Origin of the sequence: Neptunomonas japonica JAMM 1380, from assembly GCF_016592555.1 — a bacterium.
Classification (GTDB): domain Bacteria; phylum Pseudomonadota; class Gammaproteobacteria; order Pseudomonadales; family Balneatricaceae; genus Neptunomonas; species Neptunomonas japonica_A.
Map to the genome: position 1 here is coordinate 1,323,207 of NZ_AP014546.1, position 57,671 is coordinate 1,380,877.

Consider the following 57,671-nt stretch of genomic DNA (forward strand, 5'->3'; position numbering starts at 1 on the left):
CATTTGTGATTAACTCAGCGAGCTGATGTTATGAAAGTAGTCTTTTTAATTATTTCGAAGTTGTTCTCTTGAAAGTGTATCTGCAGCTGATTATTTGATGTAGACGTGGGTTGAGCACACACTCTGTAAGGTAGCCATTGGGAAAAATTAGCTTTTTTATGCTTTGCATGCCTTCAAGGTGCGCGCCTGTGATTCCAGAAACTGATAGGTTTAATGCTTGAAGTTCAGGGTTGAAGCTTTCTACTTTAAATAAATAACGGTTGCAGACTGTTTCTTCATCAAGCTGATGAAACAGTGCTCCTCGATCTCGTCGGATCTCTATTAGCAGCTCTGTTTTATCGGTAAATCCATAAACTACAGCAGCGATGGTTGTCAGTGATACCAATAGGTAAGCGATCAGGCGAGGTCGCCAAAGTGGGCTGCTCATTTTGGCTAATTGGTCTTCGGAGCAAAATAGAATTAAGCCTTTTGGGCGTTGTATTTTTGTCATCACGGCATCGCAGGCATCAATGCAAGCACCGCAATCGATACAGGCGGCTTGTAGGCCATCTCTAATATCAATTCCTGTTGGACACACTTGCACACAAAGGCCGCAATCTACACAGTCGCCGCTGCTACCATCAGAAGATCGTTTATTACTACGAGGCTCTCCTCGACTTTTATCATAGCTAACGGTACGCGTCTGGTCATCAAACATGACGCCTTGAAAGCGAGAGTATGGACATGCGTGTAAACATATCTTTTCTCTTACGAGCCCTGCATTAAGATAAGTCAGGGCTGCCATGCAGACCAACCAGCCAAGGGTGCCTGCGCCTGCTTGCCATGTGAATAAGTCTGCTACGAGCTCGCGAATGGGAATAAAGTAGCCGGTAAAGGTCACGGCTGTAAAAATAGCAAAACTAATCCATAAAAAATGCTTACTGATACGGCGAAAAAGCAAAGTACCGCGCAAGGGTTGGCGTTCTTGGCGTGCTCGGATATTAGCGCGCCCTTCGGTCCATTGTTCAATACGGATAAATACCCATGTCCAGATACTTTGTGGGCAAGCGAAACCGCACCAAACACGCCCCCAACCTACCGCCATAAAAAACAATAAGCTGGTGCCTGCAATCATGATGCCGGCCAGTAGTGGTAAGTCATGCCATGACAGAGAGGTGCCAAAAAGTAATATGCGTCGCTGCCCAAAATCAAATAACAACCAAGGTTGTCCATCAACTTGCAGCCATACCAAAGCAAAGTAGACAAACAGCAGCGGCCAACTGATCAAACGGCGGGCTTGCTGAAACCATCCTTCGGTTAAGCGGACGTGGATTTTGCTATCAACGGCAAGCGTAGAAGCATCGATAATTTGGACTGGAATCTTTTGCATCATTCACAACTTAGCTAATGAGAATTAGGAGGTTGAAAGCATATAGAAGAGCAGATAATAGGATCAGGCATAAAAAAATAAAACTTTTGCGGTACAGATTGTTTTGTTAATGTTTGGTTACGCGACGGATACCAGTAAGGTTTAAAAGTAATGAGTAGAGAATACCGATATCAGCGACTGGAAACATGGTTACTTGACGGTATTGCTGGTAAACGTTGGGCTGTCGGTGAGCGTTTGCCCTCAGTGCGTGAAATGTGTGCTGAGCAACAGCTTTCTAAAGCGACAGTGCTTCATGCATACCAAAGGCTGGAGGCGCGCGGGCTGGTTGAGGCTCGCCCTAAATCTGGCTATTTTGTTTTACCGAACACTGCAACTAGAGCTGTCCCGCTAACGGGCAGTGATACTGTTGTAGCGCCTGCGCCGGTAACCGTGAGTGATGTGGTTATGGATGTTATGTCCAGAGGCGCTGCATTTGATATATTGGCTGGATTACAAGCGCAACGTAGACCCGCGCAAAGCTTTAGTGAACAAGCCTCACTCGATGAAAATATAGCTGAAGCAAGTAACGCAGGAATAATGGCATTAAACCGAAGTGTAGGGCGTGCTCTGCGTAGTCAAACAGCTAATGCGCACCATTACTATGATGAACCCGCTGGTGATAATGTTTTGCGTGAGCAATTAGCGCAACGTTATCGCCGCTATGGGTGTGAGCGTAGTGCTGAGGATTTTTGTATTACAGCGGGTTGCCAGCAATCACTGTTTTTGGCATTGATGGTATCTTGCCAGCGTGGTGACATTGTTGCTGTTGAATCGCCGGGTTTTTATGGGGTTTTACAGTTGCTTGAGCAACTGGGCTTACAGGTTGTTGAGATACCTGCTTCGCCAGTTACAGGTTTGGATGCTGATTCACTTGCGCGTGCCTTACAACAATGGGATATACGAGCGTGTGTCGTAACACCGGCATATGCAACACCGACAGGCGCCAATTTACCGTTAGCAACACGCAAAAAGCTTCTCTTATTAGCCGAACAGTATGATATGGCCTTGATCGAGGATGATATATACGGTGAGTTAGGTTTTTTAGGGCGTCCAGACCCTTTGAAAGCAGAAGATAAAACGGGGCGTGTTATTCTTTGTAGCTCTTTTTCTAAGAGTCTTTCCCGTGATTTAAGAGTGGGGTGGATAGATGCAGGCCGTTGGCATAACCAAGTAAAGCGTTTGAAGTTAGTGACTTTGCTAGCGAGTAGTCGTTTTGTCCAGCAAGGTCTTGCTAGTTTTTTAAAGGACGGTGGCTATGATACGCACCTTCGACGCCAGCGAGAGCAGCTGCGTTTACAACGTGATCAACTCGTTAACTTTCTGGATGAACATTGGGCTGCAGATATTCGCTTTAGCGTGCCGGAAGGAGGGGTGGCGATGTGGTTACAGCTTCCCGAGGCAGTCGATACACTAGCAGCCTATGGCGCAGCACTCAGCAAGGGAGTGGTGATAACACCAGGCTCGCTATTTTCTTCGAGTGATCATTACCGTAATTGTTTACGTTTGAGTTTTTTGCACCCTTTAACAAGGGCACGCCAAGACGCGTTGAAAACATTAATGGGAGTGCTCTCCCATTAATGTACTTTCATCTTGTAAATTGCATTACATCAACGTTTAGGTCATCTCGTTTATTTATCTAAAGATGTGCCGTCAAGTAAGCGTGCTAGGTGGCCAACTTTTACTAAAATTAAACAACCCTCGTTGCTAAAAGGTTGATGTTTGCTGTTGTCAGGAGAGCGTACCCACGTGCCTGCTGGGTACTGTCCAAACTCGTCTTCGAATGTGCCTTCAATAACGAGTATTTCTTCGCCGCCCATGTGTCTGTGAGTACTAAAGCGTGTGCCTGTTTGCCAGCGCACTAGAGCGGTGTGTTCAGCACTGTTCTTTGATGCGAATTCATGTAATGGCATGACACTTAAACCATCGACTAAACCGGGTAGCCAATCAGTATTGGTTGTATCCAGAACGATCTGTTGTTGATCGTTCATATCAAACATATTGAGTTTGACGAGCAACTCACAACCCACTGTACTACCAGGAGAATGACTAGAACCCGGTGGGTTGCGTAAATATGTGCCGGCGGGGTAGCTGCCATTCTCATCTTCAAAAACACCACTTAGGACAAAAATTTCTTCACCTTGAGGGTGCGAATGTTCTGGAAAGAATGTTCCTGCTTCATAGCGCACAATACTGGTTACTTGGCCTTGCTCCGCACTTTCGCGTTCTAACAGTTTTCGCCAAACACCTTGAGCGGGGGAGGGGAGCCATTCGTTGCTGGCTGTTTCAATAACACAGCGTTGCAGACGGTCCATATTTATTGGTGCGAAGTTACTTGTTGTGGCTGTCATTTTATGGCTCCCGGGTAGGCTTCTTTAATGAGTTTGCGGGTGTTAATTGCGTCCAGCCATCACACCACTATTAATATTCCAAATTGCATCTGTCACCAATCTGCTTTATCCGAGAGCAAGAATGTAATGGTGTTAGCAATATCCGCTACTTTACCAATCCGGCCTATGGGATGGAAAGCATTGAATCCTACAAGAGCTTGATCTAGCTCACTAGGATCAATAAAGGTTTCATAGATAGACGTTTTAACAACATCAGGGGAAACTTCGGCAGAAAGTTCTTGAAAATAGAGAGTGAGGTACTCGCCTCGGAGCGCGCTAGCTAGCGAAAACTAGCCGGCATACACATCAAAAAAGAAGTAAAGCGTTGTCGCTATGCTCGCAACAATCACAAAGTTTCTTACTTGTTGCTGAGGCAGTTTGCGTGAAACATGTGCAGCAACATAGCCGCCGGCTAGTGTGCCGCACAATACGATAGTGCCTTCATACCAAGCAATCACATCGTTATAAATAAAGAGAACAATGGCTATGAGCGAAACCGATGATGACACTAAAAGTTTTAGGCCGTTCATGGCGTTGATATTGGTATAACCTGCCAATGCTAAGTAACTCAGGCTAATAATGCCTAAGCCAGCGTTAAAGAAGCCGCCGTATGTGGCAACTCCCAACAGTAATAGTGATAGCAATATGCCGCCAACCGAGGATGCATGGCGATGGCGAGAGGCCAGTTTTTTGAGCCCCGCGTTAATCTGCCCGCCAAAAATAAAGAGAACAGTGGCAAAAAGCAGTAACCAAGGAATCGCTTCTTCAAAAACGGTTTCGGGTGTTTGCAGTAATAACCATGCCCCTAAAATACCGCCAATCAAGCTGATAGTAACAATACTCACTAGCTGGTCTTTATGTTGGGCAATCTCTTTTCTAAATGCATATGTGCCACTCATATAGCCGGCACATGAAGCAAAAGTGTTTGTGGCGTTGGCTGTAATAGGAGGAATTCCTACAAAAATGAGCGCAGGAAATGTAATGAAGCTTCCCCCTCCAGCAATAGAGTTGAGTACTCCACCAAAGAAGCCCGCAAGAAACAAAATGACTAATTCAAATGACATAGTTAACAACAGACCTGTGACCACCAAAAAGAGCTAGACGATAGCACAGTCACTGTTGGCGCAAATAGATACAGATGGCATATAAATTAACCCGTTCAGATATTTAACTTTATAGATGTTTTTTTCTGGCAAACTGGTCGAATATTGAAAAAGCACCTGTGAGAATTGACTGTTATGACCCATGCTAAATTTGCCAATGATGCTGAAATAATCGAATTTGTACTGACCAATACTGAGTTGTTCACCGATACATCTGCTTTACGAGTTGAAGAGATTGGCGACGGTAATATTAACTTTGTTTACCGAATTACTAACGACCAGAAAAGCGTCATTGTTAAACAAGCGCTACCGTATGTACGTATTATTGGTGAGGGGTGGCCGTTATCGTTAGATCGTATCCGTATTGAAGCGCAGTGCCTAAAAGAAGAGGGAACTTGGGCTGCTGAGTATGTACCTGTGGTTTATTATTTTGATCAAGCACGTTCTGCGTTCATTATGGAAGATATCGGTGATCATGAAAACTTACGTCACGCCCTTATTGCACGCCGACCGCTGCCTGAACTAGGGCGCCATTTAGGTGAGTTTTTAGCTGAATCCTTATTTCATACCTCTGATTTTTATCTAGACACTTATCAGAAGAAAGCCGCCGTAGCCGACTATATTAACCCTGACCTGTGCAAAATCACCGAAGAACTCTTTTTCTGGGATCCGTTCTGTGATCATGAGCGCAATAGTGTTAACCCGCCATTACAAGAAGCGGCACAAGCACTGTGGCAGGATGACCTGCTAAAAGTCGAGGCGGCTAAACTTAAATACCATTTTATGAATGACGCACAAGCTTTGCTGCATGCAGATCTTCATGCAGGCTCTGTGTTTGTCAAAGCAGATGGTACTAAGGTGATTGATCCTGAGTTTGCCTTCTATGGACCGATGAGTTTCGATATTGGCTCTATCATCGGCAACCTGCTTATCAATTTTTCAGGCCAATTAGGATTGGAAGGTGATCTCGACGAGAAGCAGGCCTATCGTGAATTTTTGTTAACCCAGATTGATAACTTATGGAGCACATTTGTTATGCGCTTTAAAGCATTGGTCAGCAAAAAATGCAAAGATCCTGTTTTTTCTGCTGCTGCTTTTGTTGATGCTTTTATCGCACAGACATGGCATGAGAGCATGGGGTATGCGGGTACAGAAATAATTCGCCGTACTATTGGTTTAGCTCATGTGGCTGATTTAGATTCAATTGAAGATATTAATACGCGTGCCGTATCTGAAAAATTTGCATTGGATCTTGGCAGTGCATTGATAAAACAGCGTCAAGATATTAAATCACCACAGGTTCTAAAAGCACTGGTTCAAGCAATATAATTAAGTATGTCCTGGGATGATAAAGGAAGGTAAATGTGACAGATAACCGCAGGCAAATTTTATCCTGGGCAGAGCAGGGGCTTATTCAAGGAGACGTAGAAGACGCGTTAGCGGCTACTCACTCACGCCCCGCTAAAGAAGACTGGTTTAGTTTTATAAGCCAGTTTTTGATGTGGGCAGGTGCCGTTGCTATTGCGGTTGGCATGATCTTCTTCTTTGCTTTTAACTGGGATGCCATGGGGCGATTTGCTAAATTTGCTCTGCTTGAAGCCATTATGCTGGTTGCTGCATTCATTTATGCTCGTCTAGATTGCCATCGTACATCCTCAACGGTGGCTTTATTAGGCATGGCTCTGTTAACAGGGGCATTGCTGGCCCTAACCGGGCAGACTTATCAAACCGGAGCGGATCCATGGCAGTTGTTTGCCGTGTGGGCCGCACTTATAACACCATGGGCGGCGATAGGTCGATCCAGCACGTTATGGATTCTCTGGATCGGTTTAGTCAATCTATCAATAATGCTGTATCTGAACACTTTCCGTGGAATGTTTGGTTTTCTATTTCGTGAAGAAGAGTGGTTGTGGATATTCCTTGCGGTCAATACCGCCTTTTTAGCCTTCTTTGAAGTGCTGGCATGCTTAGGAAGCCAGCAAAACGTTTCAGATAAAAATGCTAACACCATCGCTTTATCCGTAGCGTTAGATAACCGACAAGCAGCACAAGTCTCGGCATTAATTGCAGGCGTTACGGTAACGTGGCTAGCGATCATTGCCATTTTTGATAGCCATGATACCGCTTGGGGTTTTCCTGTTTATGTGACGTGGATGGCCGCTGTTTTCTACTTGTACCGCTATAAAGTTCTGGATCTTGTGTTGTTATCGGGCTGTGTATTAAGTGGCATTTTAGTGGTGACATTCTCTCTGGGCTGGATGTTTGAAGATGTCTTGGATGACGGGGCATTTTTGTTAATCAGTATGGCTATTATTGGCCTGTCTGCTGCAGGTGGTATTTGGTTGAAGAAGCTGGCTCGTCAACAAACAGCTCACGTAGAAAAAGACCAGAAAAGTGAGGAGGCGTAATATGGACTCTTCAATGAACGCTTTGTGGGAAACACTTAAACGCCAGCAGTTAGTTTCGGGGGATATGCCCGCTAATACAGATGACTCGCTGCATGACAGTACGCCTTGGTACATTGCTTTAATGCAGGGGTTTGCTGGATGGGTCGCTGCATTTTTTATGCTGGGTTTTGTTGGATCGGCGTTTGGATTTTTGTTCCAATTTGATAACGAAATAGCGCTTATTGCGTCAGGTTTTATCTGTTGTACGGCCGCTTACATCTTGTTTCGGACTCAACCAAAAGGCATTTTTGTTGGCCAGTTAGGCTTGGTGTTTAGCTTAACTGGGCAGATGCTGGTGGCGTGGGGGCTGTTTGATTGGATATCTTATCAATCATCTATGGCATTTTTTCTGTTGGCTGCTTTTCAGCTAGTACTAACCCTGCTTATGCCGCATTTTATACACCGTGTTTTAAGCTGTTGGTTTGCCATGATTGCGCTTTTCTGGGGCCTCAATCAATTGGGTATTTATGGCTTAGGGGCGGCGAGTTGTTGTGTTTTATTTACGCTGGTATGGATAAATGAAAATCATTGGAAGCGCTTTTACCCTCTATGGGAGCCTGTAGGTTTTGGGCTAGCGTTGGCATTGGTGCAATTTAATGGGCACATTCTCTTTAGTGATGACTTGTTATCTTTCTATGATAAACAAGGTGCTAATGTTTGGTGGGCAATCGCTCCCTGGATAACATCGGCGTTAGTGGCTGTGTCATTTGCGTTAGTGATTCAAAAAATCTTTGTGCAATATCAACTCTCGTTATCATCTGTAACAGGGCGTTTGGTTGTTCTTGGTGGTGTTTTACTTGTTGCCTCTGGGCTTATTGCTTTAGGCACCAGTAGCGCTCTGCTTATTTTGCTGGTGGGTTTTGCTTACCAGAGAACCAGTCTTAAAGTACTGGGGTTACTCGCGTTGATATCGTTTGTCTCTTGGTATTACTACAGCCTCAATACCACGTTACTGCTTAAGTCATTCATCTTGGTAGGTACTGGTATAGCATTATTACTGGGGCAACTAGTGATGCGCGCGTTTTTAAATAGCGGATCAAGTCAAACTGATAGTGAAAAAGAAAGTATTTTCTTATTATCGCGTCTATTAAAGCGCTCAGGTATGAACAGCACTAAATGGATTGGCGTGATGATGGTCTGTTTAGTTTTAGGCGCTGTAAATTTTACCATTTTTAAGAAAGAGCAAGTATTAGCATCGGGTAAGCTAGTCTTGTTGCAGCTTGCGCCAGTTGATCCTCGCTCGCTCATGCAAGGGGATTACATGCGATTACGCTTTGCTCTGCAAAGAGAAGCGTTTGCAGATAAATCGGTGGAGAGTGAAGAAGGTTTTATTATCGTTAACCTAGATGAAAATAGCGTGGGTCAGTTTACTGGTTTTTATCAGGGTGAAACACTGGCAGATAACCAAGTAAAAATGCAGTACCGCGTGCGAGATGGAAAGGTTAAATTTGCTACCAATGCTTTCTTTTTTCAAGAAGGGACTGCTCAAACATACGAACAAGCGCGTTATGGCGAGTTCAGGGTGGCCAGTAACGGGGAGCTACTGTTGAATAATATGCGCGATAAAGACTACAAAATCTTAGGATATAATCAACCGTAATCTGGCGACCTAAAGCCTACAAAATAAGGGATAAGTAATGGCAAAGGTAACTGGCTTAGCACGGTTCTATTATGCAACGAAATACTCAATCAAAGGGATAAGCGCTGCGTTTAAGCATGAACCCGCTTTTCAGTATGAAGTGTATGGTTTTTTGGTATTGTTCCCAGCATCGTTCTGGGTCGCCCAAACAGCAACGCAATGGGCGCTGTTGGTCAGTGTTTGTTTGCTTGTCTTAATTTTGGAACTGATAAACTCCGCTATAGAAGCGGTAGTTGATAGAGCTGGTACTGAGTTTAATGAACTGGCAGGGCGTGCTAAAGACTTAGGCTCTGCGGCTGTTATGTTTGGGTTGCTCATTACTGCTGCCGTGTGGGGAGGCGTTATCTGGGATAATGGCGGTTTGTTTTAGACCGCTTCGTGCCAAAAGGAGTCATAGCGGTCTAAATGCCCAATGGAACGAAAAGACAACAAATTCAGACCATTTGTCGTCGCTTCACATATATTCCAGAACACCTTGCCATTAGAGCCGCTTACACCCCATACGCTTGAACTAAACTACCTCTATTCTTTTATGGCTTGTTCTAAATCTTCAATCAGGTCCTGAATATTCTCAATGCCAATTGAAAAGCGGAGAAGGTCATCCGGTACTGGGCTGTCCTCTCCTTCTACCAGTGCCCGATGCTCAACGAGGCTTTCTACGCCACCCAGTGACGTCGCCCGTACAAAGCATTTCATCTGCCCCATAACGTGAGCGGTTCGCTCTCGCCCTCCCTCGAGTCGTATAGAAAGCATTCCGCCAAACCCCCCCTTCATTTGTTTAACAGCTGTTTCATGATGGGGGTGGGAGGGTAGGCCCGGATAGATCACCTGTATGACGCCGGGAAAATCTTCGAAATGGCGGGCAAACGTTAGCGCATTTTCACAAGAGCGCTCGACACGAATATGCATGGTCCGCATGCCGCGAAGCAAGAGCCAGCTCTCAAAAGGGCCGAGAATTCCACCTTGTTGCGCACGTATCTTGCAAAGCCTTTCCCAACGGGTATCCTCACTGGCGGTGATTATGGCACCAGCCACGACGTCGCTATGACCATTGATATATTTGGTGGCTGAGTGGAATACAAAGTCAGCTCCCAGCACTATCGGCTGGGTCAACAGGGGTGTAGAAACTGTTGAATCTACTACCACTTGCGCACCGGCGCTTTGGGCTAGAGCTACAGCCTTTGAGATATCGACGACTTCCCAGGTTGGGTTGGCGGGTGTTTCAATCCAGAGCAGGTGTGTGGGTGCAGCTGTTAGCACAGCCATCAGGTTTTCTTCATCCCCGGGATGGTAAAACGCAAGCTCGATGCCCCATTCTGCGCAGAAGGTCTCCAGCCAGCTCCGGAAAGACCAGTACATTATTCTTGGTGCGACAATGCGCTCCCCGGGACGAAGCGTCTGAACTAGCGCGGTTGCAGCAGCCATGCCCGAGGCAAAAATTTTGCAGGCTGTACCCGCTTCAAGTTGACAGAGGAGCGCTTCAGCCATCTCGGTATTGATACTCTGATCTCGGGCGTAAATACGATCGCTATCGTAGAGTAATCCCTGCTCGTTCCGAGCAAAAGTAGTCGAGGGGTGGATGGGTGGAACCACAGCTCCCGTAACCGTATCAAGGTAGTGCCCAGCCTGCGCTAATAGCGTTTCGGCGTTATTTTTTTTATCATTTTTAAAAACCTGTTCTTCAATACGAAAGATGTGTGCCTCTAATTTCAGGCATGTATATACAAACTAGCCTGCAATCAGTTTTTAAAGTTGTTCTATAAACTGGTCGACTTCTTCTTCCAATGTTGCCCAGAATTTAACAAGCCGCAATACGGAAGAGCTGTCATCAACTTTGTCCATATGTAAAAGTTGAGCGACCTAATTGTACTTGCTCGACTACGTGCCAAATCAATTCTAGGTTATTCCTTCGGAAAAGTGCCAAAAGCAGATTATCTTCCTGCTGATAGGTAAGCTCTGCTTTATGTGCGTTTATGTACAGTATGGTAATCTTGGCCCTTTTTGCATATGTTATGAGGCCAATGGCAACACTAATGGATTTATGTTTCATGACAAGGAAGCTAAAAATGTTTTCAAATCATAACGTTATTTCTCTTTTTTTAAATAGTTCATTTTTTCGTGCCGGCCCTCTAATAACTGTTATGAGGCCAACGGCCTCTTAAACGATCTGTTAACCCACATGGAGAGATCGAGTAGTGAATCGAGCTGTAGCATTCATTGATGTTTTAGGATTTAAGCAGAAGATAGTTAGCGAATCTGCTACCGATCTTGGTGAGAAGTACAAAAGGGTTATTCGGAATGCGCTCGAAAAGCATTCGATTAATGCAGATTTTTCCAAAGAGCCAGCAATCTTTCCAGAAATGTCCGGTGATGATGAGTTCTGTATTAGCAATGTGTTTTCAGACTCCATAATTCTCTCGTCATTTGATGATTCGGAAACAAACTGCCTTAAGTTACTAGTGTTTACTTATAGATTAGCTAGATCCATGATTGTGCAGGGTTTTCTAGTCCGTGGAGGAATATCCTATGGAGATATGTTCGTCGATCTAGAGGATGACATATTCGTAGGCACCGCGCTTACTGAAGCATACGAACTCGAAATGAACCAAGAATGGGCAGGGATAACCATACATGACAATCTAGTAAACGCATTCCCTCACATATTTGATGGCACACGTGAGTACGCAGGGTATCTGAATTGTTTATTCGTAAAATATCCAGTCCCAATGAAGCGGGGAGAAGTTAAAGAACTTTATACAATCAATTGGCGCTGGAATTTGATTATTCAGAAAGGAACTAAATCCTTGCTAGGTGAGCCAACTGACTGGGCTGCTAAGGTAAAGATCGATAACACCTTAAAGTATGCCAAATTCATTAGAAGTAACCCGCTAGCCTATCCAGCTGACAGTTTCGATTGCCCAATTGAAATCAGAACCATGTACGCTGCTGAAGGCCCGCCAGGTGATAAAATGCCTAGCCATGGCGATGAGTATTAGGGTTAACAAGGCAATCAACTGCCGCCAGCAAGCTGGCTCGGAACTCCAAACTGCTGCGCAGTTTTCCGTCCCGTTATTGCGGCGTTAGTGATCAAGGAGGTTACATCTAATGCGAAACGATTATGAACTTTATAAAGCAATTGAGGATATTCGGCAGACTATAAGCAAGGATGTCGATAGCAAAGTTAACGAAGAAATTGAAAAGCGTAGTTTTAAAGTTAAAACAATCTTTTGGGCTTGCACAACAGTCTTAACCATTTTTGGTATTGGGACTTGGTTTGCGCTCCCCCAAATTGCTGCAGATACAGCTAAAAAAATTGTAAAAGAAGAGACAAGTTTGCAAGTGCTTGGTGAACTAAAGCAAAAAGAAATAGAGATTCATGCGGCTCACACCAATGCAATGGATTACCTAAGCAAGCTAAGTAATGAGTATGAAGAGTTTTCGGCGAACTTAGTAATTAAATTAATAGATGACAATAAATTTTCAAATAAGTTGATAAACGAGTTTAAAAATAATTCCGATTTCATAGCCATAACTAAAGGAGAAGTTGGAGAACCAGGAATAGATGGTTTGCCTGGCAAGAATGGTATGAACGGAAAGAATGGCGAGCCTGGACCGCCGTTATTCGATGGTCGCTTTGTATATGGCTCTGTTAGCTCCGATGGGCAAAAGGTCACTGGAGAAGATTACACTGTTTCTAGGATGGGTGGTGGTATATATAAGGTTACGATAAACAAACCATTTGGTAGCATTCCAACAATATTTGTATCGGCGGAAAGCGCTAAGAACCTACGTGACGGTGCGATTATTTCAATTAGATATAATTCAAGAACTCGCAGAACATTTGAAGTAGCAATTTCTTATGGAGAAAATAATAAACTTATTGATTCAAACTGGCAGTTTCTAGTCATCGGAAAATGATCACTAACAATTCGTTTAAAAGGACAAAAAACAGTTGGCTTTTACTCCTTCGTCGCAAATTATAGCCAACAATTTTTTGCCTCTTAACGAGGCGTTAATGTCCAGTTAGGATCGATTTTCGACTTAAATGGCCCTGAGTAGAACCAGACAAACGGTGAGGCAAGTGAGTTCCAGCATCTGGCTGACTTGAGCCTCCCGTTGGTTTACTCAACATGCATCCTTTATTGGTCGGTATTGACTGCTGCATAGGCGACCATTTCAACTAGCATTTCATCACGTGCTAATCCTGCAATGACCAACGCTGCCCGATTAGGGAATGGTGCACTAATATATTCGGCATAGACACGGTTTACAGTGGCCAAGTAACTTTTGTCCGTCACGTAAATCAGCACTTGTGTAAGGGCGGATAAATCGGCTCCGGCGCATTCCAGTGTATGCTTAAGGTTGTCTAGCGTTTGGCGTGTTTGTGCTTCAATACCGCCTTCAACGACTTTGCCTGATGCATCTATCGGAATTTGTGCAGTGAACAGAATACCATTGCCAATGGTTGCCCATTCCAGTGGTGAAGGTGAGTCGTAGAGTTCTGTTTTTACAATGCTGATCATTGAGTGGGCTTTCCTGTTAGGGGGGTAATGTTGGCTATTAAATAGCCGAGGGCGCGTTACTACCAGCGCCAACGGCTTGGACAATAAGACCTATCACTCGGCGTTGGCGAGTAGCTCTTTCCAGTTACCTGGGTAGACGGCGTAAAAGATGCTTGCTTGTTCGCCCTCATATTTCAATTCGGTGCCTTTCGGAATCCATATAATGTCGCCGGCATGCCCCTCGAGAATCTCCCCGCCAGTCACTAAGCGAAAAATGCCGTCGATGACGTACACGACTTCGTCATAGAGCACCGTCCAGGCGATAGAACAAGCATCGAAGCGGGCAACACCTGCAGCCATGGTCGAACTGAGTTCGCCCCCGACCGCGCGCGCTACTTCTGAATGCCCCGGAGGGCCTCCACGGTGGGCAAAGTTGAGACTGGTCGATCTAATAAGTTTGGCAGTCATAAATTTTCCAATTTTTTCTGGTCAAGTCAAAGTAGTGTTCGTTACATGACACCCAGCATTCGCGGGATGAACAGTGAAACTTCCGGAATAAAGGTCGTCACCATCATCACGGGTAGGCCTACAACTAGAATCATCCAGATTGCTGGCATAATCGCGTGGTGGATTGAAACCTGACCTATACGACACGCCATATACAGTATGGGCGCAACCGGCGGACTGTTGGCTCCGATCACTACAGAGCATGCGACTATGGCGCCGTAGTGAATGGGGTCAACGCCAGCGCTTACAACCAGCGGCATCAGTAACGGAGCGATAACCACAGTGACCGACAGATCATCCATTATCATGCCGGTGATGATCAAGAATGCATTGACTATCAGTAAAATCAGCAGGGGATTTTGTACCAGTGTGGTGATCCACTCGGTCAGTTCCTGTGGTACACGTTCGGCGGTCAGAATGCGGCCGATCATGAATGAAAACAGTAGAATTAGCATGATGGTACCGGTCGTTTCGGCTGACGCTATCACGCTATCCTTCAAGCGAATGAGGGTTAAATCCTTGTAGAAAAAGAAACCGATAATAATAGCGGCAACCACTGCAACCGCGGCCGCTTCAGTTGGCGTGCAGATGCCACCGTAAATTCCGCCAAGAATCAGAAAAGGCAGCGACAGAGCAGGCAGAGCTGATTTTGTAATACTCCAGCGCGAGGCTATCTTTTGTCCCGGTGTCGTGTCGTCGGGGTTCGTTTCGGTAAACAGGCGTCCGGCGCAAAAACGGTTGAATAGGGTCAGTCCAAGCATCAGTAACAGAGCAGGCCCTATTGTTGCGGCGAATAAGGCAGTAATGGACTGTCGTGTGACTACACCAAACAAGATCATGGTGACCGAGGGCGGAATCAGAATTCCCAACAAAGATGATATTCCCAATAGTGCGCTGGCGTAGCCACGAGGGTAACCGCGCTCGGCCAGTGGGCCTATCATGATGGTGCCGATCGAGGCAACGGCACCACTGGCGGTACCGGAAATTGCACCAAAGATACCTGAGGCGTACACCATAGAGGCTCCCAAGCCGCCGCGTCGTCCTCTTACCAGCATTTCGATAAAATCAACGAGGCGTCGAGCGATGCCTCCACTCTTCATTAGGTAGCCAGCGAGTACAAAGAGCGGCAGTGCGAGCAGGATAATGTGGTCCAGCGAGCGGAAACCCTGTAATAATAATGTTGTCATGTTCACGTCATAGATGAACACTAGGTACGCAAGTACGGCAGCAAATGACCAAGCAACAGGCACGCCGATGGTCATTAATACAATCAACAAAAGTATGGCCAGAACGCCCATTATTTATCACCTTCTTCTTTTGGGTTGTGGCACGCCCTGCCGGTAATTAGATCACGCATGGCGTAGGCGAAGCAGCCAATACTGGCAAGTGCTAGAGAACTAAGTGGAATCAGCTCGGGGAGCCCTAGTCCCGGTGTGGTTTGTGGGCGTTTGATTGCGAAGCTCATCATGCGCCAAGCTAAGTAAATGAAGAACATGGTTGTTGCGACCATGATCAGAGCAACCACTCGCTGGTGCAGACGCAGTAGGAAAGGCGAGGTAAGCTGCTGCGGCAAAAAGTCGACGACAAGGTGCTCTGCACGTCGACTCGCTATGATCCCACCAACCATGTACAGCCACATGGCGCTGATCAATGCCAATTCGTCGATACCGACAATGGACCATTCAAGAGCGTAACGAGCAACCACCATGAAGAACACAAGCCCAGCCACAACTACGCTGGCAGTGATCGCGATGGTATTGAGCAGGCGAGCTATCACGCGATCGACCGAAGAGAAAAAACTAAGCATGGGTACCTCCAAAACAGGCTAAAGGCCCTGCCTTTCGGCAAGGCCTGTCAATCATTAGAGCTTAGGCGCATTTTTCCGTACTTTTTGTACAAGTTCTGGGCCCACTTCGGCTTCCATCTGTGGCCATACCTGTTCACGTGCAACTTTTGCCAGTGCGCGCAGCTCTTCTTCTGTTGGCTCTATGTATTTCATGCCACCCGCCACGGCTTTATCGACGTAGCTTTGGTCTAGGGCTTTAGCATCGGAGAACTGCTTCTCCATTACAAGCAGTGCGGCGTCAGCTACGATTTTCTGCTGGTTAGGGTTGAGCTCTTCCCACGTTTCTGTATTCATCGATAATACACCTGTTACGAATACATGCTTAGTGCGGGTGTAGTGAGTCAGTACATCACGAAAGTACTCATAGTCCCAGTAGATGATGTTACCCGCATCGCCGTCGACAACTCCGGTCTGAATAGAGGTGTATACCTCACCCCAAGTGATGGCTGTTGCTTGATATCCCAGCGCTTGCATGGTCTGTGGGTTCGGGAAGTTAGACGGTACGCGAACTTTGAGTCCCTTGGCGCCTTCGACTGTGGTTGCGTATTTTCCACGGGTAGCTACACCGCCAAACCCTTCAGGCCAAGCGCCGAAAAAAGTCAGTCCTTGGTCGTTATGTACTTCGTTATAAATTGTGTTTAGCCAACCACCCGGACGGTAGGCATCAAATGCTTGTTCCCAGCTAAGGAACATATAAGGCATATTGCGCAAGCCCATACGCTTATCGTAGGAAGTGAGGGGCCAGTTGAGCATCATGTCTACTTCGCCTGCCATGAACAGGTCAAACACTTCTTTTTGGTCGCCCAGCTCATCTTGATAAAAGATATTAATCTTGATTTCGTCGGGTGTGCCGGCTGTTTTTTGCTGGATAATTTCAGCCCAGTTATCAAGAGCGTTACCTGTCGGTGAACCCTTGGATCCGGTGTCTGTCGCCATCTTTAGCTTAATAGTGTCGGCGGTTGTCGCCATAGAAAAGACAACAGCAGCAGAAATAGCCAGCACCTTTGTAAACTTGAGTATGTTCATTTAGCCTCTCTCTTATTTAGATTTATTTTTTATTGTTGGCTCGTGCATTTGCACGAATATTATTAAGCACCGGATGTCATATTTCCGTCCGGCTTGCCAGTCGTGCCATTGCCATACGCAGTGGTACGCCTATTCGCAGCAGCGGTTTGGGCGGCAAGCGTGAAGGGCTGCCCGATACCTCCTGCATGTTAGTGAGCAGCTCGCTGTGTTTGCCTGATAGCATATCAGCCAGCATTATGCCCGAAATTGTTCCTCGTGCGGCTCCGACACTTTGGTCACAGCCCGATGAGTAGATACCTTCTTCGAGTTTACCAAAATAGGTCTCAAAATTAGCTGATAGACTGGTCGCACCCCCCCATGTGTATTCGATGTCGACATGCTTTAGGGTTGGGTAACGATTGTCCAGGCCTTCTCGGTGCCGCTCTTTGATAGCAGGAATGATAGCAGCGGGGGTATTGTAATCCGGAGCGTAGCGATATGAATTGCGAATGATCAACCGACGGTCTTGTGTCATGCGCATGGTCGTGCCGGCATGATCCGCAGGTGTCATGCCCCAGTCAAGTTTGCCTCCATACAGTGACATTTCTGCATCAGTCAATGGTCGCGTCATACTGGCAAAGGTCATTACCGGTAAGATCCGGTTTTTCATGAACCCCAGCTCAGGTGTAAAGATGCTGGTTGCCACAATAAGCTGTTTGCAGGTGATAGTGGCGTTATGGGTCTTCAGTTTGAAGCCGCTGTGCTGACGACAGATCTCCAACACCGGTGTGTTTTCGACGACCTGAACATTGTCAGGCATTGAGTCTGCTAAGCCTCGCATCAGGGCGGCGGGTTGCACCAGTGTACCACCGGGAGTATAGATGGCGGCGTTGTAGTAGTCGGTGCCGAAAACAGCCTGAGCTTCAGCTTTAGACAGTCGCTTATAAGGCTCGCCAGATTTACGCAGAAGCTCCTCATAGTTGTTGAGGTATTTTTCACCGCGCGAGCCAACCGCTCCTTGGTACTTTCCAACCCGAGACCACTGGCAATCAATGCCGAAATTATCGATCTGCTGTTCCAAGTGTTCAATGGCGGCTCGGTTGAGCTGTATAATCTTGTTCTTGAATACGTCGTCGGCACGTTCGAGGTCACGTTTGTGAGGTTGGTCGATTACAAAACCGGAATTACGCCCCGAAGCACCCTGACCGATTTTCAATGCATCGATCAATAGCACCTTGTCATCTGGGCAATTTTCGGCGAGACGACGTGCGGCAGCCGTACCAACAAAGCCACCACCAATGACAACGGTATCGAATGTCGCGTCATCGGTGAGTGCAGGGAACTCGGAAACTGAACCGAGTAGCTCGTACCAACCACAGCGATCATCGTATTGCGGAAAAATCACGTCTATTCTCCTGTTCGAGCTTGTCAGATGATGGACAGGTAAGGGTTTTTGGCACCGGTCTGTCCAAGTGCGAGATAATAGTGCACTTTGAATATTCATTTGTCTTCATTAAGGCTTGTATTTAAGCTAAAATTACCTTAAGTATAAATAATATTTATATTCAGGTTCATTCAAACGCGGGAGAGACCATGAAAGATGGGCGCCTAATTGATACCCACGCTCTTAATTCTTTCGTCACCATTGCTGAGGCCGGGTCGATGAGCGAAGCGGCGAAGCGCCTTGGTGTTACTCAGCCTGCTGTTTCCCAGATCCTCAAGCAGCTGGAAGCGCAGGTCGGCACTCAATTGGTGGTTCGTCGTACCAGCCCTGTACGGTTGACGGTGGCCGGGCATGTGCTTAAAAAAAATGCAGATGCCATTCTAGGCGAGTTGCGTAGGCTGATAGCAACGGTGCGCGAAGCAGCTGACAAGGGCTTAGTGCAATGTCGCTTGGGTTTTGTTACCTCATGTGCAGAGGTGTTTGGCAGTAAATTGATTGGTGCGCTTGGTCACCAGACGGAACGGCTTACCCTGCGTAGCGGGTTAACCTCAGGAATGGTTGAGGCTTTCCTTAATCGGGAGATAGACGTCTTGGTGTCAGATGAGGCGCTCGCTGGTGTGGAGGGGCTCGAGCGCTTTGCGGTGTTCCGTGATCCAATGCTACTTGCCGTTTCGAATGAGCACACCAGCGACTCGGATTTTTCTCTACAAGACCTTGCAACGCGCTGGCCTATGATCAAGTACGGTCGTGATGCGAGTATTGGCCGATTCAGCGAAGTTGTCTTACGGCGCATGCAAGTACAGGCTAACGTACGTTTTGAAACTGATGATACACACACACTCATGAGCTTCGTACGCGACGGTCACGGATGGGCCATTCTAACAGCGACCTGCTTGGCTCAAACGCTCCATACCTCGGGTGAAGGTGCCGGAGTTAAGGTAATGGAACTGGGTAATAGCCGCCACTCCAGAACTATTCAACTGATCGCACGTAAAGGTGAGTTGGGAGGGATCCCAGGCAAGATCGCAGCGTTGATTCAGTCGATACTCGTCAGTGAAATTTTGCCTAAGTTGCAGACGCAAGCTCCCTGGATAACTGAGGAGTTATTCAATACAGCGCTACCAACTAAAACAGAAAATTAAGGCCGAAGGTTGATCAAGATTCGGCCTATACCTTTGCAATAACGATGCTACTTCTCTTCTATAACGCCAGAAGTTGTTAGCCTCGCATCTTCATTTGCTAAAAACACTGCCAACAATTTAGCGTGAAATGTTTTGCTTGGGTTATGCGTTAAAGAGTGGGTAATACCGGGTTGCTCTATCCAACTATCACCTTTTTTATATTCCACAATTTCTTGATCACCAAGTTGTGAATGCACATAGCCTTCAAGTACATAGACATACACAAAGCCTTCATGTTGATGAGAACCAATGCGCACCATGGGGGAGATATCTACCTCGATCGCAGTTAGTTTACCGCTTAGTAAGTTGGGTAGATGCTCAGATATTAATATGTCTCTTTGGACATCCCCTGGTAAAGACTCATGGGCAGAGGACAGCCCAGCGAAAAAAAATAAAATAAATATCATTGCTCTCATATATATTTTCCTAAAATGATTAAACTTTACTGGTAGCTTTCGCACTCGAAGTGTTCCGAGATCACTAACTTTCTTGCAGCAATGATTTTTAGCTATGTTCATTACTAACAGCTGGAATCCCCAAAAGAGCTTTAAGCTCGCATCGAAATTGCCATGCGGTTCCAAGCGTTGATTGTTGAAATCAGCATAATCAATTGTGCAATCTCTGCAGTAGAGCTGAATTGTTTTACAAGTTGATAGGTTTCTTCCGATAACCCTTGGTCTGTAATCAGGGTTACTTCCTCTGTCACTGCTAGTATTGCTTGCTCTCTTTCAGAGAAAAGAGACGACTCCTTCCAAGTTGCCAATTCACTCAGGCGTTGCTCAGTCTCACCTTGTTTAAGAGCTGAGTTGGTATGCATGCCAATACAGAAATGACAGCCGTTGATTTGAGAAGCACGAATCCGCACAAGCTCTTGTATCACAGGTGAAATTAATGATGTCGCCAGGTATTTTTCCAATGCAAACATAGCCGCGTAAGCATCGGGTTGAAGTTGCTGGATATTGAATCTGCTCATGATGATTTACCTATATTGTTGGCTTGCTGTATTGATAACAGGAGCAATTGTAGGCTTCTTGATTGAGACAAAAACCGCTATAGTTACAAATTATCTTTGCTTAATTGGCAATAATGGTGATTCAAATGCCCCGCATTCAGACCGATGAACTGGTAGCTTTTATTGCTGTCGTTGAGGCAGGAAGTTTTAGCCGCGCTGCAGAACAGTTGAACCAGGCAACGTCGATGGTCAGCCGACAAGTAAAAAAACTGGAAACTAAACTAGCCACTACTCTTCTCAATCGAACCACAAGAACACTCAATCTCACTCAGGAAGGTGAGTGGTTTTATATCCGCGCTACGGAGTTAGTAGGAAAGCTGACGGATGCAGAAACCCATTTTACTGAAAATAAAAATAATCCAAGCGGTGTGCTGAGGGTCGATGCTGCTACCCCTTTTGCGATACATGCCATCGCTCCACTTATCGCTGGATTTAATGCCCTTTACCCAAACTTGAGAGTGCTTTTAGAGTCGAATGAATCGGTCGTCAATCTGCTGCACAACAAGGTTGATATTGCCATTCGCATTGGGGATCTTGAAGACTCTACGCTCAAAGCCAGAAAAATCGGGACAACCTACCGGAAAATTGTAGCTTCACCGGCCTACATTAAAGCGTTTGGCACCCCCAAAAGTGCTGAAGAATTACTGAGGCATCGTTGTTTGGGCTTTACCAAACCAGGAAAACTCAATCGCTGGCCAGTTTACGATAGTAATAATGAGCCGCTTATGATCACTCCTTCGGTTTTATGCGATAGTGGTGAAACAATCAGACATTTGGCTCTACAGAACAATGGCATCGCTTGCTTATCTGGCTTTACGGTCCATGGAAACCTAGAGCGTGGTGAGCTGATTTCTGTATTGGAGCAAGAGACTATCGATATTGGTATTCCTATTTACGCCGTATTTTATTCTGATAAATCGATAAGTACCCGAATCCGTTGCTTTATCGACTACCTCGATAGCCATATAAAGTTGTTTTAAGTTCTTCCTATTACGAGTTAGTTGTCTATTCACACGATACTATTTTCTATGAAATATTTTAGCTTGGGTCCACATAAAAGTTTCAGACTGGGTCTATAGCCGTTTTATCAGAGGTTATAAATTGACTAGCAAACCAGTGCTCGTCATATACAGATAAAATATTTTATAAGAGAGACATCAATGGCATATACAGAGAAATTCCAAAAGTTAGCAGATGATGCGTGTTTATGTGTTTATGTGTTGAAGGGGTGTTGCCTAAACAGGTTGATGCGTTGATAGCACAAGGTGCAATTGCACTGGATATCCGTGATAGCGAAGAGCACGAGAAAGGCCATATTGAAGGCTCGCTCAATATAAGTCGTGGAAAATTGGAAATGATCATTGAAGCTAAAGTAGAAAATTTAGAAACGGTGATTTTGTGTTATTGCAATGCTGTAAACCGTGGAGCTTTATCCGCTAATGCGCTAAAAAATATGGGGTATGAAAATGCCAAGTACATTAACGGAGGCCTCTTAGGGTACCGTAGCTTCCAAAAGTAAGGGGTTAAGTAGTTCTTCATGCGGGATTATTCGACCAAACCCTAAGGCGCAGATTTGTGCCTTAGGGTAGGTTTATGGCTCGTCGTAAGCGGTACTGATAATGCCGTTGGCTAGGCGGCATTGTTTGTTTCAACAACTGAGCTTATACATTCACTACTGTGGCTATTTACGAGTGCCCGTAACTCAGGGATACAGGAACCGCAATTACTGCCACACTTTAGTTTTTCACCGAGGTGCTCAACACTGTCTGCTTCACCGCTTTGTAATGTATTGATAATAGTTTGCTCACCCACCTGATAACAGGCGCAAATCGTTTTTCCTGTTTGTAGTGATGGGTCTGCTGGGAATCCTGCGAGTAATCGTAACCGGTCTTGATCAGGTAAAAACTCTGTTCCAATCTGTTTTGCTAACCACGCTTTATCGTACTCGGGCAGTTCTGGCCCGCTCAGTAAAACGACTTGTAGCAGGTTACCGATAAAGCCAGCCGCACTTAAGTATCGCTGTTCTGAGTCTTTAAAATGTACCCATTGATCAACCTTTGGGTATGCAGCGGTTAACCATGTAAATGACGGTGACGTTTCAAGATCAATAAGCTCCCACAAGGTGCAATTGGCCAATGGGGTTTTAAACCACTCCATCCTTTTATCAGGTACGAAGTCAGAAGCACTAAGTAAAACTCCCTGCCAATGAGGGGTTAATGGTTTGATGGTTACAGGACTATGTTTAAACTCCGGTTGGCCAGAAAGAGTGTCTTGAATAGGGCGCACCAGGCTATTTGCACGAGCATGGCTGGCAAATTCATCACTCCAGTGCATTGGTACAAATACAGAATCCTTGCGTTGAGAGTCGCTAATGTTAGCGCGTGCAATATACTCTATCCCTCGGTCCTTGAGAGATACCAGTGAGGTGTTTTTGATCAACAGTTTTGCTGCGGTGTCAGGATGGATTTCAATCTGAGGTGTGGCTATATGCTCCAATAAGCGGTGTGCTTTGCCGGTGCGTGTCATTGTGTGCCACTGATCTCTGATACGGCCTGTATTAAGAATTAACTGATCACAGTCGGCTGCATAAGTAGGTAAGCGTGGTGTAATAGTAATGAAGTGTGCCTTGTTAGACGCTGTATAAAATTGCCCGTCGTCAAAGAAGCGTTTTCTACCTTTAGGGTAGGTACTATTAATAGGCCACTGAATCGGCTCAAGATTTTGGTATTCCAGATTGCTTATCTCTGCAAGCCCGGAAATATCAAAATCACGTTCATTGTTACCGCGGGTGTTCGTATTTTCAAAACCAGATAGCGCAGCATGCTCACGAAATATATCGGCGCTAGATGCAAAGTTGAAGGCCTCGTTAAAGCCCATGCGCTTTGCCACTTCGCAGATGATTTTCCAGTCATCTTGCGCTTTTTTAGGGGGCGTAAGAAAACGACGTTGCCTAGAAATACGTCGTTCTGAATTCGTTGTGGTTCCGTCTTTTTCTCCCCAGGTGGTTGCTGGCAAGCACACATCTGCAAACTGCAGTGTATCGGTCGAGTCACTTGAGTCAGATACAATGACTAAATCACAATGAGCGAGTGCTTGTTTAATCTTGTCGGCATCTGGCATAGACACAACAGGGTTTGTCGCAATAATCCAAATCGCTTTTATCTGCCCATTACCTACGGCATCAAACATATCGACCGCTTTAAGGCCTTCCTTTTGCACTAGATTGGGCGCATTCCAAAAACGTTTAACTTTATTCAGAGAGTTTGGGTTGTTCAGCTCCATATGTGCGGCGAGTTGGTTGGCTAAACCGCCGACTTCACGCCCGCCCATGGCATTAGGCTGACCCGTAATAGAAAAGGGTGTTGCCCCTGGCTTACCAATTTTTCCGCTAATTAGGTGGCAATTGATAATGGCATTACCTTTATCGACACCGCTGGATGATTGGTTTATCCCTTGTGAGAAGAGGGTGACGGTGCGCTCATTACTAGCAAACCAGTGATAGAGTGTTTTAAGGGATTCTTCTGATACATCACAATCAAGAGCCGTTTGTACAAGGGTCTGCTGTTGAACATTTTCAGATAAGTCCTCAAACCCTTCGCAGTGCAGATCAATAAATGTCTGGTCTATTTTATTACTGGCAATTAGGTAGTGTGTTAAACCGTTAAATAGAAAACCATCGCTACCAGGCTTTAGAGGTAGATGTAGATCAGCAATATCACAGCTGGCTGTTTTACGAGGGTCGATTACGATAATTTTCATATCAGGACGTTCAGCTTTAGCTTTAGCTAAACGTTGATAAATAATAGGGTGTGCCCATGCCAGATTAGAGCCTGTTAAAATGACTAAGTCGGCTAATTCAATATCTTCATAGCAGCCAGGAACAGTATCGCTCCCAAAAGCGCGTTTATGTGCTGCCACGGCTGAAGACATGCATAAGCGAGAGTTAGTATCGAGGTTAGCGGTGCCAATAAAGCCTTTCATTAGCTTATTGGCGACATAATAGTCTTCTGTCAGAATTTGTCCTGATACATACATCGCTACAGCGTCTGGGCCATGCTTCTCGATAATATCGGATAGTTTATTAGCAACATGAGAATACGCCGTATTCCAATCAACATTTTTGTTCGCAATTTTGGGTGAAAGTAATCGCCCTTGGTGACTTACGGTTTCAGCTAAAGCCGAGCCTTTAACGCAGAGCCTTCCTTGGTTGGTAGGGTGTTCTTTAGATCCACTCACAGCTATCAAATTTCCCTGCTGAACTTTGGTATCCACACCGCAGCCAACGCCACAGTATGGGCAAGTCGTTTTAATAGTCTCTGTTGTGATCATCTTTATTCCCAAAAAAAAGGCGCCAAACAGAAGTAACCCCGAAATAGCGCCATTGCCAAGTCTTCTCAAAACCGAGAACAAATATTTGTGCGCTGCTCACGCACATGTCGAACCATGTTTACCAGCATAGGAGTAGCATGATTAATGCCAAAGACGTGTTTAGTCGATAAGTATCATCGTATCTAATTGTTATTAAAGAATTTTATTTGTTATTTTGTAATGCTGATAGTAATGCTTACTTAATTTAAAATGTTCTTAGTGGTGCACTAAAATGAACACTGCCCCTTTGTAGTACTTAACATGATGTAATACAGCTAGGTTTTAGTGAGCTAGCTAATACAAACAACAGGATGCGCAGAGGCTTTTATGGATAGTTTGGTTGGGCAGGTTGCTTTTTTAGCGCCCTCATTGGTTGTTAGCCTAGTAGTGGTTGCGCTGCTGCTAATGGCAAATTGGGTTTTATTGGGTCGTCACCCTGAACTGGGTAACGAAAAAAAGCTTCCACGACAGCTCACTTTATTGGCGTTGACACTTATAGGCTTTGTCGTGATTACTTTTGCATTGCCGATTAGTGATACTGCGCGTAACCAAGTCATAACACTTGTAGGTGTGTTGTTTTCCGGGATTGTTGCATTTTCATCGACAACCTTCGTGGCCAACTTTATGGCGGGGATCATGCTTCGTATGAATCAACCGTTTAGAACAGGTGATTTTATACGGGTAGAAGATCACTTTGGTCGCGTTTCTGAGCGCGGTTTATTTGATACGGAAATTCAAAGTGAACACCGCGCGCTTATTACCTTACCTAACTTATATCTTGTGTCGCGTCCGGTAGAGGTGATTAGTAAGTCAGGTGCGATTATTTCCAGTACTTTAACCTTAGGGTATGACGTCCATTACTCGCGTATTGAATCTTTGTTAATTTCGGCGGCTAAGGCAACAGACCTAAAAGACCCATTCGTACAAGTCATTGAATTGGGTAATGATGCGGTTACATATCGGGTGAGTGGGCTATTAATCGATGTGAAAAGCATGCTAACAACGCGCTCGCTACTGCACCGAGCTATGTTAGATGCATTGCATGATGGAGCGGTTGAGATAGTGTCTCCGACGTTCGTAAACCAAAGGCGCATGGATGATCACGTTAAAATAGTGCCTGGGGCAGGGGTGAGACAATCGGTAGAAGCTTTGTCTACCCCTGAGGATATTATATTTGATAAAGCTGAAAAAGCTGAACAACAAGAAGCTGCTCAAGAGCGTTTGAAAAAAGAGCTACAAACATTGGGAGAAACACTCAGCGTCGCCAATGGAGATGAAAAAACTAAAATTGAGTCCCATATAGAGCAAGTAAAGCAACAGCTCGATAATGTGAGTGAGTTAAGAGAAAGATCAAAAAAAGAGTACTGAATAAGGAGCGACACCTAGCCTAAATTTAGAATTTTTTATTAACGGTTAGTAATGTGCTTCACTCCTACCTATCTACTGGTATTTATTATTAAGTTTCTAAGCCATAGATTTGATGTGTCTTGTGATAGCTGCTTTTTCTAGAAAAGTGCTGCGGCCAGTTGACGCTGGCCACTAGTTGTATTCGGATTAGTATTTTATTGATGTGTAGAAAATTCGGTGCAAGGGTAATTGGCGGTCATTGCGTTATAGATACTAATTTGAACGGGAGCATCGCTTAACTTCTCATGTTCCTTAATATATTGTAATGATTCATATAGTAGTTCTTGTATTTGTGTGTTCTTAGTCAGGCAAATGAAGTTTTTCTTTACCGCTTTTTGTTGCCCCAGCATGTTTCCTACCAAGTTGACGCCGTTAATAACACCACCCACATAACCAGTGCAAGAACCCGCTTCTAAGGCTCGTGTGACTGCTTGGCTTGGTGTTTCTTGGCTTTTTGATTGGTTAATATTGTGGCACTTGTCATAAAACTGCTGGGCGGATATTGCAAAGGCTTGTGCACTGCTGAATAAGCTTATAAATATAAATAGGCTAATGGCCTTTCTCATTTGTATATCATCCTGTATTTATTGGCTCATAATTAAAAAGTAGAGATATAAAAATGTCGCTCTAAAAAGAGCGACATTTTAGATCATAGCACTATAACTATAGTGCTTTGCGACGGCGCCAAAAGATAGCTGTTAAACCAACCAATATCAGTGCGAAAGGTGCAGGTTCAGGCACACTGCTGGCTGGATCTGTATTAAATACAATAGGGGTTTGTGACATAGAAACAGTGCCGGGGCTAGCAAAAGTCAAACCAGTTACAAAAGCAAGAGGATCTGTAGGGTCTACATTTAAACCCGCTTCAATTCCGAGTATACGGAAACGGTCTACACCAGCAGGTGTTGCTGTAGTAAAGTCGAATTCTGAACCCGCATTTAAATCAGCAGAAAATTCGAATTCAGTTCCATTCCATAACCACAGTTCATATTCATCATCCCCAAAACCAGCAGGTAAAATGACTGAAGCAATCAGCGGGCTAGTGTTGCTAGTAATGGCATAGTCGTAACCAATTGCCACTTCTGGGTCGATGAATACGGTTTCATTAAGATCTACATCGAATTCAAATGTATAACTGTCATCAACAATAACTGGCAAAATTGGGTTTTCAGATGTTTCACCAGGTACGTTTCCTCCGCGGATTGCGAATACCCAGAGGCCATTTTCACCGCCACTCACATTAGTTTGGTTTTGTAGTTCTAGTACCTCATTGGTAAAAGAACCTGGAAGTGTAAAAGCATTGGTGTTATCTCCTGCGTCAAAACCGGCTTGAGCAGGGGTCCCACCAAATCCACCAGCACCATTAGATGCATCACCTGTGGTCCATTCAAGGCGGTCATAACGGAACTCAATATCAAAATCACCATTAGTGCCTGTATCATCGCTGCGATCACGTAGGACTAACTGGAAATTGTTGGTCAGGTCAGTATGACCGCTGTAATATCCAACGTCATTCCATGTAATGATTGTGGTGTCTACATTGGGCGCTGCAACATATACATTATTGGAAAGGTTATCACTATTACCACCTCGGGTATCTACATCAGCCCAAAAAGGAGCAATCATTGGATTGGTAGATGCTGGAAATGGCTCAGGAGTGAATCCACTTACAGGAGAGTCAAAAGTAATATTGCCATTATTATTTATGTAGAATTGGTTGTACTCACTGCCAAAGAAGTTAGCAGTAAAGTTCAGGTTTAATAGGTTAGAAGAGCTATCGTCATTTTGGAATAATGCAAGTTCACCAAAACCTGATTCTCCCCCTAAACCCTCTATTAGGGGGGCAGCCATACTTGAAGTACTAAAGGACATTAAGCTTGTTATTAGGGCTACTTTAATCGCCTTGTTTAAAGGCTGGGTAGTATATTGCTTATTCTTCATTGGTATTCCTTTTAAAGTGCATGTCCGTGAAACAGTTTAAGTATCTTTGACGGTCGTCATAGCACGTATCATTCCATTTTTCGTAACTAATTGTTTTTAAATAAATAATTTTATTTTCTAATACGATGCTTAACATGTTTGTAAGATTATTTGACATTTTTATAGGTGGATTCCCTTAATGGGCTGGTTTTTTATGCTCTAATCACGTGATGCGAAAGATGGGGGGAGGGAACTTAGTAGAGTAAAAAGCAAGAAGTTGAAATAAAAAGATAATGTTATTGATTGTGATTATCATTTGCGTTAATATGATTTTGCTCAACAAGTTAAGTCAGATCTCACCTCTGATTTGCTTCATCTTCTTTTGTTGGTGCAGGCCACAAAAGAAACACGGTTCTTGTCATTTACAGGGTAACCTTCGGGTTACCCTTTTTTTATGCTCTTGTTAGGTTTGCTACACTGCTAAATATTGGTTTATATAATTTAATGCGATTAAAGCGTCGTAATTTATCTATGTAGGCTGCTAAAAGGTTATGTGAGGATAATAGTCATTATTTTACATATTCCAATGAAATTCCTTGCCATTGTGATGGATTAGAAGGAATGCCCGCAGAGTCATTTCATACAATTTTTATAGTCATAACCTCTCAATAGGTATTAATAATTCCGTTGCAGAAGGCTATGGGGACTTCTGGTCTGACATAGACAGAAATTAAAATAAGATGAATGGTGATTTGTCTTTTGTAGTGTTGCTAACGTGGGGGTGTCACCCCGGTTCAGTCGCTACAAAGAAAGCTCCATGATAACCAAAGGCATTGATGATTATGTTAAAACTGAACGGGACTCTGACCCATTTTCCAAACCCTGTAGCTAACAGTAAAAATGTATATTCTGATGCACAGCGAGATGTGATCAGTATTGCTAAAGCGGCTAATGCGATTGCTGATATCAAAACATGGCCGGCTTACTCTGAAACGCCTTTGCACTCATTAGCAGCGATGGCCAAAGATGCAGGTCTAGGGGCGCTTTGGTATAAAGATGAATCACTGCGTTTTGGTTTAAAAAGCTTTAAAGCGCTCGGCGGTGCTTATGCCGTGGCTTGTCAGTTACAAAATGTTTTAGAAGCTCAGTTGGGCAAGCGGCCAAGTATTGCTGAATTATTAGATGGGCAACTAAAAGACGCCTTATCTGAGATAGTGGTAAGTTGTGCAACCGATGGTAACCATGGTCGTTCTGTTGCCTGGGGCGCGCAGATGTTTGGTTGCGGCTGTGTTATTTATATTCACCGTGATGTGTCTGAAGGCCGTAAACAGGCTATGCAGGCATATGATGCTGAAGTGATTCGTATCACGGGTAACTATGATGAGTCCGTACGTCAGGCAGACCTAGATGCTAAAGCGAATGGACGTATCATTGTTTCTGATACTAGCTATGAAGGTTACATGGAAGTGCCTAAAGATGTTGCTTTAGGTTATACCGTCATGCTGGCTGAAATTGTTGAACAGCTAGAAGGTGAAATTCCAACTCATGTGTTCATTCAAGGCGGTGTGGGTGGTTTGGCCTCAGCGGTAGCGGGTTATTTCTGGGATCTTTGGGGTGAGCGTCGTCCACGTTTTGTTGTGGTTGAGCCTGTTGAGGCAAACTGCCTTCAGCTGAGTGCCAAAGCCGGTAAGCCCGTCGTTGTTGATGGTGATCTGAATACCTTAATGGCAGGTTTGGCATGTGGAGAAGTGTCAGCACTTGCATGGGAAATTCTATCAAATGGTGCTGATGACTTTATGACACTCAGTGAAGAAGCCGTTGCAGAAACAATGCGAATGCTAGCTAAAGGTTATAAAAGTGACCCTGCAATTGAAGCCGGTGAGTCAGCTGTACCTGGTTTGGCGGCGGCGGTTATTGCAGCTCAGCAAGATGAATTTTCGAGCGCTCTAAACTTGAATGCTAAAAGTAAAGTACTTGTTATAGGTACTGAAGGTGCTACAGATCCGGAGTTGTATAAGCAGTTGGTGGGCTAATTTTCTGCGAGATATTTTACAAAAAGCCTCGTAATTACGAGGCTTTTTTATATCTAAGTATTTATGAGGGAGAGCTAACTAATACCCTTCATTAGTGATGTTTAACTCTCTTCTAAAATAACCGGTACTGAAAGCCCGACTTTGACTGAGTCCATCACGACATTCGTTAAGAAATTACGAATGTTACGATTATCGAAAAACACCTCGCGGGTAAAAGCTTCGTAGTCTTCCATATCTGTTGCCGTGACCACTAAAATGAAATCGGCGCTACCGGTTACGTAATAGCATTGTTGAACAGCAGGATTTGCCTTCATCTCCTTTTTGAAAGTATCAATTAGATCTGCACGTTCACGTTCTAGTGTTACCTGTACCAATAGGGTAACTGCACGTCCCGCCGCTTTAGGGTTAACAACGGCGATATCTGCCTGAATAATATGTTGTTCGCGCATGCGTTTAATTCGACGTTGCACTGCCGCAGGTGATAAGCCTACCTGCTCCGCTATCTGGTCAGATGTGGTTCTATTTGAGCGCTGGATAATCGTAAGAATCTTCCGATCAAAACCGTCAATACTTGCCGTTTGAGTATTATTCATCATGAGCCCTTTTCTCTAACCTGCAATATGATCCTAAGGATATAAGGGCCTACTGTAAAGAAGTTAGTGCTGGTTAGAAATAGTGGTGAATTTATGCATTTTTTTTGATTTTTTTGCGGTTAATCATCAACAAGTAATCGTTATTACACGAATGTCCGCAGATTAACGCCGTAATATTGACTAATAACTTATTCACCATCGAACAATAAAAAAAGCGCATGGCTATGACCGTGAGCAAAGGAACATGATGATGAAACTGACTACTGTTCAGCACAAACAGCCCTTGGAGCTCCTTGCTCCAGCAGGTCGTATTGGCGTTATCTCTTTAGCGACAGATTTTAATATCGAGGCAGACCTGCACCGTATCTTTCCAAGTGATGTGCAGTTTTTTACCAGTCGTGTGAAGAATGTAAACCCGCTGACTATTGAAAATTTGCGTACGATGGCGCCCGGCATTAGCACGACAGCAGATACTATTCTGCCAGGTGTGGAATTGGATGCCATTATCTATGCCTGCACCTCCGGTACGATTGCTATTGGTGTTGAGCGTGTTACTCAGCTAATTAATGACGTTTGTCCCGGTGTTCCTGTTACTAATCCGGTGACAGCTGCACTTTCAGCATTCGAGTGTTTCGCTGCAAAACGGATCTCAATTCTGACGCCTTATACCGAGATGGTTAATCAAGAAGTGGCTCAGTTTTTCACTTCGCAGGGTTACGAAGTCCTAAGTATCGCGGGTTTTGCTTTTGAAGACGACACGGCGATGACTTATATAACGCCACAAGATATTGCTGATGCAGCGGTTGCTTGCTGTGACCCTGATGCAGAGCTCATGTTTATATCTTGCACTGCTCTGCGAGCATCTTTGGTACTTGATGATATTGAACAGCGCTTAGGCATTCCTGTAGTCAGTAGTAATCAAGTATTGGCATGGCACAGCCTTACATTAGTGAATTATCCCGCTGCAGTGAACGGATTTGGTGCATTGCTACGCGAGCACCTGACTGCTGATACTGCATCCGGTGTACTTGTTTAATTATTCTTGGAGATTTATCCATGACCATAACCCCGCAATTAATTACCCAGATGACAGAATGGCGTCGCCACATGCATCGTTTTCCAGAATGCGGATTTGATTTGCCGTTGACCGCCGATTTTATAGCCGAAAAATTAGAAAGTTTTGGTATAGAAGTCACGCGCAACATTGGGCAGCAAGGCATTGTTGGGGTATTGCGTTGCGGGAATGGCGACGCAAGTATTGGTTTGCGGGCCGATATGGATGCACTGTTTATTCAGGAAGCTAATAGCTTTGAGCATCGCTCCTGCCATGATGGGAAAATGCATGCCTGTGGGCATGATGGGCACTCCGCTATGTTACTGGGCGCGGCTTGTTATTTAGCGAATACAAAAAGCTTTAATGGCACAGTGCATTTTATCTTTCAGCCAGATGAGGAGCATGGAGAAGGCGCTCAAGCGATGATAGATGATGGTTTGTTTGAACGCTTTCGCATGGATTCTATATACGGGCTGCACAACATGCCGGGCTTACCTGAAGGGCAGTTTATGGTTCGTCCAGGCTCTCTAATGGCTAGTGAAAGCAGTTTTGAGATTGTCATTAATGGAGTGGGTGGTCATGCGGCTATGCCGCATCGAGGTATTGATCCGATTGTTGTAGGCTCGCAAGTTATCTTGGGGCTGCAAACAATTGTGTCGCGTAACCTCAGTGCCATTGAAGAAACAGCCGTCGTCTCTGCAACTGAGTTTGTTACTAATGGAACCGTGAACGTTATACCTTCTCAGGTGACGATTAAAGGCGACTGTCGCTGCTTTACCGAAGACAGTTTAGCGAAGATTGAACAGTGTATGGAGCGGATCGTTGCCGGCATTTGTCAGGCTGCTGGTGCTCAATACAGCTTTACGTTTACCAACACATTTTACCCAACGGTAAATAATCCGTTACAGACCGAGCATGCCATTAATGCGGCTATCGCCGTGTTGGGTGAAAGCAATGTCGAAACGAACTGTTTACCTCTCACGATATCAGAAGATTTTTCCAGCATGTTACGCGTCAAACCCGGCTGTTATGCCCTTATGGGCAATGGCGTGGAATCTGTTGGTGGTTGTGCTTTGCATAACCCTGAATACGATTTTAACGACCGTATTCTTGAGCATGGAGCACACTATTGGGTGCAGCTAGTCTGCGATCAATTGAAGTAACCTTTCAACCAAAACTACAACCTAAAACATAACCTTAATTCTAAAAATAAAATTTGAGGAAGACCCATGAAAACACTACTAACCACCGTATTAGCTCTAGGTATCAGCTTTGGCGTCAGCGCCGAAACATGGAAGTTTGCCTCTGAAGAAGATAAAAAGGATGTACAGGATATTTTTGCGCAATCTTTTGCAGACACTATCAAAAAGGAATCTGACGGCGATATTCGCGTTAAGGTTTATTACTACGGACAATTAGGGACTGAGAACGATATTGTCGAGCTAACGGCTAAAGGAACGGTACAGTTTGTATCGGTGGGTACCGGCCATTTGGGCTCGTACGTACCGGAAGTTCAAGCTCTTAGCGTGCCTTACGTATTAGGCACCGAGACGGATGTTGTACGTAAAGTGCTGACAGGTAGCAAAACTATTTATAACGATCTAGCCGATCGCTTTGAGAGTGTAAACCTTAAGCTACTCACTATGATTTCTGAGGGAGAAATGGCATGGGGAGCTAACAAAGCTATCCGTACGCCTGAAGATTTTGCAGGACAGAAAATTAGAACATTCACTTCAACTATCCCAGTAGAGACTTATAAAGCTTTTGGTGCAACACCAACACCTTTGTCTTGGGGGGAAGTCTATGGCGCGCTTCAGTTGAAAACGGTTGATGGCATGGTTAACCCAATTTACTTTGTGTACAACGCTAAGTGGCACGAAGTGCAGGATTACCTGATGTTCCCAGGGCAGCAGCCTTATGTAGGTACCGTATCGACTAACAGCAAATGGTTTAATGGGTTGTCGCCTGAGAAACAAGTGATGGTGCGTAAAGCGATTACCGTTGCTGAGCAAGATGCCCATGATTATCAGTTACGCATTAACTCAGAAAACATGGATAAAATCATGTCTGAGCGCCCTAATATGCAGATCGTGACCTTGACTGCAGAGGAGCGTGCACGCTTTAAAGAGCTAAGCCAGTCTTTGCATGAAACTTACTATGACGTAGTAGAAAATGCTTACGATAGTGCTGAAAAAGCCGCTGCGCGTAAGGGCGCAGAAAAAATTCTTGGCAACTTGATCCAAGAAGTTAAGGACGCATCTTAATCCTGGATGATTATCAGGTAGCGTGTGGCTTATCAGTTAGATAAGCCTTCACGCTAATTGATTCATTAATGTGTCAGTTAGCCACAAGCGCGTAGTGCGGCTTGTAAGGTGTGTTCTTATGAAAAAGATATTCCTCCAAATTAGCAACGTTACTGAGTTGATAGAAAAGTTTGTTGTTATCTCTTCGATTCTACTCATGATGGCTAATTCAACTGCCAATGCCATCGGGCGATATGTTTTCGGTAAGAGCCTATTTTTCTCAGAAGAGTTAAATCAGTTTTTGATCGTGGCAATCACCTTTATTGGCTTCGCCTACGCCGTGCGCAAAGGTCGTAATATCCGAATGACCGCTGTGTATGACTCTTTGGGATATACCGCTAAGAAAACAGTATCGATCTTGATAGCGATCACTGCCAGTGTATTAATGCTTTATCTCTCTTATAAAGCGGTCTTTTACGTCATTGAATTAAAAGATCTTAATCGCTTAAGCCCAGCCCTGCAGCTTCCGGTATATATCATTTACGCCATTATCCCAGTGGGGCTATTTGTGGCGGGTATCCAGTATCTGATTACTTTCTTTATGAACATTACCCATAAAGAGATCTACTTATCGTTTGAAGTAATTGATAGATAATCGATAGTGTTATGGGTGAAATATTATGAGTTCGATTTTTGAGTTTTTATCAGATGTTGTAGCGGGTGAGCTCGATACTTACGTTATTACCTTCGCGCTTGTCGTGACGATGGTTGTTTTGTTGTTTCTTAGTTTTCCTATGGTTGTGCCTCTAGCCGTTGGAGCATTGTTAGGGTTAGTGCATTTTTCAGGTATAGATACCGGCGTAATTATTCAGCAAATGGTTACAGGGATCTCGCCAAATGCATTAATCGCAGTTCCGATGTTTATTCTGGCCGCCGACATTATGACCCGGGGGCATACGGCGCATAATTTGTTGGGCTTGATTGAAGCGTTTGTTGGACATCTTCGTGGTGGCTTACCCATTACGGCGTGTATTAGCTGTACATTATTTGGTTCTGTATCAGGCTCTACGCAGGCTACGGTAGTCTCTGTTGGCCAGATAATGCGGCCTAAACTATTGCAGGCAGGCTATAAAGATAGCTTTGTCATGGCGCTCATTATTAACGCCAGTGATATAGCCTTTTTGATTCCGCCAAGCATTGGTTTGATCCTCTACGGAACACTAGCAAACACTAGTGTGGGTGAGTTGTTTATTGCAGGTATTGGCCCTGGAATACTACTGGCCATTATGTTTTCTGTGTATTGCTATGTGTATAGCGTTTACCAAGGAGACAGCATTGCGCTGGTCGAAAAAACATCCAACAAACAGAAGCTTCTGGCCATTAAAAAAGCACTACTGCCTTTGGGTTTCCCTGCATTAATCGTAGGTGGGATCTATTCAGGAGCCGTTACGCCAACAGAAGCTGCATCCTTCTCGGTGCTCTACGCCATTATTGTTGAGTGCCTCATTTACAGAGAATTGAAATACAAAGATATCGTGGATGCTGCATTAAGTACGGGATTAATTACCGCAGTGGTATTTATTCTTGTAGGGATGGGACAGGCATTTTCTTGGTATATCTCGTTTGAACAGATTCCACAGGACTTATTAGCGCCGTTGAATCTTGAAGGTGCATCACAAGAATACATTTTGTTTGTTATTGCTTTGAGTTTCTTTGTGGGTTGTATGTTTGTTGATTCACTGGTGGTTTTGGTTATTTTAACGCCAATCTTTGTGCCCATTGTTGCGGCTGTAGGGCTAGACCCGGTACTCGTCGGTGTGATGATTACACTACAGATGGCTATTGGTTCGGCAACGCCACCGTTTGGGTGTGACATCTTCACTGCGATTGCCATTTTTAATAAGCCGTATCTGGAAGTGATAAGCGGGACCTTGCCGTTCATTCTGATTCTATTCTTGATGTCTGCATTGTTGATCTTTTTTCCGAGTATATCTTTGCTCTTGCGTGACCTGGCATTTGGGAATTAAACAGGCCTCACGACAGTGCAAATAAAAATAAAAGTTGAGTAATTTTATGACAAATATCCTGACGGCCCCATCGCGTGGTTTTGAGCATAGCGAATTTGAAATACGTACTGAGAAGCTACAAAGTCGTATGGCCGGGCAACAAATAGATGCTGTTTTTTTTACAACTGAACCTGAGTTCCGCTATTTCAGTGGTTTTAAGTCGCAGTTCTGGGAAAGCCCGACACGACCTTGGTTTTTGGTTGTTCCTGCCAAAGGTAAACCTATAGCTGTTGTACCGGAGATTGGTGTAGCGGGCTTTGAACAAACCTGGATCGAAGATGTTCGCAGTTGGCCTTCTCCAAGACCTATGGATGATGGTGTCAGCTTACTTGCTGATACGCTGAAAAGTGTTGCTAAGGGTTCGCATCATATTGGTGCGATGCTTGGCCCTGAAACGCATTTACGTATGCCAGCTGCTAACTACCAGACTTTGCTAGAGCATTTGCGTTCGCACAAAATAGTGGATGTGAGTGAGATAATACGTGATCTGCGTAGTATTAAATCTTCGGCTGAAGTGGAAAAGCTACGTTTTGCATGCGATGTAACGGCAGCCGGTTTTGATTATCTGCTAAACAACTTAAAAGCAGGTATGACAGAGCGCCAAGCCTGCAAAGCAATGCATTTAGAAATGTTGCGATTAGGTGCTGATTCATGTCCGTATCTGATCTCAGCATCGGGGCGGGGGGGCTACGACAACATCATTATGGGGCCAACAGATCGTCAGCTTACTCAAGGTGATGTGTTGATCATTGATACGGGTGCAAACTTTGACGGTTATTTCAGTGATTATGATCGTAACTTTGCTTTTGGTGACGTTGACCGGGCAACCCATGATGCTTATGAGGCTGTTTATGCTTCCACTGAAGCAGGATTGAATATTGCTGCTCCAGGGCGCACCACAGGAGATGTATGGAAAGCTATGTGGTCAGTTCTGGAGGATGCTGGAGCATTAGGCAATGATGTAGGCCGCATGGGGCACGGGCTAGGTATGCAGCTAACAGAATGGCCGTCGAATGTGGAGGGCGGCGATGTGGTTTTACAAGCGGGTATGATCTTGACCTTAGAGCCTGGGATGACATTTTCCTCTGGAAAAATGATGGTTCATGAAGAAAATATTCTAATCACGGATAATGGCTGTGAAATGCTGCATAAACGCGCATGGTCGACACTTCCTGTCATAACACGCTAACAATGGCTTTGTATAAACAGAGTCATTTGATGAAGCACCTAGCACTACACTGGTTGGCAGTGCTGTTGTTGTCTTTGCTCTGCTGCTTTATAGCTATCAGGTGCTTAAGGAGGCAAGGCGTATTTAAGCCTTAGATAATTGTACTTTTTAGGCTTAATTATCAACATCTCTTTTAAATTCTTTATAACTCCAGGGCGTATATATCCTTTTATAGAAAACTTATTATCAGGTTACTGACAACACTTTGGAGCTTAAAAATGACTAAAAATATACAGTATTACTTTGTGTTAAATTCGCCTTGGAGTTATTTTTCGGGCGCTCGCTTAGCTGATATTGCTAAGGATAAGAGCACCACAGTAGATCTAAAGCCGGTAGTGCTTAGTGAGCTATTTCCACGTACCGGTGGGCAACCTTTAAAGCAGCGTTCTGAGCAGCGACAAGCTTATCGATTGATAGAGTTACAGCGTTGGAGTAGACAGCTGGGCTTGTCTATTCATCTTGAACCAGCTTTTTTCCCTGTTGATGAAAGCCTTGCTATACGTACTGTATTTGCGGCTATTGAAGGTGAACATGACGCCCTTAAACTCGTTATTGCGCTAGGCGCGGCGCTTTGGAGAGATAACCTTAATTTAGCCGATGAACAGGTCATAACGGCTGTATTAGTTGATGTGCAATTACCGGTCACACTTATACAGGCGGCTAAAAATCACCAAAACTACTCTCAACTGTTAAGCGACAACACCAATGAAGCTATCTCTCAAGGTGTCTTCGGGGTGCCATCATTTGTAGTGGGATCAGAACTTTTTTGGGGACAAGATCGGTTAGATTTTCTTGAGCAAGCACTGACTGATTAGGGAGTAGATATAGGGCTAACAAAAACAACCAGTGAGTTAATTGCTTTAAAGAGCAACCAGTACTAAAGTTTATGCGTGTTTTTTTTGTGAATTGGTATTACCAATTTATCTGATGTATTAAAACTAAAATAATAAAAATGAGTACGATATGCCCAAACTGTCCTTTAAGCAAAAACTGATCGCTTTAATTATTATTACTCTTGTTGGAATTATATGTATTAGTACAGTCGCATTTAATACCTTGTATGCGTTAAATAATGCGGCATCACGAGTGTCTCAATTGACCTCTGTTAGTGACACGTTATCCAGCATACAACTGGATATGATCACGGCAGAGAATAATTTAGCTCAACTAACCGATAAAAATTCATCAGCATTTACTGCGAGTGTCACAAAACTGATAAGCAAGTACCAACCATTACTCAAGCAATATGTTGCCAATACAGATTCAGGGCCATTAAAAGAAGCACTAAGGGATACAGAAAATGCTTTTCTTCAATACCATGCATCAATTCTTTCTCAAATAGTGTCACTTAAAAATTTAGGATTTAGTAATGACTCTGGAGTGTTGTTATCACTGCAAAAAAGTGCGGTCCAGCTTGATAGCCAGCTTTCATCATTCAGCACGTTCTACAAACTATTTGTCATTGCTCGCCAATTAGAAAAAGAGTACCTCATAAGCTCGAACAACGCAGCCGCTGATAAGCTTATTGCACAAATGGACCTTGTCGTTAAAAGCTTAAAAGACGCTGAGTTTTATGATGCTTTTGGTAAAGATGTTGAAGCTTATCAAGCGTCGCTTAAGCAAGTTATTGTGGCGGCTTCAGCAAAGAATAAGACTCAGCAGCAAATGTTAAACACACGAACTGCATTTAGTAATGACAGCCAACAAACACAAAAACTAGTAAAAACAGATCTATTGATCAGCGCGCAAGCAAAAGCAGAAAACGCGACCAGTAAAGCTGAGTGGACTTTAGGAGGTGTCAGTATTGCGGTTGGTATTATTGTTACCTTTGTTTTGATTATGATTAGTCTGAAAACAACGGCAACACTCAAACGAATTATCCGCCATCTGCGTGCTATCGCTCAGGGAGAGCTTAACCAGACTATCGCAGTGGATACTAATCACCCCGATGAGTTTGACCAAGTGTCCTCTGCGGTAAATACCACGGCTAACGATTTAAGAACATTGATCGGGCAGGTTATTAGTAGCCAAAAAATGCTCAATCAACAAGCCGCAGAATTAAGTTCGTCTGTGCAAACTATCGCAGAAAACAACAATATAGTGTCTGACCAATCTAATACGTTAGCTAGCGCCACAGAGCAGATTAGTGTGACTGCTAACCATGTTGCTGACAGTATAAAAAGTCTTAATAGTGAAACAGATAGTGCGCACAGTGCTGCAATCAACGGTGGTAATACGATACAACTAGCCATGCAAGCACTGACCAGTACCTCTGATATTGTTGAGCAATCATCTCAGCAGTTAGCGCAGTTGCAAAAAGACTCTCAGAAAATCGACAGCGTGCTTGAAATCATTAATGGGCTAGCCGACCAAACTAACTTGCTTGCACTGAATGCTGCGATTGAAGCGGCACGAGCAGGTGATGCAGGCAGGGGCTTTTCTGTGGTTGCTGATGAAGTGCGTTCTCTTGCTGAAAGAACCGTATCGGCTACCGGTGAAATAACGCAAACGGTTAGAGCAATCCAGAAACAAACGGACTGTGTGATTACTACTATGGAGCAAAGCCAGAGCAGTATCGACAATGTGAAAAAGCAAAGTGATGATGCTCAAAGTGCTGTTAAGCAAATAGAGGAACAAACGCGACAAGCCTCACTGACGAGCAATGACATTTATGACTCGATTGCAGAAGTAGCAAGAACAACCAGTGATATGGCGACTAGCATGGATAGCATTGCGCATGTAATTGAAGATAACAAAGACGCATCACAAGCCATTGTCGTGTCTAGTGATAGCTTGTTAAGCAGCGCTTCTAAAATGGGCCAGATGACCAGTAAATTCACATTATGATTAGGTAAAAAAGGGCTTATTGGTAGCAACCTGGTGCAAAGAGTGTGCAGGTTATTCGTGTGTCGGCAAGTGTGCTGCTGAACAACTAATACAACTGCTCGGTGTCTGCCCATCTACTATTGATATAACGAATAATAGATGGGCGGTCGGTCTTTTTTACGCTGTATTAATCATTACTCTCTCGTTAATGATCTGTGTTTTCCAAACGGGCAGGCTGACGGCGTCGTCCTCTAAGCAACTGCCGTCTTCCAATAGGAAATGTTGCTTATAAAGAGGTGAGGCAACAAACAGCTGTCCCAATTTCGAGCCGATAATTCCACGCGACATAACATTGGCATTACCGAACGGGTCGTATTGGCCAACGGCATATACCTTTTGCTCGTTTGGCAGGTAGAAAAGGGCCACTTGTTCCTCTTTTAAAAGTGCACATACGCCGCTATTTGCGACTAGGTCGTTGATACTGCACAGGTCGAACCATTCATTTTTAGTAGTCATTTTTTTCTCCTCACACCATCATCTTGATGGGTTCAGCGACTGATTTTTCGATCTCATTGGCTGGACGAATTTGGCCGCGTTCTTCAATAAAGACGATGTTGTTGTCGGTTTTTTCGCTGTTAACGAAAGTACGGAAGCGTTTTAATGCGTCCTCATCGTTTAGAGTGCGTTTCCATTCACATTCGTAGGCAGCAATCACATGAGCCATTTGGCTTTCAAGTGCTTCGTTCAAGGTTAGATGATCGTCGATGACTACTTTTCTTAGGTAGTCCAAACCTCCGTCAAGATTTTCCATCCAGACAGATGTACGCTGTAGGCGTTTACCGGTTTTTATATAAAACATCAGAAAGCGGTCGATGTACTTAATTAATGTTTCTTTATCTAAATCGGTAGCAAATAGGTCTCCGTGGCGAGGCTTCATGCCGCCGTTGCCACAAAGATATAGATTCCAGCCTTTTTCAGTAGCGATAATGCCAACATCCTTGCTCTGTGCTTCGGCACATTCACGTGTACAGCCGGATACGCCAAATTTGATTTTATGCGGTGCTCGTAAGCCCTTGTAACGGTTTTCAAGCTCAATGGCGAGGCCTGCGCTATCATCCACACCGTAGCGACACCAAGTGCTACCAACGCAAGATTTAACCGTACGTAAGGATTTGCCGTAAGCGTGGCCGGTTTCCATACCGGCATCAATTAACTCTTTCCAGATAGTCGGTAGTTGCTCAAGGCGTGCTCCAAACAGATCGATACGTTGGCCGCCAGTGACCTTTGTATAGAGGTTATATTTTTTACCGACTTGTCCAATGGCAATGAGTTGGTCGGGTGTGATCTCACCGCCAGGTACACGAGGCACCACCGAGTAAGTGCCGTCTTTTTGCATGTTAGCCATAAAGGTGTCGTTGGTATCTTGTAAACCAACGTGCGGTGTATCAAGAATGTACTCGTTCCAACAAGATGCCAGCAATGAGCCGACCAGTGGTTTGCAGATCTCACAACCATGGCCATGGCCATGCGTGCTTAATAAGCTCTCAAAGGTTTTGATCTCTTCTATGCGGATAATGCTGTAGAGATCTTCGCGGGTATAGGCAAAGTGCTCACAGATGTCGGTGCATACTTCAACACCGCGCTGTTCTAATTCGTAATTAACAAGGTCGGTTAGCAACTGATTACAACCACCGCAGCCAGAAGCCGCTTTCGTGTCAGCTTTAACGTCGCAAACGGTTTGTGCCCCCGCTTCAATTGAGCAAAAAATGGCACCTTTGGTTACATCATGGCATGAGCAGATATGTGCCGTATCAGGTAGCGCGCTAACACCTAAACCGGTTTCTGCATCGTCCCCACCAAAGTTAGGTACGATTAATGTTTCGGGGTTGGAAGGTAGCTTAATACCGTTAAGTGCATACTGTAGCAAGGTGCCGTAATCATTGGCTTCACCCACCAAAATTGCGCCAAGTAACTCATTACCGCTTTCTGATACGACAATCTTTTTATAGATGCCGTTTACTTGGTCATTATAGGTGTAACTCAGCGCTCCTTTGGTATGGCCGTGTGCATCGCCGATGCTTGCAACATCAATGCCCATCAGTTTCAGTTTGGTACTCATGTCGGCACCAAGGAACTGTTTTTCTCCACCAATAAGCTGCTCGACTACCACTTTTGCCATGGTGTAGCCAGGAGCAACTAGTCCGTATATACGGCCATTCCACAGAGCACACTCGCCAATGGAGTAGATGTTCTCATCGGACGTTTGGCAGTTATTATCGATCACGATACCGCCACGCTCACCAACTTCAAGGCCACATTCGCGAGCCAAATTGTCGCGTGGGCGAATGCCGGCAGAGAAGAGAATCAAATCGGTTTCTAATACTTCACCATCAGCAAATTCCATTCGGTGAAAAGCATCATCACCATCGATAATCTGCTGAGTGTTTTTACCGGTATGCACTTGCACGCCGAGCTCTTCAATTTTGCTGCGTAAAAGATCACCGCCACCGTCGTCTAGCTGAACTGCCATCAAGCGGGGTGCAAATTCAACGACGTGTGTTTCTAGCCCCAGATCTTTGATTGCTTTAGCCGCTTCTAAACCCAGTAGACCTCCTCCGACAACAACACCGGTTTTAGCACCGCTTGCCGATGCTTTAATTGCTTCAAGATCTTCAATTGTGCGATAAACCAAGCAATGTTCACGATCATGGCCAGGTACAGGAGGAACAAAAGGAAAAGAGCCTGTAGCAAGCACTAGTTTGTCGTAGAAAAGGGTCGTACCTTTATTCGTATGTACGCGTTGTGCATCACGGTCGATAGAGGTAACCGCTTCGCCAATCAGAACGTTTAGTCCCCAGTTTTGGTACTCTTCAATATGCCCCATCGCAAGATCATCTGCGGTGGCGCCACTAAAGTAGCTGCTAAGATAAACGCGGTCATACGCTAAGCGAGGCTCTTCACAGAAGACGGTTACATTGAACTGCTCCATTTGGCCGCTATCGGCAAGGCTTTGAAGGAATTGGTGTCCTACCATTCCGTTACCAACAACAACGAGGTTTTGCTTGTTCATAGGGTGGCTCCTGTCAGCGCACTATGTGGCTGATTTTCTTGATCTGATATAAAGGGGGCTGATATTGACGTATCTGCCGATACACAAGACGGCGTATCGCTTGTCTGTTCAAGGTTTGAACAAAACGCTTGTCCAAACAGTAAGGTGGGTAATAGCGGTTTTACATTTACCTGCTGCTCTAATAGCTTGAAGTACCAGTTACCGTCTTGTACATCGCCGAATAACACGATGCCAACAATACGCTGGTTTCTGATAATGAGTTTTCGATAAACACGGCGTGATTTATCTTGAAGGACGACAACACGATCTTGTGGTAATCCATCAACTTCGCCAGCGGAGAATAGATCGATACCGGATATTTTGAGCTTGGTGGGTGTGGCGGTGGTGCTGTAATCAGACTGTAGACCAAAGATTAAACGATTTGCCAGAATGCGTGCTTGATCCCATATAGGAGCAACTAAGCCGAATGTTTCACCGCGATGCTCAATACACTCTCCTAATGCGCTAACCTGCTTATCGGATGTGATCAATTGATCGTTTACAACGATGCCGCGTGCAACCTCTAAAGAGGCTGCTTTTGCCAAAAGAGTATTGGGCGTAATGCCTATGGCAACAATGGCTAAGTCTGCCTCTAGCGTTTTGCCATTTTTTAATGTGATATTGCTAAGTGCTGCACTGTTAGCAGAAGTGCTGCCATGAAAAGTTTCAACTTCGGTGTTTAGTAAAGTGTCTATACCGCGCTCTTGTAATGATAAGCGTAGCATCTCTGCAGAACGGGCATCTAACTGTCGATTAAGTAAGTGCCCAGCGCGATGAATAACTGTCGTTTTAATGCCTTTTACGGCTAATCCGTAAGCAGCCTCAAGGCCTAATAAGCCGCCACCAATCACAACGGCATGCTGGGAAAATTGTGCGGTTTCTATAATGGCATCAACATCTTCAAGTGTTCTGAAATCAAAAATGTTATCGAGGTGCTGGCCACTGGCAGGAATACGTGCCGGACGAGAGCCTGTAGCAAAAACCAGTTGATCGTACGTGATTTCAGTACCCGCACTGCTCAGCAGGTGCTGTTTATTTCGATCGATTGAAATAATACGCTCGCCTGAATAAAGGGTGACGTTGTGCTCTGCGTACCACTCGTATGAGTTAAGTACGATCTCATCTTTTGATACCTCACCTGCTAATAGTGGCGATAGCATAATGCGGTTGTAATTGGGGTGGCGCTCTTCACCAAATACAGAGATTTTGAAACGGCCCGGCTGGCGGCGGATGATTTCATCAAGAAGTCTGCCTCCTGCCATACCGCTACCGATAATCACCAAATGTGGTTGTGTCATCGCTAATCTCCAGAATAAAAAAAGGCGCTCAACTCAATACATCAATGTGATGATTGAGAAGAACGCCATTGTTCAGAGCTCAAAGCTCAAAGTTAAATTGTGGTTACAGCTTTTTATATTTTCTTAGATATAAGCGAATAGTGTGCCAATCTAATTATTTGCAATAAAATCATAGAGTTAATGTTTTTTATGCGTGCGCCGGCAATAGTGTTTTATGTGCGGTGCACCAAAAGAATATTGACTCAATGTAATAAGATCGCTTTTGGTGCGTGGCAGGCTTGGCGTAGCGCTAGATTGGCTACTAGTGAATTCTAGTTGAGAGAGAGTTGTAGTAGATTGATTATGAAAAGCAGTGCAGCAATACTTTGCCAAAAGCGTATAGGGTGCTTTTCGAGCAGGGGCTGTTTTAATATCCGGGCCTCTAGGTGGCGGTTCGGTACGGTGAGGTCCTGCATAAATTCTGAAAAGGCGTTATAACGGTGCACTGGGTTAGGCTGTAGTGCTTTTTTTAAACAGGCTTCAATCCATATAGGCGTTTGCTTGCGATGGTGAGTACTGGGAATGTAGTCAAGATCACAGTAGTTGGCCAATACCGCTTGTTTTGGGTCTGCTTCTTTGTAGGGCAAAGCTCCTGTCAGCATCTCATATACAATCACAGCTAATGAGTAGAGATCAGATTTAAAACTGGCAGAGTCACCGACTAAAAACTCGGGCGCAATGTAATTAACGCTACCTTGAGGAACCGATTTATCCAAGGGAGAGTTGATCTCTTCTGAGCCTGCAATAAGAACGGTACCAAAATCTAAAATCTTTATTTGGCCATCATTGTTGATCATGATGTTTTCGGGCTTAAGGTCTTGATGAATCATATCTTTGCGCTGAAAAGCACGCAAACCGCTGACGATCTGTCGTGTCCATTGGCGTACTTGATCAATAGAGGGTGAGGGGTTGTCGTGCATCCATTGGCGTAAATTGACGCCTTCAATATGCTCGCCTAAGTAATACATAAAGCGTTTAGGGCGAGCAGGGCGGTATGTTTTCATTACATGAGGATGATCGAGTGTGAGCCCAACCCATTCTTCACGAATAAAGCCATCTAGATAAACGAGATCTTCTGAAAAGTTTTCAGAGGGGGCCTTTAAAATAAATAGCTCAGATGAGTCTATATCTTTTACTAAGTACATATGGCTGCGCGTGCCACTAAAGATAACGCTTACTACTTCGTAGCCATCAATCTTGTTTCCCTGTTTAAGTACCGGCGGAATAGGTAGTTGTGTCAGGCGTTTGTGCGATTCATCTAACGTTTCTAATGGTAATTGAGCAATCTCTACAATCAGTGCAGTGAGGTTATCATCACTGCCATTCTCGTAGGCTTCATCGACAATCTGTTGTGCAATCTCTTCGACGCTTCGTGATGGGCTACTTAATAGCTGTTTGATTCTGGCTAGAGGTAAGTGGCCATGCACACCATCGGTCGTCAGTAATAAGCGGTCATGTTGGTTTAATACACGTTTAAAGAAATCGACCTCTAGGTGTGAATCAGCGCCTAAGGCGCGAGATAAGTATTCATCGTTTTTAGTGGTTAATACATGATCTGAAGTGAGCTGCTCTAGCTCGCCATCACAAAGGTGGTAGATGCGCGAGTCACCTACATGAAAGCAAAAAACGGTGGATGATTTAACCACAACAGCAGAAAAGGTAGTGAGCATGCTTTCACGGTGCCCTATTCTGCTTTGGTTTTCATGGTAGAGCCAACGGTTTAGGCCGGTGAGTACACGTGAGGCCGAATGCCCAACACTCCAGCTAGGAGGCGTGCTTAAGTAATCCTCAATAAAGCCAGTAACGGCTGTTTGGCTAGCGATATGTGAGTCTTCGCAACTGCTAACACCGTCCGCAATGGCAGCAGCAGCACCTTTATATTGGCGCTCGCTACCAGAAGGGTGGGATGCCGCAAATGCATCTTGATTCAGCGCTTTTTTTCCTTTGGTAGAGTATCCACCAAAACGAACTTCTAGATGCTTGCTCATTATACGGCTCCCGTTTTAAATAGTTTCTTAAATCAACGAATTTAAATGTGCATGGCTTAAATTAGTTCACTTGGATGAGCGCAACGCTGCCATCCTCATTTACTTCAGCCATATGCCCTTTAGGTTCTTTAAGAAACAGCAAGGTCACAAAGCCTAATACGGCTGTTGCGGCAATCACAGAGAAGAAAGTTGAGTAATCAACCATCGATAATACGGTGAGATAAAATACCGCGCCAACGTTTCCGTAAGCACCGGTCATGCCCGCAATTTGGCCTGTTAAACGGCGTTTGATTAAGGGTACGACGGCAAATACTGCACCTTCGCCGGCCTGCACAAAGAACGAGCACGCCATGGCTGCAATAACGGCTAGTGCTAAAGGCCAGCTGCTATCGATAGTCGACATTACCGCATAGCCACCTGCTAAACCTGCTGTGAGAATTAACAGGGTTTTTTTGCGGCCAAAGCGGTCGCTTATCCAACCGCCACCAGGGCGAGACATCAGGTTCATAAATGCATAAGCAGAAGCGAGCAGTCCGGCATAAACCATATCTAGTTCAAAAACATCAGAGAAGAACAACGGCAACATCGATACCACGGCAAGTTCTGAGCCAAATGTAGCAAAGTAAAGCACGTTTAATACCGCCACTTGCTTAAAAGCATAGCGCTGTACTTCGGGTACCGGTGTATGGAAAATCTCTTTATTAACGTCATAAGCACTATAGCAATCGTAAATGAAGATAGCGGCCAATATCACGTAGATGCTCAGCGCTGCTGTATCTGAAAGAATCGACACACCCGCAGGAGAGAGCTTCCATGTTAATAGTGAAAGCGCGGCATATAATGGGATTTTCATAATAAGCAAAAACACAAAGTCAGCTTTACTCGTGACTTCTAAACCACCAATACGTTTTGGTTTGAAGTAGGTAGAGCCTTTAGGCGTGTCAGTAACATTTTTATACCAGATAAAACTGAATATCAGGCTAAACAAACCAGAGAGGCCTACGGCATAGCGCCAGCCATCATCACCACCAAAGATAAGGGCCAGTGTCGGTAGGCTCATTGCTGCAGCGGCAGAACCAAAGTTCCCCCAACCACCGTAAACACCTTCAGCTGTGCCTAGCTCATTCGCTGGGAACCACTCACTCACCATGCGAATACCAACAACAAAGCCTGCACCAATAAACCCTAAGAAAAAGCGGGAAATCGCGGCTTCAGCAAAGTTTGTGGACAATGCAAATGCAAAGCAAGGTATGCTGGCCAGAAACAGCAAGGCCGCATAGGTAATACGCGGGCCATATTTGTCGGTCAGCATGCCGATGATAATGCGCGCTGGAATAGTGAGCGCAACATTGAGAATCAGCAAGGTTTTGATCTCAGACTTAGTCAGCCCGAGGGATTCAGCAATCATGCCGAGTAGGGGGGCGTGGTTAAACCACACAAAGAAGGTGATAAAAAAGGCGATCCAGCTGAAATGCAGGATCTTCATCTTTCCGCCGAAAGATAGCAGGTTAAACGATTTTTCCTGAGTCATAGTCATTTTCCGCCTGTTAAAAAAAGAAAAGGCGCCAACAAACCGAAAGGGTGAGATCCCGGTTGTTGGCGCCCTTGCCTGAAAAAAAACATTGTTTTTAAATGGTCTAATAAATGTGTATTTGCTTCTTTTGAGTACAGTGCAGCGAGCGTGCCAACTTAATAAAAGAGTAGTTTTTATAGGGGCTAGCGCAAGATTATGAGAAAAAGAGGGCGTTTAATTAGATAAAAAAACGCCCTCTTTGGTGCGCCGCACAAATGTGGTGCTGTATGTTTAAGAGTGGCCGCTACTAATGCTATTACTGTGTTTTCCCAATACAGCAATAATGTTTTTAGCAACATCACTGAGTGATTTTTGTTGATCCATCGCCATTTTTTGTAAGGCTTTAAATGCTTGGCTCTCTGCGCAATGGTTATGCTTCATGATAAGCCCTTTAGCTTTTTCGGTCAGTTTGCGCTCAGCTAATTCAGCGCGTGCTTGATCAAGCTTATTTTCTGTATGCCGAAGGGCATGGCGCATTGTTTGTAATGCTTCAAAGCGAGCCACAGCCACATTAACGATGTTTTCGACCCTATGTGGCGCAAGCCCGTCAATGACGCAGGCGCTCACACCCGTGTTAATGGCTTGTTCGGTCATTTGTTGGTTATCGTGTTCGGCAAAGATAACGATAGGGCGTAAGCAGTGCTCGGCCATCAATGCAATACTTTCTAGGCCTGCTTTATTGAGGGAAACAAGGCTGATTATGACAAGGTTGGGTTGTAATTGGTTGGCCTTATCGGCCAAATGTTGAGTGGATGTCAACTCCCCGACAATGTCGTACTCCTGTTCACGTAAAGGAATAAGTAGAGTGTGCTCTAGCTCTCCCTTACGCGTAATATTTTCATTAATGACAAGCACGGTTAGTCTGCTTTTCAAATGAATCACCTGCTTTAGTAATGAATATTTATTAAATATTTAGCAAGTTACGGGCCAGTCTTTGTTTTAAATGTCAGGAACTCTCATGGAGTTGGCATGGCAAGGGGTGGCAGGCAACTGTATAATGCCCGCTTTATTTTCGTATTCTTTTGGCAACCACGTTAGCTTTGGCAGGAACATAATGACCGTACGTACTCGCGTTGCGCCTTCTCCAACAGGCGATCCGCATGTAGGCACCGCCTATATTGCACTTTTTAATCTGGCGTTTGCTCGCCAGCACGGTGGGCAGTTTATCTTACGTATAGAAGACACCGACCAAACGCGCAGTACGGGCGAATCGGAACAGAAGATCTTAGACTCACTTCGCTGGTTAGGTCTTGAGTGGGATGAAGGCCCAGATGTAGGTGGCCCACATGGCCCTTACCGCCAGAGTGAGCGTAAAGGTATGTATGCCCAGTATGCACACGACCTCGTAGAAAAAGGCCATGCATTTCATTGCTACCGTACCTCAGAAGAGTTGGACGAGCTACGTACGGCTCGCCGTGCTGCGGGTGGACACACTGCATTAAAACAAAGTGACTTAGCCTTACCTGCTGATGAAGTAGAAAAGCGCAGAGCTGCGGGTGCACCGTTCGTTATTCGTATGGTTGTGCCTGAAGGCGAGGGTGTTTGTGTAGTAGATGACTTGCTGCGTGGCACGATCGAATTGGAATGGGGAATGGTCGATGCACAGATCCTGCTAAAATCTGATGGCATGCCGACTTACCATTTAGCGAACGTTGTTGATGATCATCTTATGGAGATCACTCACGTGATCCGCGGTGAAGAGTGGATTAACTCGGCACCTAAGCACAAATTGCTGTATCAGTACTTTGGCTGGGAAATGCCGGTTCTGTGCCATATGCCATTACTGCGTAACCCAGATAAGTCCAAACTGTCTAAGCGTAAAAACCCAACCAGTATTTTGTATTACCAGCGTATGGGTTATATGGCTGAAGCACTACTTAACTACTTGGGCCGTATGGGTTGGTCGATGCCGGATGAAAGCGAAAAATTCAGCCGTGAAGAGATGTTCTCTAACTTCGACATTACGCGTGTCTCTTTAGGTGGGCCGGTTTTTGATCAAGAAAAACTCAGCTGGCTTAACGGTGTATGGCTACGTGAAGACCTAAACCCTGAGCAGTTTGCAGCTAAGTATCAGGAGTGGGCACTAAATCCACAGTACTTGATGCAGATTTTGCCGCTTATCCAACAGCGCGTAGAAAAGTTCTCTGATGTAGCACCGCTAGCGGGCTTCTTCCTATCGGGCATGTTACCGATTAAAGAATCTGACTTTGAACACAAAAGCGTGACATTGGACGATGCTAAACGCATTTTGCAATTTAGTGTTTGGTTCTTGGATACCGAAAGCAACTGGGATAAAGACCACCTGTTCGCACAGCTAAAGCAGCTAGCAGAGCAGATGGGTTACAAGCTACGTGACTTCTTGTTCCCGTTGTTTATCGCTATTGCGGGTACTAACCAAACGGTTTCTGTTATGGACTCTATGTCGATTCTTGGCCCTGATATGAGCCGTGCGCGTTTGCGCCATGCGGTTAACCTATTGGGTGGCCCATCGAAGAAAGAAGCAAAACGTTGGGAAAAAGAGTTTAGAGAAGTTGTTGCAGGCATCGAGTAGCTAGCTATAGATAAATCAAAGGCCTGCCATTGCAGGCCTTTTTTATGTCTGTTTGGTTAAACCTTACACAAGAGCCGTTGATGTGCTTGGCTGTGGTTTTATTACAATAAATCTTAGGTGTGTATGGCTAGTTACTAGTAAATAAAAAGATGAGAACAGATGTTGTTATAGCGATAAATAAGGTTTGCACACCACTGCGTAACCACGATGTACCTGCTATTCGGCCCAAAAAAACACCCAGTAAAAAAACAATAATTAAGGCTAAAATAATGGCTAGAAAAAGAGGCGAAATTGGTAATACAACTCCTGCATGAGTTAATAGTAGAGGGCTAAGAATCACTAATGAAATAAGTAGAGGGGCCGAACCATTCACTAAGGCAATCATGATAGGCACCCAGCGGGCTGCTTCAGAATGTGCCGATTCATGTAAATCCTCCAGCATAGCCTCTTCCAGCTTAAGAAGAGCACGCCGCCTTTCGGCCAGCTCACTAATATAGGCGCTGCTTACGCCGCTCACACCTAACGCGATGGAAGCACCTAAACAAGCGTTAATGGTAATGCTTAGTGGGGTAGACGCACTGAACTGGAAACCAAGAATCATCCCGAGCATCGTTAACGCACCGTCAAAACCATTCACGACAAAATATCGCCGTGCAATTCCTTGAGAGCGCGTGATGTTTAACAGAAATTCAGCTCTTGTGAAAATATTCATAAGCGTCAGCTGTTTGGCTCGTTTTTAACTTCTACCTCATCAATGCTATGCAGGGCGCAACCCATTTTATTAATCACATCTTGCAGAAGATCAAAATCAATCAGTGTTGCTTCAACCGATACTTCCAGTGATTCAGTTTTTTCATCGACAGCGATAACCGTTACTTTAACTGTGCTGCCTTTAATAACAGCGCTTAATGCTTGGCAAAACTCAAGCGCGTTAGGGTGATGAGGCTTTAAAACATCAAGTACTACTCTTTTAACCGCGATCATAAAGAGGCCCTCTGTCTGTTCTTTTTATCGGTGTATTAACTCATCTTGCCTAAAAGTGGCGCATAGGTCACTGCCTTACATCATAACTTGGTGATATGCAGGCCGAAGCAGAAAGAGGTAAAAGCGATGGGTTCTAGGTGAGTATCGTTAGTGTCTTGATGTTATATTTTGATGGTAAGCCTCGCAATAGATTGAATCGCTTAGACAAAGTCTAAAAATGTGTTTGACATTAATGTGAAATATGGGATGATACGCGTCGTTTCAAAGCGCACTTATTTCTTCCCCCAAGTGTGTTAAAGATGGGGCCTTAGCTCAGCTGGGAGAGCGGTTCGCTGGCAGCGAACAGGTCAGCGGTTCGATCCCGCTAGGCTCCACCATCTAAAACAGCCTTCTTGCGACCCTCGAGTATTTACACTAGCGTTCTCTCGTTTTGTGCTACATCTGTTAAATCTAGGTTGTAATGAACGGAAAAATTCCGAACTATGCTTTTTCAAATAGCCTGCTGCGCTTTACCGGATTATCGTACTAGAGGGACATAAGTAGTTGCTGGTCGTATAATCCAATAAATCTGCCCCTTTATTACCAGAATGCAATGATGTTGCAATAGCGGGTAGCAGCCTTTTTACCCGCGTTATGAGGTGCCCTTATGAAAAAGTCTTTGCCCCAGGAAACTTCGCCAACTATCGAGACGCTTGACGACCTTTCAACATTGGTAAATTACTCGCTCATGGATACGCTTAACCCCGATCCTGATGCGAAAGAAAATGGCGTAGACCACGCGCCGCGACAGGTCTTTTCGGGTCATTATGTTCCCGTAAAACCTACACCGATTAAAGATCCAGAGTACGTCACTCACAGCAAAGATTTCTTTCGCGAACTTGGGTTTGCCGACAGTATTGCACAGTCCGACGACTTTGTTAGGATGTTCTCTGGTGATATTTCACAGGTGCCTGCGCCGATGCGTAAGGTCGGTTGGGCTTGTGGTTATGCGCTTTCCATTTTCGGTACCGAATATTACCAGCAGTGTCCATTCCAAACCGGCAACGGATACGGTGACGGGCGTGCTGTTTCTGTACTTGAAGCCGTTATCAAGGGTAAACGTTGGGAGATGCAGCTCAAAGGAGGCGGCCGTACACCATACTGCCGCGGAGGGGATGGCCGTGCTGTCCTGCGATCAAGTATCCGGGAGTTTCTGGCACAGGAATATATGCACGCACTTGGGGTGCCAACGTCACGGTCTTTGAGTTTGTTCGTGTCTAAAACAGAGAAGGTTCAGCGGCCGTGGTACTCACCGGGTTCGCGCTTGCAAGATCCAGACAGAATGATATCTGAGCCTGTTGCTATCTCGACGCGTGTCGCGCCGTCGTTCATTCGGGTCGGGCAACTCGAACTTTTTGGTCGCCGTGCCCGTAAGCAAGAGCATCCAAAAGCGATGGAGGAGCTCGAAAAGATTGTTTTGCACTTGGTCGATCGTGAGTACGCTAACGTTATTGATAATAAGCTACCCACCGCCGAAAAAGTGGTGTTGCTTGCGCGTGAGTTTCGTAGCCGCCTTACGTTGCTTGTTGCTAACTGGATTCGTGTTGGTTATTGCCAGGGCAACTTTAACGGTGATAATTGCGCCGCCGGAGGTTTTACTCTCGACTACGGCCCGTTCGGGTTTTGTGAAGAGTTCGACCCGCAATTTCAACCTTGGACGGGTGGCGGGCAACACTTCTCGTTTCTTAACCAGCCTATAGCTGCGGAACGTAACTTCCACATGTTTTGGGCAACACTACGGCCGTTGCTGGCATCGCAGACGGACTCTTTGCAACAGCTTGACGAGATTCGCAGTGGTTTTGCAGATGAGATGCAAATGGCAATGGAAGCCATGTGGGCTGCCAAGCTTGGGCTTGGGGCTTTTCATGCGGAGCTGTTCAGTGAACTCGAAACACTTATGGTGCAAACGCCTGTTGATTACACCGTCTTCTTTCGCGAGCTATCGAATGTGCCTAACGACATTAGCCCACTGCAAAAAAGCTTCTATAAAGGAGCAGCGTATGAGGCCGACCCCGAAGGGATGGATAAACGCTGGTCAGAATGGCTGACACAATGGAAGTCGCTCATCACCAGCGGGCATTATGCTCAGTCCTGTTCCCGTGAAGAGCTCTCTAAACAGATGAAACTCGTTAACCCAAAATACAGTTTGCGAGAGTGGTTCGTTGTGCCCGCGTATCAGCAAGCAGCCGCAGGGAACTATTCCCTAGTGAGAGAACTGCAAGAAGTTATGACACAGCCATACGCTGAACAATCAAAAGAGGCGGAAGATAAATACTATCGACTGAGGCCGTCTGAGTTCAGCGAGCTAGGTGGCGTGTCGCATTATAGCTGTTCATCATGAGTTATCAGATTTTTAGGTAATACGCTAATAAATACAGACTGGAGTAAATAAATTGAATCACATCACGTTGCTTGATGGGGGGATGGGACAAGAGCTTTTACGCAGAAGTGCGCGTGCAACGACACCTCTTTGGTCTGCCGATATTATGTTGCATGAGCCAACTCTAGTTCGAGATTTACACCTTGATTTTATTAAGAGCGGGTCCCGAGTTATCACGCTTAATACCTATACTGCAACACCACCGCGCCTAGCACGAGAAAATGAGCTTGCTCAATTAAAAAACCTTCACAGGTCTGCTATGGATGCAGCTTTAGGTGCGGTTGAACTAGCCGAATGTAATGATGTTGAAATTGCGGGGTGTTTACCGCCGCTAGTTGCAAGTTATCGCCCCGATGTATCCTTATCGTACGAGGATTCACTTGACGCTTATCGTCGCCTTGTTGAGTTGCAATCGCCTGCCAGTGACCTTTTCTTGTGTGAAACTATGGCTTCAATAAATGAGGCTCGCGCAGCCTGTACGGCGGCAATGGAAAGTGGCAAGCCCGCATGGGTAGCACTAACGGTTAGCGACTTCGAGCCGGGGCTGTTACGTAGTGGTGAGTCGCTAAATGAAGCACTGCAAGTACTCGAATCTCTAGGGGCTGAGGCAATCCTGTTAAATTGCAGCCACCCCGAGGCTATTAATGGTTGCTGGCCGCAGTTGCGTAGCGTGGGCAAGAAGATTGGTGCTTATGCCAATGGCTTTGTCTCGATAGGGCCTCTGCTGCCGGGTGGTACTGTTGAGCAGCTAGAAGTGCGCCAAGATTTAAACCCAAAACAATACGCAGAATACGCCATGGGTTGGGCGAGAAATGGGGCATCGATTATTGGTGGCTGCTGCGAGATTGGTCCAGCTCATATAAAAGCACTGCATGAAAGCTTGTGCAATGAAGGCTTTCTCTAAGCGCGCATTGTTTCACTGGAGCTTACAAGTTGCTGCTGGTGGTAACTTATTAAATTTTTAAGTGAATTATCAAGCTTGGTTACCATGGGCTTCCTTCTACCTCTTTTCAAAGTGCTCCCAAGCTATTGATATTGCACCAAAGCCTGCTTCTTGCAGGCTTTGTCGTTTTCTGTATCGAATGTTGTCTGTTTAGTCGCCTCCCCAATAATGTAATAGAGGCAACATAGTGCTTACACAGCTAAAAATTACACATGCGTGAGAGGTGTTTTTTAAGAGTACTGCTATACTTTTATTTATGAATTTCCCCTACATATAGTGAGGTATTTCTGATAGATGAGTTTACAAAAATTTATTCGGTGTACGTCATGTTGGGGCAAATTTTTAAGTGATGTGTGGAGTTAGTCAGTCAGCTTAATAGTACAAGTTGACGGCATATTGGGTGAGGTGTTTTACGAATAACGTTCAACTTAACTAATACTGTTTGGCTATTTTTCGGCTAGATTAAGTATTAAAAATGGCTATGTTTATAGCATGCTTTAAAAACTCATTATAAAAATAAATAAAGTTTATCCTCTGTGATTGAGATACCTAAATGAAAATAAAAAATAGAATTGCTTTAGCTACTGGTGCGTGTCTCGCCCTTTCTTCCATTATCCTATTAAGTGTGGTTGCTTGGAAAAACAATGAAGTAGAAGCTCAAACAGTATCTCTGGTTAGCCAAGAGCTAACAGAAAAAGCCCGTGAACATTTATCTACTTTGTCTGACGCTCAAGCGGGTAAAACTGCAGCTGAACTGAATAAGGCGCTCTATGTTGCTAAGAGCATGGCAGACACTATGGGTAGTTTCATCAGCCAAAATGGGCGTGATACTCAGCGGCAACCTTTTTATGAATATACCAAAGATGTCCTTGAGCAAAACACGAACGTTATGGGGACCTATATTGCGTGGAAAAAAAATGCAGTAGATGGCAAAGATCAAGATTTTATCGGTAATAAGCATACTTTCGAAAACGGACAATTTGCACCTTATTGGTTTCGTAACGGCGATGGCAGTTTGGGTTATCGACCGTTAAATCTTACAAAAGTGTATGAAAATATTGAAAAAGGAAGTACCGATTCTGCATGGTATACCTGCCCTTTGGATACCGCTAAAACCTGTTTGGCGGAACCTTATTCATGGGAAGCCGGGGGGCGTACTGTTGTCGGAACATCGATTACTTTGCCCGTGTTAGTTGATGGCAAAGTTAAAGGTATGACAGGTATTGATATGGAACTAAGCTTCTTAAAGAAGTTGGTAAACGAAGCGGACCAGTCGCTTTACTCTGGCCAAGGGCAAGTTCTATTGATTAGTAATACTGGGCTTGTCGCAGCCGACTCAGATGGGCAGCAAGCTTTAGCCAAAACCTATCAAGGTGAGCTAAAAGAGCAGGTGTTAACTTTGGTTGCCAGTGGAGAGCAAAAAATACTACAAGCTGGTGGGCATTTATGGGTAGTTCAACCCATTAACCTTGATGGTGTGAATACTCCTTGGGCTGTAGTTATTAACTTAGATGAAACGGTCGTATTAGCGGGCGCAATCAAAACCCAACAATCTATGTCTAAGCAATTTAATGAAAGCCTAGTGACATCTATCATCATCGGTTTAATTATCACTGGTTTAGGTATTATCTTGCTCACTATTATTGCTCAGAGCATCGCAGCCCCTATTCGTCGAGCCGCAGATATGATTAATCAGCTTGTCTCCCACGATGGCGATCTTACACAACGGTTGGCATTGCAAAGAGATGATGAAGTCGGTGACTTAGCTAATGGTATTGACGCCTTTATCGAAAAAACCCATGTGATTGTCAAAGATATTGCAGCTGAGATGGTAAATGTTGAGCGCTCAACCTGTCGAGCTTCTGATATTTCTAATAACAGTGCTCTGGGTATTGAGAAGCAGAGAGCCGAAGTGGATCAGATTGCGGCAGCTATTACTGAGTTGGCTGCATCTGCTAGTGAGGTTGCGCAAATTGCTATAACCACCGCCGACTCATCCAGTGAAGCTAAAGGCTCTGTCGATAGCAGTGCCATGAATCTTGGAGAAAGTACCAATTCCATCCGTGAACTTTCGGAACAAATTAGTAATACAACTGAGCTGATGGATCTGCTTGCTCAAGACAGTAGCAATATCAGCCAAATTGTTGATGCTATTCAAGGCATCTCTGAACAAACTAACTTATTGGCATTAAACGCTGCTATTGAAGCGGCCCGTGCAGGGGAGTCTGGCCGAGGCTTTTCCGTTGTGGCCGACGAAGTGCGTAATTTGGCATCAAAAACACAGCAGTCGACAGGTGAGATCCAGACACTGATCGATAAGCTGCAGGGACGTGCTAAAAGTGCAGTGCATGCGATGCAAAAAGGAAATGAACAATCCGCAAGTTGCTTAGTATTATCAGAAGAAGCCTCTCAACATTTACAGCATGTCGTTACGGCGATTTCAGAAATAGATAACATGACCACTCAAATGGCGAGTGTAGTTGAAGAGCAAAGAGCGGTTACAGAAGATATCACGCGCAATATTGTTAATATCAGTGACGAAACCAAT

The 57,671-nt window shown here is 44.8% G+C and carries 48 protein-coding genes, 1 tRNA gene and 1 pseudogene (1 of these 50 only partly in view); 25 read left to right on the plus strand and 25 right to left on the minus strand.

The window, feature by feature from the left end; translation table 11 throughout:
* Positions 1 to 49 precede the first annotated feature (49 nt).
* A complete protein-coding gene (gene ccoG / locus NEJAP_RS06010; protein WP_201350483.1) occupies positions 50 to 1,369 on the minus strand; it encodes a cytochrome c oxidase accessory protein CcoG in 1,320 nt (439 codons plus the stop codon).
* A gap of 150 nt (positions 1,370 to 1,519) precedes the next feature.
* Between ccoG and NEJAP_RS06015 the strand changes: the two genes are divergently transcribed.
* A complete protein-coding gene (locus NEJAP_RS06015; protein ID WP_201349762.1) occupies positions 1,520 to 2,986 on the plus strand; it encodes a PLP-dependent aminotransferase family protein in 1,467 nt (488 codons plus the stop codon).
* Between the two features lie 50 nt (positions 2,987 to 3,036).
* Here the strand turns inward: NEJAP_RS06015 and NEJAP_RS06020 are convergent, their stop codons facing one another.
* The 3 genes and pseudogenes from NEJAP_RS06020 to NEJAP_RS06025 all read right to left on the minus strand — a co-directional run bounded on the left by NEJAP_RS06020 (position 3,037) and on the right by NEJAP_RS06025 (position 4,859).
* Entirely contained in the window at positions 3,037 to 3,756 is a 720-nt protein-coding gene (locus NEJAP_RS06020) for a cupin domain-containing protein (RefSeq protein ID WP_201349763.1), read from the minus strand.
* A 42-nt stretch (positions 3,757 to 3,798) separates the two neighbouring features.
* A pseudogene (locus NEJAP_RS19530) lies at positions 3,799 to 4,019 on the minus strand (SDR family oxidoreductase); the annotation flags it as partial.
* 66 nt (positions 4,020 to 4,085) lie between these two features.
* A complete protein-coding gene (locus tag NEJAP_RS06025; protein ID WP_201349764.1) occupies positions 4,086 to 4,859 on the minus strand; it encodes a sulfite exporter TauE/SafE family protein in 774 nt (257 codons plus the stop codon).
* A gap of 174 nt (positions 4,860 to 5,033) precedes the next feature.
* On the opposite strand from NEJAP_RS06025, the gene mtnK reads away from it, so the two are divergent.
* The 4 genes from mtnK to NEJAP_RS06045 are packed head-to-tail and all read left to right on the plus strand — an operon-like array spanning position 5,034 to position 9,354.
* Positions 5,034 to 6,227, plus strand: a complete 1,194-nt coding sequence (gene mtnK / locus NEJAP_RS06030) for an S-methyl-5-thioribose kinase (protein WP_201349765.1) — start codon at positions 5,034 to 5,036, stop codon at positions 6,225 to 6,227.
* Between the two features lie 35 nt (positions 6,228 to 6,262).
* Positions 6,263 to 7,306 carry a DUF2157 domain-containing protein gene (locus NEJAP_RS06035; RefSeq protein WP_201349766.1) on the plus strand — a complete coding sequence of 348 codons (1,044 nt, stop codon included), beginning with the start codon at positions 6,263 to 6,265 and terminating at the stop codon, positions 7,304 to 7,306.
* A gap of 1 nt (position 7,307) precedes the next feature.
* Positions 7,308 to 8,945 (plus strand): GDYXXLXY domain-containing protein, encoded by a 1,638-nt coding sequence (locus tag NEJAP_RS06040; RefSeq protein WP_201349767.1) that lies wholly within the window; start codon positions 7,308 to 7,310, stop codon positions 8,943 to 8,945.
* 37 nt (positions 8,946 to 8,982) lie between these two features.
* On the plus strand, positions 8,983 to 9,354 hold the full coding sequence (locus tag NEJAP_RS06045; RefSeq protein WP_201349768.1) for a diacylglycerol kinase: 372 nt from the start codon (positions 8,983 to 8,985) through the stop codon (positions 9,352 to 9,354).
* A gap of 152 nt (positions 9,355 to 9,506) precedes the next feature.
* Here NEJAP_RS06045 and NEJAP_RS06050 read toward each other — a convergent pair whose 3' ends face one another.
* Entirely contained in the window at positions 9,507 to 10,697 is a 1,191-nt protein-coding gene (locus NEJAP_RS06050) for a PLP-dependent aspartate aminotransferase family protein (protein ID WP_329610951.1), read from the minus strand.
* A 482-nt stretch (positions 10,698 to 11,179) separates the two neighbouring features.
* On the opposite strand from NEJAP_RS06050, the gene NEJAP_RS06055 reads away from it, so the two are divergent.
* Positions 11,180 to 11,980 carry a hypothetical protein gene (locus NEJAP_RS06055; protein WP_201349769.1) on the plus strand — a complete coding sequence of 267 codons (801 nt, stop codon included), beginning with the start codon at positions 11,180 to 11,182 and terminating at the stop codon, positions 11,978 to 11,980.
* 109 nt (positions 11,981 to 12,089) lie between these two features.
* Positions 12,090 to 12,902, plus strand: coding sequence for a collagen-like protein (locus tag NEJAP_RS06060; protein ID WP_201349770.1), 813 nt, complete (start codon positions 12,090 to 12,092; stop codon positions 12,900 to 12,902).
* A 221-nt stretch (positions 12,903 to 13,123) separates the two neighbouring features.
* Here NEJAP_RS06060 and NEJAP_RS06065 read toward each other — a convergent pair whose 3' ends face one another.
* The 6 genes from NEJAP_RS06065 to NEJAP_RS06090 form a co-directional block, all read right to left on the minus strand.
* Positions 13,124 to 13,507: a RidA family protein gene (locus NEJAP_RS06065; protein WP_201349771.1), complete on the minus strand. Its 384-nt coding sequence runs from the start codon at positions 13,505 to 13,507 to the stop codon at positions 13,124 to 13,126.
* Positions 13,508 to 13,600: 93 nt separating this feature from the next.
* Complete coding sequence (locus NEJAP_RS06070; protein WP_201349772.1) at positions 13,601 to 13,954, minus strand: cupin domain-containing protein; 354 nt, start codon at positions 13,952 to 13,954, stop codon at positions 13,601 to 13,603.
* A gap of 41 nt (positions 13,955 to 13,995) precedes the next feature.
* Entirely contained in the window at positions 13,996 to 15,291 is a 1,296-nt protein-coding gene (locus tag NEJAP_RS06075) for a TRAP transporter large permease (protein ID WP_236591080.1), read from the minus strand.
* The gene (locus tag NEJAP_RS06080) at positions 15,291 to 15,770 is read right to left on the minus strand and encodes a TRAP transporter small permease (RefSeq protein ID WP_201349773.1); all 480 of its coding nucleotides are present in this window, start codon (positions 15,768 to 15,770) and stop codon (positions 15,291 to 15,293) included. Before NEJAP_RS06080 ends, NEJAP_RS06075 begins: the two co-directional genes overlap by 1 nt.
* Positions 15,771 to 15,854: 84 nt before the next feature.
* On the minus strand, positions 15,855 to 16,865 hold the full coding sequence (gene dctP, locus NEJAP_RS06085; protein WP_236591081.1) for a TRAP transporter substrate-binding protein DctP: 1,011 nt from the start codon (positions 16,863 to 16,865) through the stop codon (positions 15,855 to 15,857).
* Between the two features lie 76 nt (positions 16,866 to 16,941).
* A complete protein-coding gene (locus NEJAP_RS06090; protein WP_201349774.1) occupies positions 16,942 to 18,249 on the minus strand; it encodes an NAD(P)/FAD-dependent oxidoreductase in 1,308 nt (435 codons plus the stop codon).
* Positions 18,250 to 18,437: 188 nt separating this feature from the next.
* Here NEJAP_RS06090 and NEJAP_RS06095 point away from each other — a divergent pair, with 188 nt between their 5' ends.
* On the plus strand, positions 18,438 to 19,430 hold the full coding sequence (locus NEJAP_RS06095; RefSeq protein ID WP_201349775.1) for a LysR family transcriptional regulator: 993 nt from the start codon (positions 18,438 to 18,440) through the stop codon (positions 19,428 to 19,430).
* A gap of 47 nt (positions 19,431 to 19,477) precedes the next feature.
* On the opposite strand, the gene NEJAP_RS06100 is transcribed toward NEJAP_RS06095, so the two are convergent.
* Positions 19,478 to 19,885 (minus strand): cupin domain-containing protein, encoded by a 408-nt coding sequence (locus NEJAP_RS06100; protein ID WP_201349776.1) that lies wholly within the window; start codon positions 19,883 to 19,885, stop codon positions 19,478 to 19,480.
* A 131-nt stretch (positions 19,886 to 20,016) separates the two neighbouring features.
* The gene (locus NEJAP_RS06105; RefSeq protein ID WP_201349777.1) at positions 20,017 to 20,442 is read right to left on the minus strand and encodes a carboxymuconolactone decarboxylase family protein; all 426 of its coding nucleotides are present in this window, start codon (positions 20,440 to 20,442) and stop codon (positions 20,017 to 20,019) included.
* A gap of 125 nt (positions 20,443 to 20,567) precedes the next feature.
* On the opposite strand from NEJAP_RS06105, the gene NEJAP_RS06110 reads away from it, so the two are divergent.
* Together NEJAP_RS06110 and NEJAP_RS06115 are read left to right on the plus strand one after the other, a co-directional pair.
* Positions 20,568 to 21,461 (plus strand): LysR family transcriptional regulator, encoded by an 894-nt coding sequence (locus NEJAP_RS06110; protein WP_201349778.1) that lies wholly within the window; start codon positions 20,568 to 20,570, stop codon positions 21,459 to 21,461.
* A 227-nt stretch (positions 21,462 to 21,688) separates the two neighbouring features.
* A complete protein-coding gene (locus NEJAP_RS06115; protein WP_201349779.1) occupies positions 21,689 to 22,000 on the plus strand; it encodes a rhodanese-like domain-containing protein in 312 nt (103 codons plus the stop codon).
* 110 nt (positions 22,001 to 22,110) lie between these two features.
* Here the strand turns inward: NEJAP_RS06115 and NEJAP_RS06120 are convergent, their stop codons facing one another.
* Positions 22,111 to 24,810: a nitrate reductase gene (locus NEJAP_RS06120; RefSeq protein WP_201349780.1), complete on the minus strand. Its 2,700-nt coding sequence runs from the start codon at positions 24,808 to 24,810 to the stop codon at positions 22,111 to 22,113.
* 366 nt (positions 24,811 to 25,176) lie between these two features.
* Between NEJAP_RS06120 and NEJAP_RS06125 the strand changes: the two genes are divergently transcribed.
* On the plus strand, positions 25,177 to 26,217 hold the full coding sequence (locus tag NEJAP_RS06125; protein ID WP_201349781.1) for a mechanosensitive ion channel family protein: 1,041 nt from the start codon (positions 25,177 to 25,179) through the stop codon (positions 26,215 to 26,217).
* A 194-nt stretch (positions 26,218 to 26,411) separates the two neighbouring features.
* On the opposite strand, the gene NEJAP_RS06130 is transcribed toward NEJAP_RS06125, so the two are convergent.
* Both NEJAP_RS06130 and NEJAP_RS06135 read right to left on the minus strand, forming a co-directional pair.
* On the minus strand, positions 26,412 to 26,822 hold the full coding sequence (locus tag NEJAP_RS06130; protein WP_201349782.1) for a Rap1a/Tai family immunity protein: 411 nt from the start codon (positions 26,820 to 26,822) through the stop codon (positions 26,412 to 26,414).
* A gap of 97 nt (positions 26,823 to 26,919) precedes the next feature.
* Complete coding sequence (locus NEJAP_RS06135; protein ID WP_201349783.1) at positions 26,920 to 28,197, minus strand: nidogen-like domain-containing protein; 1,278 nt, start codon at positions 28,195 to 28,197, stop codon at positions 26,920 to 26,922.
* A gap of 821 nt (positions 28,198 to 29,018) precedes the next feature.
* On the opposite strand from NEJAP_RS06135, the gene NEJAP_RS06140 reads away from it, so the two are divergent.
* Positions 29,019 to 30,209: a diaminopropionate ammonia-lyase gene (locus NEJAP_RS06140; protein ID WP_201349784.1), complete on the plus strand. Its 1,191-nt coding sequence runs from the start codon at positions 29,019 to 29,021 to the stop codon at positions 30,207 to 30,209.
* Between the two features lie 101 nt (positions 30,210 to 30,310).
* Here the strand turns inward: NEJAP_RS06140 and NEJAP_RS06145 are convergent, their stop codons facing one another.
* Positions 30,311 to 30,805: an Lrp/AsnC family transcriptional regulator gene (locus NEJAP_RS06145; RefSeq protein WP_236591082.1), complete on the minus strand. Its 495-nt coding sequence runs from the start codon at positions 30,803 to 30,805 to the stop codon at positions 30,311 to 30,313.
* 247 nt (positions 30,806 to 31,052) lie between these two features.
* On the opposite strand from NEJAP_RS06145, the gene NEJAP_RS06150 reads away from it, so the two are divergent.
* The 8 genes from NEJAP_RS06150 (at position 31,053) to NEJAP_RS06185 (ending at position 40,240) form a co-directional block, all read left to right on the plus strand.
* A complete protein-coding gene (locus NEJAP_RS06150; RefSeq protein WP_236591083.1) occupies positions 31,053 to 31,838 on the plus strand; it encodes an aspartate/glutamate racemase family protein in 786 nt (261 codons plus the stop codon).
* Positions 31,839 to 31,858: 20 nt separating this feature from the next.
* Positions 31,859 to 33,019, plus strand: a complete 1,161-nt coding sequence (locus tag NEJAP_RS06155) for a M20 aminoacylase family protein (RefSeq protein ID WP_201349786.1) — start codon at positions 31,859 to 31,861, stop codon at positions 33,017 to 33,019.
* Between the two features lie 66 nt (positions 33,020 to 33,085).
* Positions 33,086 to 34,120, plus strand: coding sequence for a TRAP transporter substrate-binding protein DctP (gene dctP, locus NEJAP_RS06160; protein ID WP_201349787.1), 1,035 nt, complete (start codon positions 33,086 to 33,088; stop codon positions 34,118 to 34,120).
* Positions 34,121 to 34,238: 118 nt separating this feature from the next.
* Positions 34,239 to 34,754, plus strand: coding sequence for a TRAP transporter small permease (locus tag NEJAP_RS06165; protein ID WP_201349788.1), 516 nt, complete (start codon positions 34,239 to 34,241; stop codon positions 34,752 to 34,754).
* 25 nt (positions 34,755 to 34,779) lie between these two features.
* Positions 34,780 to 36,126 carry a TRAP transporter large permease gene (locus NEJAP_RS06170; protein ID WP_201349789.1) on the plus strand — a complete coding sequence of 449 codons (1,347 nt, stop codon included), beginning with the start codon at positions 34,780 to 34,782 and terminating at the stop codon, positions 36,124 to 36,126.
* 46 nt (positions 36,127 to 36,172) lie between these two features.
* The gene (locus NEJAP_RS06175; protein ID WP_201349790.1) at positions 36,173 to 37,354 is read left to right on the plus strand and encodes a M24 family metallopeptidase; all 1,182 of its coding nucleotides are present in this window, start codon (positions 36,173 to 36,175) and stop codon (positions 37,352 to 37,354) included.
* Between the two features lie 257 nt (positions 37,355 to 37,611).
* Positions 37,612 to 38,208, plus strand: a complete 597-nt coding sequence (locus NEJAP_RS06180) for a 2-hydroxychromene-2-carboxylate isomerase (RefSeq protein ID WP_201349791.1) — start codon at positions 37,612 to 37,614, stop codon at positions 38,206 to 38,208.
* A gap of 148 nt (positions 38,209 to 38,356) precedes the next feature.
* On the plus strand, positions 38,357 to 40,240 hold the full coding sequence (locus NEJAP_RS06185) for a methyl-accepting chemotaxis protein (protein WP_201349792.1): 1,884 nt from the start codon (positions 38,357 to 38,359) through the stop codon (positions 40,238 to 40,240).
* A gap of 156 nt (positions 40,241 to 40,396) precedes the next feature.
* Here NEJAP_RS06185 and nirD read toward each other — a convergent pair whose 3' ends face one another.
* The 6 genes from nirD to NEJAP_RS06215 form a co-directional block, all read right to left on the minus strand.
* Complete coding sequence (nirD, locus tag NEJAP_RS06190) at positions 40,397 to 40,735, minus strand: nitrite reductase small subunit NirD (RefSeq protein WP_201349793.1); 339 nt, start codon at positions 40,733 to 40,735, stop codon at positions 40,397 to 40,399.
* A gap of 10 nt (positions 40,736 to 40,745) precedes the next feature.
* On the minus strand, positions 40,746 to 43,289 hold the full coding sequence (nirB, locus tag NEJAP_RS06195; protein WP_201349794.1) for a nitrite reductase large subunit NirB: 2,544 nt from the start codon (positions 43,287 to 43,289) through the stop codon (positions 40,746 to 40,748).
* Complete coding sequence (locus NEJAP_RS06200) at positions 43,286 to 44,626, minus strand: NAD(P)/FAD-dependent oxidoreductase (protein ID WP_201349795.1); 1,341 nt, start codon at positions 44,624 to 44,626, stop codon at positions 43,286 to 43,288. Before NEJAP_RS06200 ends, nirB begins: the two co-directional genes overlap by 4 nt.
* Positions 44,627 to 44,937: 311 nt before the next feature.
* Complete coding sequence (locus NEJAP_RS06205) at positions 44,938 to 46,653, minus strand: bifunctional protein-serine/threonine kinase/phosphatase (protein WP_201349796.1); 1,716 nt, start codon at positions 46,651 to 46,653, stop codon at positions 44,938 to 44,940.
* Positions 46,654 to 46,714: 61 nt separating this feature from the next.
* Positions 46,715 to 48,184 (minus strand): NarK family nitrate/nitrite MFS transporter, encoded by a 1,470-nt coding sequence (locus tag NEJAP_RS06210; protein WP_201349797.1) that lies wholly within the window; start codon positions 48,182 to 48,184, stop codon positions 46,715 to 46,717.
* 273 nt (positions 48,185 to 48,457) lie between these two features.
* The gene (locus NEJAP_RS06215; RefSeq protein ID WP_201349798.1) at positions 48,458 to 49,099 is read right to left on the minus strand and encodes an ANTAR domain-containing response regulator; all 642 of its coding nucleotides are present in this window, start codon (positions 49,097 to 49,099) and stop codon (positions 48,458 to 48,460) included.
* A gap of 181 nt (positions 49,100 to 49,280) precedes the next feature.
* On the opposite strand from NEJAP_RS06215, the gene gltX reads away from it, so the two are divergent.
* Entirely contained in the window at positions 49,281 to 50,777 is a 1,497-nt protein-coding gene (gene gltX, locus NEJAP_RS06220) for a glutamate--tRNA ligase (RefSeq protein WP_028470174.1), read from the plus strand.
* 127 nt (positions 50,778 to 50,904) lie between these two features.
* Here the strand turns inward: gltX and NEJAP_RS06225 are convergent, their stop codons facing one another.
* Positions 50,905 to 51,489, minus strand: coding sequence for a hypothetical protein (locus NEJAP_RS06225; RefSeq protein WP_201349799.1), 585 nt, complete (start codon positions 51,487 to 51,489; stop codon positions 50,905 to 50,907).
* A gap of 5 nt (positions 51,490 to 51,494) precedes the next feature.
* Entirely contained in the window at positions 51,495 to 51,761 is a 267-nt protein-coding gene (locus NEJAP_RS06230) for a DUF211 domain-containing protein (protein ID WP_201349800.1), read from the minus strand.
* A gap of 301 nt (positions 51,762 to 52,062) precedes the next feature.
* Between NEJAP_RS06230 and NEJAP_RS06235 the strand changes: the two genes are divergently transcribed.
* The 4 genes from NEJAP_RS06235 to NEJAP_RS06250 form a co-directional block, all read left to right on the plus strand.
* Positions 52,063 to 52,138 (plus strand) — tRNA-Ala (locus tag NEJAP_RS06235).
* A 269-nt stretch (positions 52,139 to 52,407) separates the two neighbouring features.
* Positions 52,408 to 54,141 (plus strand): protein adenylyltransferase SelO, encoded by a 1,734-nt coding sequence (locus NEJAP_RS06240; protein WP_201349801.1) that lies wholly within the window; start codon positions 52,408 to 52,410, stop codon positions 54,139 to 54,141.
* A gap of 52 nt (positions 54,142 to 54,193) precedes the next feature.
* A complete protein-coding gene (locus NEJAP_RS06245) occupies positions 54,194 to 55,084 on the plus strand; it encodes a homocysteine S-methyltransferase family protein (RefSeq protein ID WP_236591084.1) in 891 nt (296 codons plus the stop codon).
* A 592-nt stretch (positions 55,085 to 55,676) separates the two neighbouring features.
* Positions 55,677 to 57,671, plus strand: the 5' portion of a protein-coding gene (locus tag NEJAP_RS06250) for a methyl-accepting chemotaxis protein (RefSeq protein ID WP_201349802.1). The gene runs 99 nt beyond the window's last position; only the first 1,995 of its 2,094 coding nucleotides appear in the window; it begins with the start codon at positions 55,677 to 55,679; its stop codon lies beyond the right edge, outside the window.

Coding starts and splice junctions, on each gene's coding strand:
- NEJAP_RS06210 (WP_201349797.1), bottom strand. CDS start 48,184: ATGACTCAGGAAAAATCGTTTAACCTGCTATCTTTCGGCGGAAAGATG.
- NEJAP_RS06065 (WP_201349771.1), bottom strand. CDS start 13,507: ATGATCAGCATTGTAAAAACAGAACTCTACGACTCACCTTCACCACTG.
- NEJAP_RS06230 (WP_201349800.1), bottom strand. CDS start 51,761: ATGATCGCGGTTAAAAGAGTAGTACTTGATGTTTTAAAGCCTCATCAC.
- NEJAP_RS06135 (WP_201349783.1), bottom strand. CDS start 28,197: ATGAAGAATAAGCAATATACTACCCAGCCTTTAAACAAGGCGATTAAA.
- mtnK (WP_201349765.1), top strand. CDS start 5,034: ATGACCCATGCTAAATTTGCCAATGATGCTGAAATAATCGAATTTGTA.
- NEJAP_RS06240 (WP_201349801.1), top strand. CDS start 52,408: ATGAAAAAGTCTTTGCCCCAGGAAACTTCGCCAACTATCGAGACGCTT.
- NEJAP_RS06165 (WP_201349788.1), top strand. CDS start 34,239: ATGAAAAAGATATTCCTCCAAATTAGCAACGTTACTGAGTTGATAGAA.
- NEJAP_RS06115 (WP_201349779.1), top strand. CDS start 21,689: ATGTGTTTATGTGTTGAAGGGGTGTTGCCTAAACAGGTTGATGCGTTG.
- NEJAP_RS06110 (WP_201349778.1), top strand. CDS start 20,568: ATGCCCCGCATTCAGACCGATGAACTGGTAGCTTTTATTGCTGTCGTT.
- NEJAP_RS06120 (WP_201349780.1), bottom strand. CDS start 24,810: ATGATCACAACAGAGACTATTAAAACGACTTGCCCATACTGTGGCGTT.
- NEJAP_RS06060 (WP_201349770.1), top strand. CDS start 12,090: ATGCGAAACGATTATGAACTTTATAAAGCAATTGAGGATATTCGGCAG.
- NEJAP_RS06200 (WP_201349795.1), bottom strand. CDS start 44,626: ATGACACAACCACATTTGGTGATTATCGGTAGCGGTATGGCAGGAGGC.
- NEJAP_RS06155 (WP_201349786.1), top strand. CDS start 31,859: ATGACCATAACCCCGCAATTAATTACCCAGATGACAGAATGGCGTCGC.
- ccoG (WP_201350483.1), bottom strand. CDS start 1,369: ATGCAAAAGATTCCAGTCCAAATTATCGATGCTTCTACGCTTGCCGTT.
- NEJAP_RS06150 (WP_236591083.1), top strand. CDS start 31,053: ATGAAACTGACTACTGTTCAGCACAAACAGCCCTTGGAGCTCCTTGCT.
- NEJAP_RS06180 (WP_201349791.1), top strand. CDS start 37,612: ATGACTAAAAATATACAGTATTACTTTGTGTTAAATTCGCCTTGGAGT.
- nirD (WP_201349793.1), bottom strand. CDS start 40,735: ATGACTACTAAAAATGAATGGTTCGACCTGTGCAGTATCAACGACCTA.
- dctP (WP_201349787.1), top strand. CDS start 33,086: ATGAAAACACTACTAACCACCGTATTAGCTCTAGGTATCAGCTTTGGC.
- NEJAP_RS06130 (WP_201349782.1), bottom strand. CDS start 26,822: ATGAGAAAGGCCATTAGCCTATTTATATTTATAAGCTTATTCAGCAGT.
- NEJAP_RS06140 (WP_201349784.1), top strand. CDS start 29,019: ATGTTAAAACTGAACGGGACTCTGACCCATTTTCCAAACCCTGTAGCT.
- NEJAP_RS06095 (WP_201349775.1), top strand. CDS start 18,438: ATGAAAGATGGGCGCCTAATTGATACCCACGCTCTTAATTCTTTCGTC.
- NEJAP_RS06185 (WP_201349792.1), top strand. CDS start 38,357: ATGCCCAAACTGTCCTTTAAGCAAAAACTGATCGCTTTAATTATTATT.
- NEJAP_RS06025 (WP_201349764.1), bottom strand. CDS start 4,859: ATGTCATTTGAATTAGTCATTTTGTTTCTTGCGGGCTTCTTTGGTGGA.
- NEJAP_RS06040 (WP_201349767.1), top strand. CDS start 7,308: ATGGACTCTTCAATGAACGCTTTGTGGGAAACACTTAAACGCCAGCAG.
- NEJAP_RS06045 (WP_201349768.1), top strand. CDS start 8,983: ATGGCAAAGGTAACTGGCTTAGCACGGTTCTATTATGCAACGAAATAC.
- NEJAP_RS06145 (WP_236591082.1), bottom strand. CDS start 30,805: ATGATGAATAATACTCAAACGGCAAGTATTGACGGTTTTGATCGGAAG.
- NEJAP_RS06075 (WP_236591080.1), bottom strand. CDS start 15,291: ATGGGCGTTCTGGCCATACTTTTGTTGATTGTATTAATGACCATCGGC.
- NEJAP_RS06125 (WP_201349781.1), top strand. CDS start 25,177: ATGGATAGTTTGGTTGGGCAGGTTGCTTTTTTAGCGCCCTCATTGGTT.
- NEJAP_RS06175 (WP_201349790.1), top strand. CDS start 36,173: ATGACAAATATCCTGACGGCCCCATCGCGTGGTTTTGAGCATAGCGAA.
- nirB (WP_201349794.1), bottom strand. CDS start 43,289: ATGAACAAGCAAAACCTCGTTGTTGTTGGTAACGGAATGGTAGGACAC.
- NEJAP_RS06225 (WP_201349799.1), bottom strand. CDS start 51,489: ATGAATATTTTCACAAGAGCTGAATTTCTGTTAAACATCACGCGCTCT.
- NEJAP_RS06015 (WP_201349762.1), top strand. CDS start 1,520: ATGAGTAGAGAATACCGATATCAGCGACTGGAAACATGGTTACTTGAC.
- gltX (WP_028470174.1), top strand. CDS start 49,281: ATGACCGTACGTACTCGCGTTGCGCCTTCTCCAACAGGCGATCCGCAT.
- NEJAP_RS06020 (WP_201349763.1), bottom strand. CDS start 3,756: ATGACAGCCACAACAAGTAACTTCGCACCAATAAATATGGACCGTCTG.
- NEJAP_RS06100 (WP_201349776.1), bottom strand. CDS start 19,885: ATGAGAGCAATGATATTTATTTTATTTTTTTTCGCTGGGCTGTCCTCT.
- NEJAP_RS06070 (WP_201349772.1), bottom strand. CDS start 13,954: ATGACTGCCAAACTTATTAGATCGACCAGTCTCAACTTTGCCCACCGT.
- NEJAP_RS06170 (WP_201349789.1), top strand. CDS start 34,780: ATGAGTTCGATTTTTGAGTTTTTATCAGATGTTGTAGCGGGTGAGCTC.
- NEJAP_RS06205 (WP_201349796.1), bottom strand. CDS start 46,653: ATGAGCAAGCATCTAGAAGTTCGTTTTGGTGGATACTCTACCAAAGGA.
- dctP (WP_236591081.1), bottom strand. CDS start 16,865: ATGAACATACTCAAGTTTACAAAGGTGCTGGCTATTTCTGCTGCTGTT.
- NEJAP_RS06105 (WP_201349777.1), bottom strand. CDS start 20,442: ATGAGCAGATTCAATATCCAGCAACTTCAACCCGATGCTTACGCGGCT.